Source organism: Thermus sp. (genome assembly GCF_037444525.1).
In the GTDB taxonomy this organism is placed as follows: Bacteria; Deinococcota; Deinococci; order Deinococcales; family Thermaceae; genus Thermus.
Window position 1 is genome coordinate 1 of record NZ_JBBIMD010000011.1, and the last position, 44,234, is coordinate 44,234.

General features: G+C 68.2%; 48 protein-coding genes. 36 read left to right on the top strand and 12 right to left on the bottom strand.

What is annotated here, in order from left to right:
* Positions 1–57 precede the first annotated feature (57 nt).
* The 10 genes from WKI94_RS02810 (at position 58) to WKI94_RS02855 (ending at position 11,540) form a co-directional block, all read left to right on the top strand.
* Positions 58–1,584, top strand: a complete 1,527-nt coding sequence (locus WKI94_RS02810) for a cation:proton antiporter family protein (protein ID WP_337844304.1) — start codon at positions 58–60, stop codon at positions 1,582–1,584.
* Positions 1,553–2,287 carry a YebC/PmpR family DNA-binding transcriptional regulator gene (locus WKI94_RS02815; RefSeq protein WP_337844255.1) on the top strand — a complete coding sequence of 245 codons (735 nt, stop codon included), beginning with the start codon at positions 1,553–1,555 and terminating at the stop codon, positions 2,285–2,287. The genes WKI94_RS02810 and WKI94_RS02815 overlap by 32 nt, the downstream gene beginning before the upstream one ends.
* A 194-nt stretch (positions 2,288–2,481) precedes the next feature.
* The gene (locus WKI94_RS02820) at positions 2,482–2,736 is read left to right on the top strand and encodes a DUF4212 domain-containing protein (RefSeq protein ID WP_337844256.1); all 255 of its coding nucleotides are present in this window, start codon (positions 2,482–2,484) and stop codon (positions 2,734–2,736) included.
* Between the two features lie 8 nt (positions 2,737–2,744).
* The gene (locus WKI94_RS02825; protein WP_337844257.1) at positions 2,745–4,487 is read left to right on the top strand and encodes a sodium:solute symporter family protein; all 1,743 of its coding nucleotides are present in this window, start codon (positions 2,745–2,747) and stop codon (positions 4,485–4,487) included.
* A gap of 64 nt (positions 4,488–4,551) precedes the next feature.
* Positions 4,552–4,920, top strand: a complete 369-nt coding sequence (locus WKI94_RS02830; protein ID WP_337844258.1) for a hypothetical protein — start codon at positions 4,552–4,554, stop codon at positions 4,918–4,920.
* Positions 4,892–6,634, top strand: a complete 1,743-nt coding sequence (locus WKI94_RS02835) for a putative nucleotidyltransferase substrate binding domain-containing protein (RefSeq protein ID WP_337844259.1) — start codon at positions 4,892–4,894, stop codon at positions 6,632–6,634. The genes WKI94_RS02830 and WKI94_RS02835 overlap by 29 nt, the downstream gene beginning before the upstream one ends.
* The gene (locus WKI94_RS02840; RefSeq protein WP_337844260.1) at positions 6,631–6,801 is read left to right on the top strand and encodes a hypothetical protein; all 171 of its coding nucleotides are present in this window, start codon (positions 6,631–6,633) and stop codon (positions 6,799–6,801) included. The genes WKI94_RS02835 and WKI94_RS02840 overlap by 4 nt, the downstream gene beginning before the upstream one ends.
* Positions 6,798–9,371 carry an ATP-binding protein gene (locus WKI94_RS02845; RefSeq protein ID WP_337844261.1) on the top strand — a complete coding sequence of 858 codons (2,574 nt, stop codon included), beginning with the start codon at positions 6,798–6,800 and terminating at the stop codon, positions 9,369–9,371. The genes WKI94_RS02840 and WKI94_RS02845 overlap by 4 nt, the downstream gene beginning before the upstream one ends.
* A complete protein-coding gene (locus tag WKI94_RS02850) occupies positions 9,295–9,654 on the top strand; it encodes a response regulator (RefSeq protein ID WP_337844262.1) in 360 nt (119 codons plus the stop codon). Before WKI94_RS02845 ends, WKI94_RS02850 begins: the two co-directional genes overlap by 77 nt.
* Positions 9,651–11,540, top strand: a complete 1,890-nt coding sequence (locus WKI94_RS02855; protein ID WP_337844263.1) for an exonuclease domain-containing protein — start codon at positions 9,651–9,653, stop codon at positions 11,538–11,540. The genes WKI94_RS02850 and WKI94_RS02855 overlap by 4 nt, the downstream gene beginning before the upstream one ends.
* Positions 11,541–11,658: 118 nt before the next feature.
* On the opposite strand, the gene purD is transcribed toward WKI94_RS02855, so the two are convergent.
* From purD to WKI94_RS02880, 5 genes are read right to left on the bottom strand one after another with little or no spacing between them, the layout of a single operon-like run.
* Positions 11,659–12,903: a phosphoribosylamine--glycine ligase gene (purD, locus tag WKI94_RS02860; RefSeq protein WP_337844264.1), complete on the bottom strand. Its 1,245-nt coding sequence runs from the start codon at positions 12,901–12,903 to the stop codon at positions 11,659–11,661.
* Positions 12,900–13,790 carry a phosphoribosylglycinamide formyltransferase gene (gene purN, locus WKI94_RS02865; protein ID WP_337844265.1) on the bottom strand — a complete coding sequence of 297 codons (891 nt, stop codon included), beginning with the start codon at positions 13,788–13,790 and terminating at the stop codon, positions 12,900–12,902. The genes purD and purN overlap by 4 nt, the downstream gene beginning before the upstream one ends.
* Positions 13,787–14,683, bottom strand: coding sequence for an MBL fold metallo-hydrolase (locus tag WKI94_RS02870; protein ID WP_337844266.1), 897 nt, complete (start codon positions 14,681–14,683; stop codon positions 13,787–13,789). Before WKI94_RS02870 ends, purN begins: the two co-directional genes overlap by 4 nt.
* Positions 14,684–14,686: 3 nt before the next feature.
* Entirely contained in the window at positions 14,687–15,472 is a 786-nt protein-coding gene (locus WKI94_RS02875; protein WP_337844267.1) for a fumarylacetoacetate hydrolase family protein, read from the bottom strand.
* Between the two features lie 9 nt (positions 15,473–15,481).
* Positions 15,482–16,012: a glycerol-3-phosphate acyltransferase gene (locus WKI94_RS02880; protein WP_337844268.1), complete on the bottom strand. Its 531-nt coding sequence runs from the start codon at positions 16,010–16,012 to the stop codon at positions 15,482–15,484.
* Between the two features lie 91 nt (positions 16,013–16,103).
* Between WKI94_RS02880 and WKI94_RS02885 the strand changes: the two genes are divergently transcribed.
* Genes WKI94_RS02885 through WKI94_RS02915 form a run of 7 tightly spaced genes read left to right on the top strand, consistent with a single transcriptional unit; the run spans position 16,104 to position 21,562 of the window.
* A complete protein-coding gene (locus tag WKI94_RS02885) occupies positions 16,104–17,135 on the top strand; it encodes a substrate-binding domain-containing protein (protein ID WP_337844269.1) in 1,032 nt (343 codons plus the stop codon).
* A complete protein-coding gene (locus WKI94_RS02890; protein WP_337844270.1) occupies positions 17,125–17,574 on the top strand; it encodes a YqhA family protein in 450 nt (149 codons plus the stop codon). Before WKI94_RS02885 ends, WKI94_RS02890 begins: the two co-directional genes overlap by 11 nt.
* Positions 17,574–18,239 carry a hypothetical protein gene (locus WKI94_RS02895; protein WP_337844271.1) on the top strand — a complete coding sequence of 222 codons (666 nt, stop codon included), beginning with the start codon at positions 17,574–17,576 and terminating at the stop codon, positions 18,237–18,239. Before WKI94_RS02890 ends, WKI94_RS02895 begins: the two co-directional genes overlap by 1 nt.
* Before the next feature lie 10 nt (positions 18,240–18,249).
* Positions 18,250–19,368 carry an aminofutalosine synthase MqnE gene (gene mqnE, locus WKI94_RS02900; RefSeq protein ID WP_337844272.1) on the top strand — a complete coding sequence of 373 codons (1,119 nt, stop codon included), beginning with the start codon at positions 18,250–18,252 and terminating at the stop codon, positions 19,366–19,368.
* Positions 19,365–20,177 (top strand): menaquinone biosynthesis protein, encoded by an 813-nt coding sequence (locus WKI94_RS02905; RefSeq protein ID WP_337844273.1) that lies wholly within the window; start codon positions 19,365–19,367, stop codon positions 20,175–20,177. The genes mqnE and WKI94_RS02905 overlap by 4 nt, the downstream gene beginning before the upstream one ends.
* Before the next feature lie 59 nt (positions 20,178–20,236).
* Positions 20,237–20,773: a YceI family protein gene (locus WKI94_RS02910; protein WP_337844274.1), complete on the top strand. Its 537-nt coding sequence runs from the start codon at positions 20,237–20,239 to the stop codon at positions 20,771–20,773.
* 3 nt (positions 20,774–20,776) lie between these two features.
* Complete coding sequence (locus WKI94_RS02915) at positions 20,777–21,562, top strand: VOC family protein (protein WP_337844275.1); 786 nt, start codon at positions 20,777–20,779, stop codon at positions 21,560–21,562.
* An 86-nt stretch (positions 21,563–21,648) separates the two neighbouring features.
* Here WKI94_RS02915 and WKI94_RS02920 read toward each other — a convergent pair whose 3' ends face one another.
* Positions 21,649–22,080 carry a Uma2 family endonuclease gene (locus tag WKI94_RS02920; RefSeq protein WP_337844276.1) on the bottom strand — a complete coding sequence of 144 codons (432 nt, stop codon included), beginning with the start codon at positions 22,078–22,080 and terminating at the stop codon, positions 21,649–21,651.
* A 200-nt stretch (positions 22,081–22,280) separates the two neighbouring features.
* Between WKI94_RS02920 and aroF the strand changes: the two genes are divergently transcribed.
* Positions 22,281–23,315: a 3-deoxy-7-phosphoheptulonate synthase gene (gene aroF, locus WKI94_RS02925; protein WP_337844277.1), complete on the top strand. Its 1,035-nt coding sequence runs from the start codon at positions 22,281–22,283 to the stop codon at positions 23,313–23,315.
* Positions 23,312–24,391, top strand: coding sequence for a prephenate dehydrogenase/arogenate dehydrogenase family protein (locus WKI94_RS02930; RefSeq protein ID WP_337844278.1), 1,080 nt, complete (start codon positions 23,312–23,314; stop codon positions 24,389–24,391). Before aroF ends, WKI94_RS02930 begins: the two co-directional genes overlap by 4 nt.
* Here the strand turns inward: WKI94_RS02930 and WKI94_RS02935 are convergent.
* From WKI94_RS02935 to WKI94_RS02945, 3 genes are read right to left on the bottom strand one after another with little or no spacing between them, the layout of a single operon-like run.
* Positions 24,383–25,330, bottom strand: coding sequence for a GGDEF domain-containing protein (locus WKI94_RS02935; RefSeq protein ID WP_337844279.1), 948 nt, complete (start codon positions 25,328–25,330; stop codon positions 24,383–24,385). The genes WKI94_RS02930 and WKI94_RS02935 overlap by 9 nt on opposite strands.
* Positions 25,331–25,383: 53 nt before the next feature.
* The gene (locus WKI94_RS02940) at positions 25,384–26,733 is read right to left on the bottom strand and encodes an FAD-linked oxidase C-terminal domain-containing protein (RefSeq protein ID WP_337844280.1); all 1,350 of its coding nucleotides are present in this window, start codon (positions 26,731–26,733) and stop codon (positions 25,384–25,386) included.
* Positions 26,734–26,742: 9 nt separating this feature from the next.
* Positions 26,743–27,198: a hypothetical protein gene (locus tag WKI94_RS02945; RefSeq protein WP_337844281.1), complete on the bottom strand. Its 456-nt coding sequence runs from the start codon at positions 27,196–27,198 to the stop codon at positions 26,743–26,745.
* A gap of 186 nt (positions 27,199–27,384) precedes the next feature.
* On the opposite strand from WKI94_RS02945, the gene WKI94_RS02950 reads away from it, so the two are divergent.
* Positions 27,385–27,837, top strand: a complete 453-nt coding sequence (locus tag WKI94_RS02950; protein ID WP_337844282.1) for an EVE domain-containing protein — start codon at positions 27,385–27,387, stop codon at positions 27,835–27,837.
* On the opposite strand, the gene WKI94_RS02955 is transcribed toward WKI94_RS02950, so the two are convergent.
* Positions 27,812–29,032 (bottom strand): type II secretion system F family protein, encoded by a 1,221-nt coding sequence (locus WKI94_RS02955; RefSeq protein ID WP_337844283.1) that lies wholly within the window; start codon positions 29,030–29,032, stop codon positions 27,812–27,814. The two genes, WKI94_RS02950 and WKI94_RS02955, sit on opposite strands and share 26 nt — an antisense overlap.
* On the opposite strand from WKI94_RS02955, the gene WKI94_RS02960 reads away from it, so the two are divergent.
* Together WKI94_RS02960 and scpB are read left to right on the top strand one after the other, a co-directional pair.
* On the top strand, positions 29,031–29,627 hold the full coding sequence (locus WKI94_RS02960; protein ID WP_337844284.1) for an L-threonylcarbamoyladenylate synthase: 597 nt from the start codon (positions 29,031–29,033) through the stop codon (positions 29,625–29,627). The genes WKI94_RS02955 and WKI94_RS02960 overlap by 2 nt on opposite strands.
* The gene (gene scpB / locus WKI94_RS02965) at positions 29,615–30,142 is read left to right on the top strand and encodes an SMC-Scp complex subunit ScpB (protein WP_337844285.1); all 528 of its coding nucleotides are present in this window, start codon (positions 29,615–29,617) and stop codon (positions 30,140–30,142) included. Before WKI94_RS02960 ends, scpB begins: the two co-directional genes overlap by 13 nt.
* On the opposite strand, the gene WKI94_RS02970 is transcribed toward scpB, so the two are convergent.
* Positions 30,089–31,162 carry a PIG-L family deacetylase gene (locus tag WKI94_RS02970; RefSeq protein ID WP_337844287.1) on the bottom strand — a complete coding sequence of 358 codons (1,074 nt, stop codon included), beginning with the start codon at positions 31,160–31,162 and terminating at the stop codon, positions 30,089–30,091. The genes scpB and WKI94_RS02970 overlap by 54 nt on opposite strands.
* Before the next feature lie 21 nt (positions 31,163–31,183).
* Between WKI94_RS02970 and WKI94_RS02975 the strand changes: the two genes are divergently transcribed.
* From WKI94_RS02975 to WKI94_RS03030, 12 genes are all read left to right on the top strand, one after another.
* The gene (locus tag WKI94_RS02975; protein WP_337844288.1) at positions 31,184–31,723 is read left to right on the top strand and encodes an N-acetyltransferase; all 540 of its coding nucleotides are present in this window, start codon (positions 31,184–31,186) and stop codon (positions 31,721–31,723) included.
* A gap of 43 nt (positions 31,724–31,766) precedes the next feature.
* On the top strand, positions 31,767–32,924 hold the full coding sequence (locus WKI94_RS02980; RefSeq protein ID WP_337844289.1) for an acyl-CoA dehydrogenase family protein: 1,158 nt from the start codon (positions 31,767–31,769) through the stop codon (positions 32,922–32,924).
* Between the two features lie 131 nt (positions 32,925–33,055).
* On the top strand, positions 33,056–33,976 hold the full coding sequence (gene holA / locus WKI94_RS02985; RefSeq protein ID WP_337844291.1) for a DNA polymerase III subunit delta: 921 nt from the start codon (positions 33,056–33,058) through the stop codon (positions 33,974–33,976).
* 9 nt (positions 33,977–33,985) lie between these two features.
* On the top strand, positions 33,986–35,380 hold the full coding sequence (locus WKI94_RS02990; RefSeq protein WP_337844292.1) for a TldD/PmbA family protein: 1,395 nt from the start codon (positions 33,986–33,988) through the stop codon (positions 35,378–35,380).
* Positions 35,377–36,687: a TldD/PmbA family protein gene (locus WKI94_RS02995; RefSeq protein WP_337844293.1), complete on the top strand. Its 1,311-nt coding sequence runs from the start codon at positions 35,377–35,379 to the stop codon at positions 36,685–36,687. The genes WKI94_RS02990 and WKI94_RS02995 overlap by 4 nt, the downstream gene beginning before the upstream one ends.
* Position 36,688: 1 nt before the next feature.
* Positions 36,689–37,627, top strand: coding sequence for a D-glycerate dehydrogenase (locus tag WKI94_RS03000; RefSeq protein ID WP_337844294.1), 939 nt, complete (start codon positions 36,689–36,691; stop codon positions 37,625–37,627).
* A gap of 5 nt (positions 37,628–37,632) precedes the next feature.
* The gene (locus tag WKI94_RS03005) at positions 37,633–38,364 is read left to right on the top strand and encodes a sulfite exporter TauE/SafE family protein (protein WP_337844295.1); all 732 of its coding nucleotides are present in this window, start codon (positions 37,633–37,635) and stop codon (positions 38,362–38,364) included.
* Positions 38,365–38,434: 70 nt separating this feature from the next.
* Positions 38,435–38,764 carry an SPW repeat protein gene (locus WKI94_RS03010; RefSeq protein WP_337844296.1) on the top strand — a complete coding sequence of 110 codons (330 nt, stop codon included), beginning with the start codon at positions 38,435–38,437 and terminating at the stop codon, positions 38,762–38,764.
* A 162-nt stretch (positions 38,765–38,926) separates the two neighbouring features.
* Positions 38,927–39,472: a bifunctional pyr operon transcriptional regulator/uracil phosphoribosyltransferase PyrR gene (gene pyrR / locus WKI94_RS03015; protein WP_337844297.1), complete on the top strand. Its 546-nt coding sequence runs from the start codon at positions 38,927–38,929 to the stop codon at positions 39,470–39,472.
* Positions 39,469–40,374 (top strand): aspartate carbamoyltransferase catalytic subunit, encoded by a 906-nt coding sequence (locus tag WKI94_RS03020; RefSeq protein WP_337844298.1) that lies wholly within the window; start codon positions 39,469–39,471, stop codon positions 40,372–40,374. Before pyrR ends, WKI94_RS03020 begins: the two co-directional genes overlap by 4 nt.
* Positions 40,371–41,657 (top strand): dihydroorotase, encoded by a 1,287-nt coding sequence (locus WKI94_RS03025; protein WP_337844299.1) that lies wholly within the window; start codon positions 40,371–40,373, stop codon positions 41,655–41,657. Before WKI94_RS03020 ends, WKI94_RS03025 begins: the two co-directional genes overlap by 4 nt.
* A 4-nt stretch (positions 41,658–41,661) precedes the next feature.
* On the top strand, positions 41,662–42,126 hold the full coding sequence (locus WKI94_RS03030; RefSeq protein ID WP_337844300.1) for a Uma2 family endonuclease: 465 nt from the start codon (positions 41,662–41,664) through the stop codon (positions 42,124–42,126).
* Here WKI94_RS03030 and WKI94_RS03035 read toward each other — a convergent pair.
* The gene (locus tag WKI94_RS03035; protein ID WP_337844301.1) at positions 42,116–43,156 is read right to left on the bottom strand and encodes a quinone-dependent dihydroorotate dehydrogenase; all 1,041 of its coding nucleotides are present in this window, start codon (positions 43,154–43,156) and stop codon (positions 42,116–42,118) included. The two genes, WKI94_RS03030 and WKI94_RS03035, sit on opposite strands and share 11 nt — an antisense overlap.
* Positions 43,157–43,180: 24 nt before the next feature.
* Here WKI94_RS03035 and WKI94_RS03040 point away from each other — a divergent pair, with 24 nt between their 5' ends.
* Complete coding sequence (locus tag WKI94_RS03040) at positions 43,181–43,684, top strand: hypothetical protein (protein WP_337844302.1); 504 nt, start codon at positions 43,181–43,183, stop codon at positions 43,682–43,684.
* 60 nt (positions 43,685–43,744) lie between these two features.
* A partial coding sequence (locus tag WKI94_RS03045) for an LON peptidase substrate-binding domain-containing protein (RefSeq protein WP_337844303.1) occupies positions 43,745–44,234 on the top strand: 490 nt, incomplete at its 3' end.

Genomic DNA, 44,234 nt, shown 5'->3' on the forward strand with positions numbered 1-44,234 from the left:
GAGCAGGGCCTGCAGAACCTGGGTTACCGTTTCCCTCACTGCTTCCCTCAAGATCATCTGGAGGGTATCCTGATCCATGGGGTACCTCCTCTCCCGTTGGTACCCCCATTCATACACATACCCTTACACATAATTCCTTACACGACCAGCACCCCCTTCTTGCACCAAGCGGCGGAGATCGGGGTTTTGCTCCTCCTCTTCAGCGTGGGGCTCAAGCTCCGGCTCAAGGACCTCCTGGACCCCAGGGTCCTGGGGGTGGGGGGGGTGGAGATCCTCCTCTTCGGCCTCCTGGCTTTCCCCCTCGTCCCCGGCCTCCCCTTGGCCCTAGCCCTGGCCCTGGCCTTTTCCAGCACCGTGCTGGTGGCCAAGGTCCTGGAGGACAAGAAGGAGCTTTCCACCTACCACGGCCGCCTGGCCATCGGCATCCTGGTCCTCCAGGACCTGGTGGCGGTGGGGCTTCTGGCCCTGGGGGGGGAGAAGGCCCCAAGCCCCTTCGCCCTCCTCGTCCTCCTCTTCCCCCTCCTCCGGCGAGGGGTGGTCTGGCTCCTGGAGCGGAGCGGGCACGAGGAGCTTCTGGTCCTCTTCGGCCTCACCCTGGCCCTGGCGGGGGGGGAGGGGTTTAGGGCCCTGGGGCTTTCCCCGGAGCTTGGAGCCCTCCTCCTGGGGGCCCTCCTCTCGGGGCACGAGCGGGGCACGGAGCTTTCCAAAGCCCTTTGGAGCCTGAAGGAGGCCTTTTTGGTGGGGTTTTTCCTGGAAATCGGCCTGCGGGAAGGCCTAGGGGGAGCGGAGGGTGGCTTCCTCCTGGCCCTTTTAGCCCTCGGGCTCCTGAAGGTGCCCCTCTTCTTCGGCCTCCTTCTCTTCTTTGGCCTCCGGGCGCGCACGGCCTTTGTGGCCGGGACCTACCTGGGGAGCTACTCGGAGTTCGCCCTCATCGTGGCCTTGCCCTTGGCGGCGGGCCTGGCCCCGGGCCTCCTCTCCACCCTGGCCCTGGGGGTGGCCTTAAGCATGGCCTTCACCGCCTTCCTCGCCCGCTACGCCCACCCCCTTTACAAGCGGCTGGAACCCTGGCTCCTCCGCCTGGAGCGGAAGGGCCTCCACCCGGACGAGGAGCCCACCCGTCTGGACGGGGCCACCTTCTTAGTGGTGGGCATGGGGCGCACTGGGGGGGCGGTCTACCGGGTGTTGGAGGAGGGGGGGGAAACCCCCGTGGGCCTGGACGCGGACCCCGAGAAGGTGGAGCGGCACCGGGCCAAGGGGCGGCGGGTGCTCTACGGGGACGCGGAGGACCCGGAGCTTTGGGAGAGGTTGGACCTAAGGGGGCTTAAGGGGGTGGTCCTGGCCCTGCCGGACCTCGAGGCCAAGCTCCTCGCCGCCCGCTGGCTGAAGGAACGGGGCTTTAAGGGTCTCGTGGCCGCCACCAGCTTCCACCTGGAGGAGGACCCCCTCTTGGAGGAGGCGGGGGTGGGCCTCGTCTTCCACCCCTTCCGGGAGGCCGGGGAGAGGCTGGCGGAAAAGGTGTTGGAGGCCACGGCTATAATGAATGGGGTGAGCTATGGCCGGTCACAGCAAATGGGCTCAGATTAAGCGCAAGAAAGCCGCCAACGACCTGAAGCGTGGCAAGATCATTTCCAAGCACCTCCGGGCCATCCAGGCCGCGGCCCGCGCGGGGGGAAGCCCCTACCCCGAGGCCAACGTCCAGCTCCGAAACGCCATCGAGGCCGCCCGGGCCGACGACGTGCCCATGGAAAACATTGAGCGCCTCCTGCAGAAGCTCCAAGGGGGTGGGGAAGGCGGCGAGCAGTACGAGGAGATCGTCTACGAGGGCTACGCCCCTGGGGGGGTGGCCCTTCTGGTCTACGCCCTCACGGACAACCGCAACCGCACCGCGGGGGAGGTGCGCCACGTCTTCGGCAAGTACGGGGGCTCCCTGGGGGCCTCGGGGAGCGTGGCCTGGCAGTTTGAACGCAAGGGGGTCATCGTGACGGAGAACACCGAGGCTGCCCAGGAGGCCGCCATTGAGCTAGGGGCCTTGGACCTGGAGGAGGAAGGGGAAACCCTCACCATCTACACCGAGCCCGGGGAAGCCTACCGCATCGCCGAGGGCTTAAAGGGAAGAGGGATCCGGGTGGAGGCGGTGGAGGTGGTCCAACACCCCCAAAACACCGTGGCCCTCTCCCCCGAGGAGGCGGCCAAGGTCTTGAGGCTGGTGGAGGCCCTGGAGGACCTAGACGACGTGCAAAACGTCTACACCAATCTGGACCCTGCCTCCTTACAGGTGGAGGCCTAGCCCATCTGGGCGAAGGGGGGTGCCCTTGGGCGCCCCCCTTTCAGCGTTTAGAAACCCCACCTTTAGCGCATAGCGAAAAAACCTCCTTTTCTTGACAGCGCCCTCACCGCTCTCTAAGATGGCCCCCACCAAACCGGAGAAATCCCTCTTTCTCCATCCCTGGCTTCTTCCGGTTTGGAAAGGGAGGGAGGCATATGGAAGGGACGAGGTTGGTGGAGTACTGGAAGAAAAACGTGGCCCTTATCCGCAACCTGCTCATCGTGTGGGCCTTGGTCTCTTACGTCTTGGGCATCCTCCTGGCGGAACCCCTCTCCGGTGTTCGCCTCGGAAGCCTGCCCCTCGGCTTCTGGTTCGCCCAGCAGGGGAGCATCTACATCTTCGTAATCCTCATCTTCTACTACGCTTGGCGCATGGACCAGCTGGACCGTGAACACCACGTGCACGAGTGAGGTGAACCATGAGCGTTGAAACCTGGACCTATTTCTTCGTAGGGCTCACCTTCGCACTTTACCTCTACATCGGCTACCTTTCCCGGGTTCGGGAAACCGCGGGGTTTTACGTGGCCGGCCGCGGGGTGCCGGCCATCGCCAACGGTGCCGCCACCGCCGCCGACTGGATGAGCGCCGCCAGCTTCATCTCCATGGCGGGCCTCATTTCCACCATGGGCTACGACGGGGCGGTTTACCTCATGGGCTGGACGGGAGGGTACGTCCTCCTGGCCCTCCTCCTCGCCCCCTATCTCAGGAAGTACGGCAAGTACACGGTACCCGACTTCATCGGGGACCGCTACTACTCCCACACCGCTCGGGCGGTGGCAGCCATCGCCACCATCTTTATTTCCCTCACCTACGTGGCCGGACAGATGCGGGGCGTGGGCATCGTGTTCAGCCGCTTCCTCCAAGTGGACATCGCCACCGGGGTCATCATCGGCATGGTAGTGGTGGCCTTCTTCGCAGTCCTAGGCGGGATGAAGGGAATCACCTGGACCCAGGTGGCCCAGTACACGGTGCTGATCATCGCCTACATCATCCCTGCCATCGCCATCGCCAACCTGCTCACGGGGAATCCCATCCCCCAGCTGGCCTTTACCTTCAGCGACCTGGTTCCCCGCCTGAACCAGATCCAGGTGGACCTGGGCTTCACCGAGTACACCAAGCCCTTCCAGGGGAAGCCCATGATTGACATCCTGGCCATCACCCTGGCCCTCATGGTGGGCACCGCCGGCCTGCCCCACGTGATCATCCGTTTTTACACCGTGCCCAGTGTGCGCTCTGCGCGGTACTCCGCAGGCTGGGCTCTGCTCTTCATCGCCTTGCTCTACACCACCGCCCCCGCCCTGGCCGCCTTCGCCCGCTACAACCTCATCACTACCCTCCACGGCAAAACCTTGGAGGAGGTGCGGCAGATTGACTGGGTGGTCAAGTGGGAAAAAACCAAACTCCTGGCGTTCGTGGACAAGGACGGGGACGGCAAGGTCACCGTAGCCCCGGGCCGGGCTTTCGCAGTTAAAAGCGGCCGCCCCGACTTCAACACCCCCGATGAGAAGAGCAAAAACGAGGTCCACCTGGACAACGACATCGTGGTCCTCTCCACCCCAGAGGTGGCCCGGCTGGCGCCCTTCGTGATCGCCTTGGTGGCAGCCGGAGGTCTGGCAGCGGCGCTCTCCACGGCCTCCGGCCTCCTCCTGGCCATGTCCAGCGCCATCGCCCACGATGTGTACTACCGCATCCTGAATCCCCAGGCCAGCGAGGCCCAGCGCCTCCTGGTGGGCCGGATCATGATCCTCCTGGCGGTGATCCTGGCAGGGTACTTCGGCATCAATCCCCCCGGCTTCGTGGCCCAGGTGGTGGCCTTCGCCTTCGGCCTCGCAGCCAGTAGCCTCTTCCCCGCTATCCTCCTGGGCATCTTTGACAAGCGCATGAACCGGGAGGGGGCCATCGCCGGCATCCTCACGGGCCTCATCTTCACCGCGGCGATGATCGGCATGATGAGGGCTCCCCAGATCTTCGGGGCTCCCGCCCCCGTGATCAAGGACCTCTTTGGCATCAGCGCGGAGGGCGTGGGGGTGATTGGTATGATACTCAACTTCGTGGTGGCCTACGTGGTCTCCCGCATGACCCCCCCACCGCCCCAGGAGGTGCAGAACCTGGTGGAGTCCATCCGCATTCCCAAAGGGGCGGGCGCTGCCGCGGAACACTAAGCCCAAAGGGGGGAGGGGCCTAACCTAAAGGTTCCTCCCCCCGTATGCTGGTTTTAACAGCGCCATGCATCCCCTCCATCTGCTCCTCTACGTCCGGGCCTACCTCAAGGGCCTTTTGGGCCTTTACCTCTTCTACCTGGGGGGGCACTTCCTCCTGGGTTTCCCCTTCCCGTACCCCCGGGACCTCCTGCATCTGGCCCTAGGCACCCTGGTGGGGTTCGGGCTCGGCCTCCTTTACCACCGGATCTGGCCCCTCCCGCCCAAGCAGGGCCTGGAGCGGGTGGTGCGGCTTTTCGTCCTCCTCCCTCCGGCCTTCATGCTGGGCATCGGCTTGGTCGTCCTCCTCCAGGCCCAGGTGGCCCTCCACTTCATCGTCCCCCTCCTGGCCTGGCTGACCCCGGACCATGGAGCTCAGGCGCGTTCCACCCCTTGACGTCCTGCCCGAGGAAGCCCTGGAGCGCCTCGAGGCCCAGGGGGAACGGGTGGCCTACCCCGGGGGAAGCGAGATCCTGGTCCAAGGGGGGGAACCCGCCCGCCACCTCTACCTGGTGGTCCGGGGACAGGTGGCCCTAAAGGATGGGGAGCGCCCGGTGGAGGTGCTGGGACCGGGGCGGTTTTTCGGCTTCCCTTCCCTCCTCCTAGGAGAGCCCCCGGCCCTAGGGGTGGAGGCCCTGGAGGCGGTGGAGGTCCTCCGCTGGCCCAAGGAGGTCTTCTTCTGGCTCCTCACCTTCCCCAAGGCCGCCCGCTTCTTCGTGGAGGGGCTGGGGGAAAGGACCAGGCTCCAGGGGCTTAGGGCAAGCCTTTTCACCCCCATCGGGCGGCTTGTGCGCCGACCCCCCCTCTTCATCGCCCCCAGCGCCACGGTGGAGGAGGCCGCCCGGAAGATGGCCCAAGAAGGGGTTTCCAGCCTCCTGGTGGAGGGGGAGCCTTTGGGCATCCTTACGGACCGGGACCTGAGGAACCGGGTCCTGGCCCAGGGCCGCCCCCCCTCCACCCCCGTGGGGGCGGTGGCCACCCGGCCCCTCTTCGCCCTGCCCGCGGACACCCCCCTCTACGAGGCCCTGGCGGCCATGGTGGAGCGGGGAATCCACCACCTGGTCCTCCGGGAAGGGGAGCGGGTGGTGGGGGTGGTAACCCACACCAACCTCCTCCCCAGCATGGAAAACCCCCTGGTCCTCCTAAGGAAGGTAGAGCGGCTGGAGCTTTCCCGCTACGCGGAGGAGGTGGCCCGGCTGGTGGGGCACCTCTTCCGGGGAGGGGTTGCCCCCTGGGACATCGGCCGGGTGGTGGCGGGGCTAAACGACGCCCTCATCAAGCGGCTCCTGAAGGAAGGGGAGACCCGCCTGGGCCCACCCCCCGTGCCCTACAGCTTTATGGTTTTCGGCTCAGAGGGGCGGCGGGAGCAGGCCCTGCTCACCGACCAGGACAACGCCCTGGTCCTGGCGGAGGAGGGACACGAGGCCTACTTCGCCCCCCTGGCCGAAGCGGTGGTCGGGGGGCTTATCCAGGCGGGCATCCCCGAGTGCAAGGGGGGGTACATGGCCACCCGTTGGCGGATGCCCCTCAAGGAGTGGGTGGAGACCTTCCAGCGCTGGATGGAGGCCCCGGAGCCCCAGGCCCTCCTGGAGACCCAGATCTTCTTTGACCTGCGCCCGGTGGGGGGAAGCCTCTCCTTAGAGCCCCTAGAGGCGGCCATCCTCCAGGGGGCCAAGCGGGGGGTGTTCCTCTACCACCTGGCCCAGGCCGCCCTGGAGTTCCGCCCCCCCCTGGGGCTTCTGGGACGGGTGCGGACGGAAGGGGGTTTTATAGACCTGAAGCGGCATGCCCTGGCCCCCATTGTGGCCCTGGCCCGCCTCTACGCCCTCATGGCGGGAAGCCTCGCCAAGGGCACCGGGGAGCGGCTTAGGGCCGCGGCCCAAAGGGGCATCTTGAGCCCAGAAGGGGCGGAAAGGCTGGAGGAGGCCTTCGGCTTCTTCTTTGGGCTCCGTCTTAGGGCTCAGCTCCAGGCCCTGGAGGAAGGGAAGCCTCCCGAAAACCGCGTGCGCTGGGATGCCCTTTCGCCAGGGGAAAGGAGGCGGGCGTTGGAGGGCTTCCGGGCCATCCAAGAGGTGCAGGAGAGCACCGCCATCCGGTTCCAGCTCCGATGAGGACGCGAAGCGTTTTCCTTTTCCTCCTGGGGAGTTTCCTCTTCAGCCTGCCCTTCCCCCTCCTTTTCAGCCTCGAGGGCCCCTTGGGCCTTCCTTCCTTCTACCTCTACCTCTTCCTGGCCTGGGGGGCGCTCATCCTACTCCTCTACCTGGGGGCGCGGCGATGAGCGGGGTTCTTTTGGGCCTCCTCCTTTACCTGGCCCTCCTCTTCCTGGTGGCCCTCCTGGGGGAGGGGCGGGGGCGGGCCCTGGTGCGGAGCCCCTGGACCTACGCCCTTTCCCTGGCGGTCTACGCCACCGCCTGGACCTTTTTCGGGAGCGTGGGGCGGGCGGCCACGGAGGGGGCCACCTTCCTGCCCATCTACCTGGGGCCCACCCTGGTCCTGGCCCTTTGGCCCTTCCTCCACCTGAAGCTCCTCCGGCTCGCCCGGACCTACCGCCTCACCTCCTGGGCCGACCTCCTCTCCGTGCGCTACGGCCGGGACCCCCTCCTGGGGGCCTTGGTGGCGGGGTTTTTGGTGGTGGGCCTCCTGCCTTACCTGGCCCTGCAGCTCAAGGCCATCGCCCAGGGGTTCTTGTACCTGGAGGGGGAAACCCGCCCCCTGGGGGACGTGGCCCTGGGGGTGGCCCTGAGCCTGGCCCTCTTCGCCATCCTCTTCGGCACCCGCCGCCTGGACCCCTCGGAAAGGCACGAGGGGCTGGTCCTGGCGGTGGCCTTTGAGTCGGCGGTGAAGCTCCTCGCCTTCCTCCTGGTAGGGGGGTGGGTGCTCCTCCGGCTTGGAAACCCCTTCCCCGAGGCCCTGGCCCGGCCCGAGCTCCACCCCCTCCTCCTCCCCCCTGAGGGGCTTTCCGGCCACCTGGCCTGGGTGAGCCTCACCCTCCTTTCCGGCCTGGCCTTCCTCTTTCTACCCCGGCAGTTCCACATGGCGGTGGTGGAGAACCAGAACGAGGGCCACCTCCCCCACGCGGCCTGGGCCTTCCCCCTCTACCTCCTCCTCATCAACCTCCCCGTGCTCCCCCTGGCCCTCTGGGGGCGGCTTCGCCTCGAGGCCCCTCCTGACCTCTACGTCCTGGCCCTGCCTCTTTCCCTGAGGAACGAGGCCCTGGCCTTCCTGGCCTTTTTGGGCGGGGTTTCCGCGGCCACGGCCATGGTCATCGTGGAAACCCTAGCCCTTTCCGTCATGGTCTCCAACCACCTCCTCTCCCCCTTCCTCCTCCGTTACCGGGCCTTGGGAAGCCTCCTCTTCTGGCGGCGGGCCTCCATCCTCCTCATCCTCCTCCTGGGCTACCTCTACTTCCGGCTGGCGGGGGAGGCCTACGCCCTGGTGGCCATGGGCCTCATCTCCTTCGCGGCCGTGGCCCAGCTGGCCCCCGCGGGGTTACTGGGCCTCTACTGGACGGGGAGCACAAGACAAGGGGCCTTGGCGGGGCTTCTTGGGGGGATAGGCGTCTGGGCCTACACCCTCTTCCTCCCCGCCCTGGCCCGCTCCGGCTGGCTCCCCGAGGCCTTCCTCCAAGGCCCCCACCCCCTCCTCCGCCCCGAAGGGCTTTTGGGCCTCAAGGACCTGGATCCCGTAACCCACGGCTTCCTGGCAAGCCTCACGGTCAACCTGGCCCTGCACCTCCTCTTCTCCCACCTCACCCGCCCCCAGGCGGAGGAGGCCCGGGAGGCCCAGGCCTTCGCCCAGGGGACGCCGGCCCTTTCCCGACTGGGAAAGGCGGAGGAGCTTGCGGAGCTTTTGGGAAGGGTATTGGGCCCGGAGGCTGGGCGGGGCTTTCTGGAAGAAGCCCAGAAGCTAGGGGAGGGTCCGGAGCTCGCCGCCCGGGCAGAGGCCCTCCTGGCGGGGGCGGTGGGGCCCGCCACCGCCCGCCTCCTCCTCCTTTCCGTGACCCAGGAAGCCCCCCTCGAGGCCGTGGCCGAGGCTGCCCAGGAGTCCCAAGCGGTCCGGGCCTACGCCAAGGCCCTGGAGGAGGCGCGGGCGGAGCTTGCCGAGGCCTACCAGCGCCTTAAAGCCATGGACCGGATGAAGGACGAGTTCCTGGCCGCGGTGGCCCACGAGCTTCGCACCCCCCTGGCCGCGGCCCGGGCCCTGGTGGAGATCCTGGAGGAGCACAAGGACCTCCCCGAGGAAGAGCGGGCCCGGTTCACCGCCCTGGTGCGCAAGGAGATGGAGCGCCTTTCCCGGCTGGTGGAGGGGGTCTTGGAGCTTTCCCGCCTAGAGGCCCTCCCCCTCTGTCGGGAACGGGTGGACCTGAAAGCCTTGGCGGAGGAGGTCTTAGCCCTGGTGGCCCCCCTGGCCCAGGAGAGGGGGGTGGCCCTCTTGGGGAGGCTGGAGGACCTCGCCGCCGAAGCCGACCGGGACCGGCTCCTCCAGGTCCTCCTAAACCTCCTTTCCAACGCCCTCCGCCACGCTGAGAAGGAGGTCCGGCTTACCCTGAAAAGGGAGGGGAAGGAGGCCCTTTTCCTGGTGGAGGACGACGGACCGGGGCTTGGAAAGGAGGAGGTGGAACGGGTCTTTGAACCCTTCCAAAGCGGGGCCGGAGGACTTGGCCTGGGGCTCACCCTGGCCCGGCGCATGGTGGAGGCTATGGGCGGAAGGATCTGGGCGGAGGCGGGGCCCGGAGGGCGCTTCGCCTTCGCCCTGCCCTTGGAGGTGGAAGATGCGGGTTCTCTTGGTGGACGACGAGGAGAGCATCCTGGTGCCCCTGGAGTTCCTCCTCAAGAAGGGGGGGCATGAGGTGGTGTTGGCGCGCACGGGGGAGGAGGCCCTAAGGGCCCTGGAGGAAGGAGGCTTTGCCCTGGTGGTCCTGGACCTGATGCTCCCGGGCTTGGACGGGTTTGCGGTCCTGGAAGCCTTGAGGGAAAAGCCCTCGAGGCCCAAGGTCCTGGTCCTCACCGCCAGGGGCCGGGAGGCGGACCGGGCCAAGGCCATGGCCCTGGGAGCGGAGGCCTTCATGACCAAGCCCTTCAGCACCCGGGCCCTGATGGAAGAGGTGCGGAGGCTGTTGGGAGAGGGATGAGGGCGGGCGACCTCTTCCGTTTCCTGGGAGCCCTCCTGGTGGGGACCGCCCTGCTTGGGGGAACCCTGGCCCTGGGGTTCTTCCTCCTCCTCCAGGAGGAGCCTGGGCTCCAGGAGGCCCTCCTCCGGCTGGCCCAGGCCAAGGCCCCCCTGCTCCTTTTGGTGGGCCTCCTCTTCCTGGGGGCCCTGGCCCTCCTCCTCCGCCCCCTCTTCCTGGGCTACCTGGCCGCGGCCCGGGCCCTGGGGCAGGAGGGGACGGTCCTCCTCACGAACCCCGGGCACCGCCTGAAGCTAAGGGGGCCCTTGGAACTCCAGGCCCTGGCGGACCTCATCAACCGCCTGGCGGAGGAAAAGGAAAGGCTCCTCCGGGAAGCCGAGGCCCGGGCCAAGGAGGCCAAAGCCCTCCTGGAGGAAGAGCGGGAGAAGCTGGCCGCCCTCATCGGCCATCTGCCCCAGGGGGTGGTGGTGGCCAACGCCCGGGGGCAGGTCCTCCTCTATAACCCCGCGGCCCGGGCGCTTCTAGGGGAAGGGCTTGGGGCTGGGAAGAGCCTCTTTGGGTTGCTGGACCGGGCCCTTCTGGTCCACGCCCTGGCCCTGCCGGGGGAGCGCTTCCTGGCCCAGGGGCCCAAGGGGGCCCTAAGGCTCCAGGCCCTGGCCCTGGAGGAAGGGTTTTTGCTCCTCCTCGCGCCCGAGGAGGGAGGGGCCACGCTCCCTGCAGACCTCCTCTTCCGCCTGAAGGACAAGGCGGCGGGGCTCAAGGCCCTGGTGGAGGCCCTGGAGGGGGAAGCCCCCGAGGCCCTGACCCCCCTTTTAAAGGCGGCCCGCACCGCCGCGGAGGAGGTGGCGGGGCTGGCGGAGGCCCTCACCCCTCCCCCCCAGGCGGAGGAGGTGCTTTCGGAAGACCTCCTCCGCCTCCTCTCGGAGGCCATAGAGCGGGGCCTGGGCTACGCCCCGGGGCAGTCCCTGGCCGAGGAGGCCCGGGGGCTATTGGTGCGGGTGGACACCTTCGCCCTGGCCCGGGGGCTTGTGGAGGGCCTGAAGCCCCTAGGAGAGGCGGTCTGGCTCCGGGGGGAGGCCATGGGGGGGCTTTTCCGCCTCGAGGTCCTGGCCGAGGAAGCCCCCACCCCCACCCCCCTCCTGCAGAAGGCGGTGGGGGAGGCAGGGGGGAGCCTCTGGCGGGAGGGAGGCCGCCTGGTCCTCCTCCTTCCCGCCCGCCCCGTGCCCAAGAGGGCGCGGGAGGCGGGGCCACCCCCCCGGGCGGAGGTCTTTGATCTAAGCCTCCTCCAAGCCCCCAAGGCCCTGGAGGAAGCCCCCCTGGAAGGCCTCCTCTACACGGCCTTTGACCTGGAAACCACAGGGCTTGACCCCAAGGGGGATGCCATCGTCGCCATCGGGGCGGTGCACCTCCTGGGTGGGCGGGTCCTCAAGGGGGAAACCTTTGAGGCCCTCCTGGACCCGGGCCGGCCCATCCCCAAGGCCTCCACCGAGGTGCACGGCCTCACCTGGGAGATGCTTAAGGGCAAGCCCAGGCTGGAAGCGGTCCTCCCCACCTTCCTCGCCTTCATAGAGGAAACCGTCCTGGTGGCCCACAACGGGGCCTTTGACATGGCCTTCCTCCGGCAGGCGGGGGTGGAAAGGACCCCCCTAGTGGATACCCTCCTCCTCTCCCACCTCCTCTTCCCCGACCTGGAGGACCACCGCCTCGAGGCCCTGGCGGAGCGGTTCGGGGTGCCCGTCCTGGGGCGGCACACCGCCTTGGGGGACGCCCTCATGACCGCGGAGGTCTTCGCCAAGATGATACCCCTCCTCCGGCAAAGGGGGTACGAAACCCTAGGGGCCGTGCTTTCGGCCTGTGCCGGGCTTCCCCTAGCCCGGCTGAGGTACTGAAGCGCTTCACCTTCCCCTGCCGGGCAGGCCTCCAACCGGGAAGCCAAAGGGCCACCCGGCCTTCCAGCCAAACCCGGACCCGCCGGATAGCGGACTCCCGGCCCGGACCGCCCCCAGCCTACCGCCGCCGGGCCCGGGCCCCGATGTCCCGCCGGTAGACCGCCCCGGGGAAGCCGATCTGGGGGATGAAGCCGTAGGCCCTCTCCAAGGCCTCCTCCAGGGTGGCCCCCAGGCCCACCACGTTGAGGACCCGCCCCCCCGCGCTCACCAGCCTCTCCCCCTCCCTCCGGGTCCCCGCGTGGAAGAGGAGGACCCCTTCTGGGGGCTCGGGGAGGTGGAGGGGGATGCCCTTCCTGGGGCTTTCCGGGTAGCCCGGGGCCGCCAGGACCACGCAGGCCGAGGCCCCCGCTTTCCAGCGGAGCTCCGCCCCAGCAAGCCGCCCCTCGGCCACCCTTAGGGCCAGCTCCACCAGGTCGCTTTCCAAAAGGGGCAGGAGGGCCTGGGCCTCAGGGTCGCCGAAGCGGGCGTTGAACTCCAGGACCTTGGGGCCCTCCTTGGTGAGCATGAGGCCGGCGTAGACCACCCCTCGGTAGTCCACCCCCTCCGCCTTTAAGCCCCTGAGGAGGGGCCTAAGGATCCTTTCCTCCACCGCCTCGAGGGTGGCGGGGTCCAGGGGGTAGGGGGCCACGGCCCCCATCCCCCCGGTCATGGGGCCCTGGTCCCCATCCAGAAGGCGCTTGTGGTCCTGGGAGGGGAGGAGGGGAAGGATGGCCTTTCCATCGGTGAGGGCCAACACCGTGGCCTCCTCCCCCTCCAGGTACTCCTCGATCACCACCTCCCCCCCCTCGGCCCGGTTCAGGATGTTGGCCACGGCCTGCTTGGCGGTGTGCAGGTCAAAGGCCACCGTGACCCCCTTCCCCGCGGCCAGGCCCGAGTCCTTCACCACGATGGGCGCCCCCACCTCCTCCAGGTACTCCAGGGCCAGAAGGGGGTCCTGGAAGGTGCGGTGGCGGGCGGTGGGGATGCCGTAGCGCTCCATGAGGGCCTTGGCAAAGGCCTTGGAGCCCTCAATCATGGCCGCTTTCTGCGTGGGGCCGAAAACCCTTAGGCCCCGCTCCGAGAAGGCATCGGCGATCCCCTCCACCAGGGGGGCCTCCGGGCCCACCAGGGTGAGGTCTATCCCCTCCCCTAGGGCCCAGTCCGCCAAGGCCTCCACCTCTCCGCTCCAGGGGATGAGCTCGGCCAGCTCCGCCATCCCCGCGTTGCCGGGGGCCGCGTAGAGCCTTTCCACCAGGGGGCTTTGGGCCGCCTTCCAAAGGAGGGCGTGCTCCCGCCCCCCTAAACCCACCACCAGGACCTTCATAAGGGGGATTCTACCCGGAAGAGGGCCTCCTCCACCGCCCGCCTCACCTCCTCGGGGAGCCCCCTGAGCTCCTCCCGGAGGAGGGGGTCGTCCTCGGCCACGAGCCGGGCGAAGAGGAAGGCCCCTTGGGCCCAGGGGCCTCCCCTGCCCAGGAAGGCCTGCGGGGCCAGGCGGGCCTTCCCGGCCCAAAGGAGAAACCCCAGGGCCAGGAGGTGGAAGGGGCGTGCCTTTAAGGGAAGGGCCTGGAAACGGGCCCAGGCCGCCTCTCCCACAAGGGCCCTTACCCCCTCACCGGGCGGGAAGCCGTAGCCCAGGAGGACCAGGCGGAGGGCCTTGGGGTAGAGGCGGTATTCCCGCTTGAGAACCCGGGCCTCGAGGGCCTCCGGGGTGTCGGTGGGCAGGACAGGCACCCGGGCCTGGAGGAGGATGGGGCCGGTGTCCATCCCCCGGTCCACGAAGTGCACCGTGCTCCCCGTCCAGGCCTCCCCCGCCTCCAGGACCCGCCGGTGGACCTCTAAGCCCGGGTAGTCGGGGAGGAGGGAGGGGTGGAGGTTCAGGAGGCGGCCGTACCAGGGGTCCACGAACCGGGGGGAGAGGAGGCGCATGAAGCCCGCCAGGGCCACCAGGTCTATGCCCCTCGCCTCCAGAAGGGCCAGGGCCCCCTCCTCAAAGGCCCGCCGTCCCCGCCAGGGGAGGGCCACCGCCTCCACGCCCCTCGCCTCAGCCCGCCTTAGGGCCAGGGCCTCGGGGTTGTCCGAGAGGACCAGGACCACCTCCCCCAGGGGATGACCCTGGGGGAAGGCAGCCATGAGGGCCTCCAGGTTCGTCCCCCGCCCAGAGGCCAAGACGGCGATGCGGGCCGGCCGTCCTAGGGGAAAAGGGGTCATAGGGCCTCGGGGTGGTGCTTCTGCCAGTAGCGCACGAGGCCCTGGAGGTTCATGTAGGGGGGGTCGGCGAGCTCGTAGAGCCGGGCCAAGGGCCCCTCCACCCCCCCCGCCTCCAGGTCCTGCCGCCAATAGGCCTCAAACTCCGGGGTGAGGCCCTGGGGGTCCTTCCCCTCCTTGAGCCGGGCCAGGACCCAGCCCGCCCAGGCCTCAAGCCTGGCCCGTAGGGCCTCCAGGTGGGCCTCCACGTCCCCGTAAGGGCCAAAGTGGGTGAGGTAGAGGACCCCCGGGCGGAGGGCAAGGAGGCGGTCTATGGAGGCGTACCAGCTTTCCAGGTGGATGTCGGGGGGCGGGGTGGGGGGGAGGACGGGCCCTGGGGCGATGCGCACCCCGGCGATGTCCCCCGAGAAGACCGCCTCCCCCACCCGGTAGGCGTGGTGGTGGACGGCGTGGCCCAGGGTCTCCAAGGCCTGGACCCTAACCCCGCCGATCCCCACCTCCTCCCCGTCCCCTAGGGCCCGGATCCTCCCCTCGGGGATAGGCCGGACCTCCCCCCAGAGGGGTTTCAGGAGGTCCCCGTAGATCCTTTCCGCGGAGGCGAGGAGCCTCGAGGGGTCGGCGAGGTGCGGGGCCCCCTTGGGGTGGACGTAGACCGTGGCCCCAAGCTCGGCGAAGCGCCAGGCGGCCCCCGCATGGTCCAGGTGGATGTGGGTGACGAAGACGTGGCGCACCTCCTCCGGGGCCACGCCCTCGCGCCCCAAGGCCTCCACCAGGGCGGGGAAGGCGCTTTCGGGTCCGGTCTCAACCAGGACGGGCCCCGCCTCCGTCTTCAAGAGGAAGCTCGCAATGACCCGCTCCACCCCTTGGAAGCGGCAGTCCAGCACCCGGATCTCCATGGCCTACCCCTCCCTGGGCCCGATGACGCTGAAGAGGGTCCCGATGCCCTCCACCCCCACCTCGAGGCGGTCCCCAGGGCTTAAGGCCCCCACCCCCTCGGGGGTGCCGGTAAGGACCACGTCCAAAGGCTCCAGGGTCATGAAGGAGGAAATGTACGAGAGGATCTCCGCCACGGTGAAGATCATGGCCGAGGTGGGGGCCTCCTGGCGGAGCTCCCCGTTTACCCAGGTACGCACCCAGGTGGCCTGGGGGGCCAGGTCCGTCTCAATCCAGGGCCCCAAGGGCAGAAACTTGTCCGCGCTTTTGGCCCGGACCCACTGGAGGTCCCTCTTCTGCACGTCCCGCGCGGTGATGTCTATGCCGATGGTGTAGCCCAGCACGTGGTCCAGGGCCTTCTCTGGGGGAACGTTGCGCATCCGGTCCCCGATGACCACCGCAAGCTCCCCCTCGTAGTGGAGCTCCTCCGTGAAGGCGGGGTAGGGCACGGGCTCCGCACTCCCCCAAGGGTCCCGGGGGTTCCCGGGGCGGGCCAGGGTGTTGGGGGCCTTGAGGAAGAGGCCCGGCTCCTTGGGGAGGTCGTGGCCGAAATCGTACCCCATCTCCCGGATGTGCTCCCGGTAGTTCCGCCCCACGCAGACGATCTTGCTGGGGGTGGCCGGAGGAAGGAGGGTAACCGAGGCCAGATCGTACCGCCGGCCCGTGGGGTTGCCCCCGGGGGCATCCGTCTCCAGAACGATTTCCCCTTCCAGGATACCCCAGCGCCCTTCGTTAAAGCGGAGGATCTTCATGGCCCTAAGCTACCACCTGCCCTTTAGGATTTCCAAACCCCGAAGGAGGACCACCCCCGCCACCAAAAGGGCCCCCAGCTTGCCCAGAGGGGGCAGGAGGAGAAGGAGGGCCAGGTAGCCGAAGACAGCCCCGAAGGGGATGGGGTAGATCCCCCGACGCTTCCGCCACCAAAGGAGGTGGTAGGCCCCGGCCACCAAGAGGGCGAGGACTACCCCCAGGAGGGCCTCCCGGGGGTACCAGGGCAGAAAGTAGCCCAAGGAGGGGGCAATCCCCCCACCCCCCCGGAAGCGGAAGAAGAGGGGCCAGGTGTGCCCCGCCACCAAGGCCGCCCCCGCGTAGGGGCGGAGGGGTTCGGGGATGAGGAGGAGGGCCAAGGCCCCTTTCCCCACGTCCCAAAGCGCCACCCAGAGGGCCGCCAGGGGGCCTTTTTGGCGGAAGACCCCAGACCCCCCGGGTAGGTCCTTCCCCCGCACCTCGGGGAAGAAGAGAAGCCCCCCCACCAAGGAACCCAGGAGGTAAGCGAGGAGGAGGTAGCCCATAGGGCCATTCTGCCAGGGGACTGGCGGAAAAGAGGGCAAGGCCCTATCCTGAGAACGTGGAAGTTTCCATGAAGGGCTTCCACCCCCTGCCATGAAGCGGAAACCCACCATCCACGAGGTGGCCGAGCGGGCAGGGGTGGGCATCGGCACCGTGAGCCGGGTGCTGAACAACCACCCCGCCGTGCGGCCCGAAACCCGGGCCCGGGTGCTCAAGGCCATGGAGGAGCTGGGCTACACCCCTAACCCCCACGCCCGCAGGATCGCGGGGGGGAGGAGCTACACCGTTTCCGTCCTCCTCCCCTTCGTGGCCACGGAGTTTTATCGGAGGCTTCTGGAGGGCCTGGAGAGCGTCCTTCTGGAAAAGCGCTACGACCTCGCCCTCTTCCCCATCCTCTCCTTAGCCCGCCTGGAGCGCTACCTCCAAAGCTCCACCCTGGCCTACCTCACGGATGGCCTCATCCTGGCCTCCTACGACCTCTCCGAGCGCTTTGAAGGGGGGCGCCTCCCCACCGACCGGCCCGTGGTCCTGGTGGACGCCAGGAACCCCCGCTACGACTCCGTCTACCTGGACAACCACCTAGGCGGGCGGATGGCGGGGGAGTACCTGGCCCGCTTCCCCGGGGCCATCTTCGCCATCAAGGTGGAGGAGGAGCCCGACCGCGTCTTCCGCCACACCGTCTTCAGCGAGCGCATGGCAGGCTTCCGGGAGGCCCTCCTGGAGGCGGGCCGCCCCTTCCCCGAAGACCACCTCTACGTTACCCGGCTTTCCCCGGAAGGGGGCAGGCTCGCCCTGCGCTACTTCCTGGAAAAGGCCTCCCCACCCATCAACGTCTTCGCGGGGGCGGACCAGGTGGCCTTGGGGGTCCTGGAGGAGGCCCAGCGCCTGGGCCTCACCCCGGGGAAGGAGGTGCGGGTCCTGGGCTACGACGGCCACCCCTTTACCGAGGAGCTCGGGCTTTCCACTGTGGCCCAACCCGTGGAGGCCATGGGGGCCCGGGCGGCCCAGCTCCTTTTGGAAAGGATGCAGGGCTACACAGGGCCTCCCAGGCAGGTGCGCTTTGAACCCATGCTCATAGAACGCCCCTCCACCGCCTCCCCCAAGGAGGCCCCCTATGTCCCCTAGGCTCCGCTGGGAGACCCTGGCCCACCTGGCCCGCTGGAGCATGCTTCTCCCCGTGGCGGGCCTCCTTTTGGGGGCGCTGTACTTCGCCTACCACGCCCTAAGGGAGGTCCTCCTGGCCCTGGGGCTTGGCCTCGAGGCCGCCCTTCCCAAGCTGGTGGGGGCGGTGGACCTGGCCCTTTTGGCCGCGGTCTTCCTCCTTTTCGGCCTGGGCCTTTTTGAGCTCTTCTTGAGGAAGCTGGACCTCCCCCTGGAAAACGTCCTGGCGGTGGAAAGCCTCTCCGACCTCAAGGAAAAGCTGGGCCAGGTGGTGGTGATGATCCTGGTGGTGAAGTTCTTTGAAAAGGCCCTGGCCTTTAAGCCCGAAGGCGCCCTGGACTTCCTCCTCTTCGCCGCCGGCGTGGCCCTCCTGGCCCTGGCCCTCTGGCTTACCCGCAAGTAGTGCTCCTCTACCTGGATCAGAACTACGCCAGCCGCATGGCCAAGCACCTCCTGGGCCAAAGGGGGCACGAGGCCTTTGGCCGCCTCTTCCTGGCCCTAAGGGGGAAGGCCCTCGCCCCCCCAAGCCCCTTCCACGTGCTGGAGACCCTCCACCCGGTGCGGGGGCCCAAGGAGAAGGCGGGCTACCTCCTCCCCGCCCTGGAGGAGGTCTTCTCTACCCTTTCCGATGGCTACTGGGTGCGCCCCTGGGAGGAGATCGCCAAAAGGCAGGAACGAGGGCTTTACCGGGAGGACTTCCTCTGGCGGGGGGGGAGCTGGGAGGACCCTGCGGACCTCTCCCCCTTCCAGGGCTTCTTAGAAGGCCTCCCCCCTCTTCCCGAGAAGGCCCTCGAGGCCTGGGTGCAGGAAGAGATCAGGCGGCGCACCGGGCTTAAGGAGGTCCCCTTCGTAAGGCTCCTCGCCCGCCTCGTGGCCCAAAGCCGCAAGGACCCCCGCCGCAAGCCCCGCCCCTCGGACCTCTTGGACTTCGTCATGGCGGCCACGGTCCACCCCTACGTGGACCTCCTCCTCACGGACCGCTACCTGAAAAACCTCCTCCAGGAAAGGGTGGTGGGGGGAAGGAAAAAGGAGGTGGAAGCCCTAGCCCTCCGCCTTGGGGGGGAGTAGACTCGGGGGGATGAAGGGCATCCAGGACCCCCGCCTCGTCCCCATCGCCGAGAAGATCCTCGCGGGCGAGCGGGTGAGCTTTGAGGAAGGCCTCGTCCTTTACGAGACCAAGGACCTCCCCACCCTGATGCGCCTCGCTAACTGGGTGCGGGAGAGGAAGCACGGGCACAAGACCTACTTCGTCCACTCCATCCGGGTTTCCCAGACCAACATCTGCTACGTGGGGTGCACCTTCTGCGCCTTCCAGCGCCGCTTTGGGGAGGAAGGGGCTTGGGACTGGGAGGTGGAGGAGGTCATAGCCTGGATCAAGGCCCGGTATCAGCCCGGGCTTACGGAGATCCACCTCACCGCGGGCCACCACCCCAAAAGGCCCTTCCAGTACTACCTGGCCCTGATGCGGGGCCTAAAGGAGAACTTCCCCGGGGCCCAGGTGAAGGCCTGGACCGCGGCGGAGATCCACCACTTCTCCAAGATCGCCCGCCTGCCCTACAAGGAGGTGCTCCAGGCCCTGAAGGAGGCGGGCCTGGACGCCATGCCGGGGGGCGGGGCGGAGATCTTCGCCGAACGGGTGCGGCGGAGGATCGCCCGGGCCAAGGTGAGCGCGGAGGGGTGGCTGGAGGTGCACCGCACGGCCCACGCCTTGGGCATCCCCACCAACGCCACCATGCTCTACGGGCACATAGAGACCCTGGAGGAGCGCCTGGACCACATGGAGCGCCTAAGGCGGCTCCAGGACGAGACCGGGGGCTTCATGAGCTTCATCCCCTTGGCCTTCCAGCCCGACGGGAACCAGCTGGCCCGGGAACTCGGGAAAAGGACCTTCACCACCGGGGTAGACGACCTCAGGAACCTGGCCGTGGCCCGCATCTACCTGGACAACTTCCCCCACATCAAGGGCTACTGGGCCACCCTGACCCCGGAACTGGCCCAGGTCTCCCTGGACTGGGGGGTGACGGACATAGACGGCACCCTAATTGAGGAAAGGATCGTCCACATGGCGGGCAGCCCTACCCCCGAGGGCCTCACCAAGGAGGCCCTGGCCCGCATCATCCGGAGAGCAGGCCGCATCCCCGTGGAGCGGGACGCCCTCTACCGGGAGATCCGGGTCTGGGACGCCGTGGAAGCATGAGTTTCCGCCTGGGCTTCCCGCCCTACGCCAACGTGGCCCCCCTGGTGCGCTTTTTGGAAGGGGAAGGCCTCGAGGTGGTCCACGCCCCCCCCACCGCCCTAAACCGCCTCCTCCTGGAGGGGAAAATCGGCCTCTCCCTAGCCTCCAGCGTCTTCTACCTCACCCACCAGGAGGCCTTGGGCCTCCTCCCCGACTTCTCCGTGGCCGTTTTGGGCCCCGTGTACTCCGTGAACCTTTTCCACAAGAAACCCCTCCCGGAGCTCCGCCGGGTGGCCCTCACCACGGAGAGCGCCACCAGCGTGGCCCTCCTGAAGCTCCTCCTCAAGGAGGCGGGCGCAAGGCCCGAGTACCGGCGGGAAGAGGGGGGGCTTGAGCTTCTAGAGGCCTACGACGGCGTCCTCCTCATTGGGGACCGGGCCATCCAGGCCTACGCGGGGCTCCTACCAAGCCTCCCCGAAACCCCCCACGAACTCCCCAGCGCCTTCAGAGGCCTTAAGGTGACGGACCTGGCCATGGCCTGGTTCCGCCGCACCCGCCTCCCCTTCGTCTTCGCCGTCTGGGCCTACCGCCTGGAGGACCCGCCCCCCAAGGGGGTGGTCCAGGCCTTAAGGCGGGCGCGGCGGAAGGGCCTGGCCCGGCTGGGGGAGGTGGCCCGGGGGGAGGCGGAGCGCCTTAGGGTCCACCCCGCCCTCCTGGAGCACTACCTCTGGAACTTCCGCTACCACCTGGAAGCGCCGGACCGGCTGGGGCTTGAAGCCTTCGCAGAGGCCCTGGGGCTTCCTTTTGGGCCGCACTTCTACAGCGCTTGACTTTTAAAAGCGCTTGCGATAATATAGCAACTGGCCTGAGGGCCAGAAAGGGGGATCCCATGCGTTGGAACCTGGACCCAGCCCACACCAGCGTGGAGTTTGCGGTGCGCCATATGATGATCGCCACCGTCAAGGGCACCCTGAACCTCAAGGAGGGCTACGTGGAGGCGGACGAGGCGGGTAGGCCCCTCAAGGTGGAGGCCCGCCTGGACGCGCGGAGCATCCACACCGGGGTGGCCGACCGGGACAACCACCTCCGCTCCCCCGACTTCCTGGACGCGGAGAACCACCCCGAGATCGTCTTCCAAAGCGCGTCCATCACCCCCCTAGGGGAAGGGCGCTACCGGGTGGAGGGCACCCTCACCATCCGGGGGGTGACGCAGCCCGTCGCCTTTGAGGTGGAAACCCATGGCCCCGCCAAGGACCCCTGGGGCAACGAGCGCATGGCCGCCCATTTTGAAGGGAAGCTGAACCGTAAGGACTTCGGCCTCACCTGGAACATGGCCCTGGAGACAGGAGGCTTCTTGGTGAGCGACGAGGTGCGTTTCAGCGTGGACACTCAGGCGGTCCGGGCGAAGGAGGCCGTGGCGGGCTAGGCCATGGGCTTTCCCCTCAGGCTCCAGGACCTCACCCTCAGGGTGGGGGCCCTGGAGCCCATGCTGGCCTTTTACCGGGACCTCCTGGGCCTCCGCCTCGAGGCCAACCCCCCCCGCTACCGCCTCTACCCCGAGGGGGGGGCTTTCAGCCTCTTCCTCCTCCACCACCCCGAGGCCCCCTTGAGGCCCTACCCCAGCGTGGGCCTCTACCACTTCGCCCTCCTCCTCCCTAGCCGCACGGCCCTGGCGGGGGTCTTCCGCAGGCTTTTGCAAGGGGGGGCCCACTTTGAGGGGGCGGCGGACCACGGGGTCTCCGAGGCCCTTTACTTCCGCGACCCCGAGGGGAACGGCCTCGAGGTCTACCGGGACCGGCCGGAAGGGGCATGGCCCAAAGGCCCCCTGATGTTCACCGCGCCCCTGGACCTGGAGGGGCTCCTCGCGGAAACCCCCCACCCCACCCCCCTACCCCCCGGGACCCGCCTCGGCCACCTCCACCTGCACGTGGAACGCCTGGAGGAAGCGGAGGCCTTCTTTTCCGGCAGGCTGGGCATGGCCGTGACCCTTCGCACCTACCCCGAGGCCCTCTTCTTTGCCTGGGACGGCTACCACCACCACGTGGGGGCCAACACCTGGGCGGGCGAGCGGAAAGCCCCGGAAGGGGCCACGGGCCTCCTCGGCTACACCCTCCTCGCCCCCAAGGGGGTGTCCCCAGGGCGCCTCCTGGACCCCGCGGGGGCCTGGGCGGAACGCCTACCAGATGGGGCCGAGCTCCAGGACCAACCCCGGTAGCTCGGGGTCTAGGGCAAGCCGGGCGGGGTCCCCATGGGTCTCCACTCCCCTTGAGCGGTGCACCTCCACCCGGCGGGTGTACGGGTCTATGAGCACCCCGAGAAGGACCCCGTTTCCAGGTAAAGGCGCATCTTTTCCCGGAGCTCCTCGAGGTCCTGGGATCGGGAGCGAACCTCAAACACCGCCTCCGGGGCCAAGGGGGGGAAACCCTCCCGCTCCTCTGGGGAAAGGGCCTCCCAGCGGGCCCAGCTCACAAAGGCGGCGCCTGGGGAAAAGATGGAACCATCGGGAAGGCGAAACCCCGTGGAGGAGTCAAAAACCACCCCCAGGCCCACGGCCTCGTTCCAGCGCCTCAGCTGATAGGCCACTTCCAAGCTCCTACGACCGCTTTCCCCACCGGTAGGGCTCACAAGTAGCCTCCCTTCCTGCGTCCGCTCCAGCTGGTACCCTGGGTTCCGCTCGGAAAGCCGCCGGAGCTCCTCTTCTGTCACTGGGCACAAGAGGTCAAGGCCCACCATGCTTAAGCCCCATTCTAAAACCCGCACTTACCCCCTTGACGGAAGGTCCAAGCCTCCCCTAAACTTGGGGGCAATATGTGGACCCTAAGGCGCTACTTCGGCTTTTATCCTCCCGCCGGGGGCGCCCTGCGGTCCGCATAGTGTTCACCGCGAGAAGGGGCGCCCCAAACGGGGCGCCCCCAGCGTTTTAGGAGGGCAGGATGCTCATCGTAATGCGGAAGGACCACACGGAAAAGGAGCTTCAGGACGTGATCCGGGAGATCCAGAAGGTGGGCTACCAGACCCACGTGTCCCAAGGGGTGGAAACCACCCTGGTGGGGGCCATCGGCCGGGGGCCCACCCCGGAGCTCATGGAGCACTTCCGGGCCCTACCCGGGGTGGCGGAGGTCATCCCCATCTCCAAACCCTGGAAGCTGGCCAGCACCGATGTCCAGCCCTTCCCCACGGTGCTGGAGTTTCCCACGGGGAAGACAGGGGGCGGGCACGTGATGGTGGCCGCGGGGCCCTGCGGAGTGGAAAGCCGGGAGCAGACCCTCGAGGCCGCCCGCTACGTGAAGGCCCACGGGGCCCACATGCTCCGGGGGGGCGCCTTCAAGCCCCGCACGAGCCCTTACGCCTTCCAGGGCTTAGGGGTGGAAGGGCTCAAGATCCTGGCCGAGGCCCGTAAGGAAACGGGCCTTCCCGTGGTCACCGAGGTCCTCTCCCCCGATCAGGTGGAGCTCGTGGCGGAGTACGCGGATGTGTTCCAGATCGGCGCCAGGAACGCCCAGAACTTCGCCCTCCTCCAGGCAGTGGGGGAGGCCAGAAAACCTGTGCTCCTCAAGCGGGGCATGAGCATGACCCTGGAGGAGCTCCTCATGAGCGCGGAGTACATCCTGAGCCGGGGCAACATGCAGGTGGTCCTGGTGGAACGGGGCATCCGCACCTTTGAGCGGGCCACCCGCTTCACCTTGGATGTCTCCGCGGTGCCCGTCCTTAAGAGCTGGACCCACCTGCCCGTCTGGATTGACCCCTCCCACCCTGCCGGGAAGCGGGCGTGGGTCATCCCCCTGGCCCTGGCGGGGCTTGCCGCGGGGGCAGACGGCCTCATCGTGGAAACCCACCCCGAGCCGGAAAAGGCCCTCTCCGATGCGGCCCAGCAGCTCCACGAGCACGAGTTCGCCGAGCTCATGGAGAAGGTGCGCCGCTTGGCCCAGGCCCTGGGCAAGACCCTTGCCCACCCCGTGCTCGGATGAAGCCCTTGTTCCGCCAGGTGGGCATCTTCGGGGTGGGCCTCCTCGGGGGGAGCGTGGCCCTAGGGCTTAAGGAGCGCTTCCTGGCCGAGGAGGTCCACGCCTACGACCAAGACCCGGAAGCCCTGGAAAAGGCCCTTTTCCTGGGGGCGGCCGACCGGGTCCACCCCGAGATCGGCCCCTGGGTGGGGGAGCTGGAACTTGGGGTCCTGGCCGCCCCCGTGGGGGCCCTCCCGGAGCTTGGGCGGGCCCTTGCCCCCTTCGCCCACCCAGAAAGCCTCTGGACGGACGTGGGAAGCGTAAAGGGGAAGGTGGTGGAAGCCCTGGAGGGCCTCCTCCCCCACTTCCTGGGGGGGCACCCCATGGCGGGAAGCGAGCGGGCCGGGGTGGAAAACGCCCACGCTGGGCTTCTCCAGAACGCGGTCTGGGTTCTCACCCCCACGGAGAGGACAAGCCCGAAGGCCAAGGGAGGGGTGCGGGGGCTGGTGGAGGCCCTGGGGGCCTACCCCCTGGAGATGCCCCCCCTCCTCCACGACGAGCTGGTGGCCCGGGTCTCCCACCTCCCCTACCTCCTGGCCGTGGCCCTAAACCGCCTGGTGGCCCAAAACCCCCACCGGGACCTCCTCATGTTCCTGGCGGCGGGGGGCTTCCGCGACCTTACCCGGGTGGCCTCGGGAAGCCCCAGGATGAGCCGGGACATGGTGGTGGAGAACAAGGAGGCCCTGAAAGGGGCCATAGAGGAACTGAGGGCAGCCCTTTTGGAGCTGGAGGGGCTTTTGGACCGTCCAGAGGCGCTCCTCGAGGCGGCGGAGGCGGCCAAGCGCACCCGGGATAGCCTCCCCATCGTCCGCCGAAGCCTCCTCCCGGAGATGCACGACCTGGTGGTCCAGGTGCCCGACCGGCCTGGGGAGATCGCCCGCATCGCCACCGCCTTGGGGGAGGCGGGGGTGAACATCAAGGACATCGAGGTCCTCACCATCCGCGAGGCGGCGGGGGCCCTCCGGCTTGGCTTCGCCACCCGGGAGGAGCGGGAGAAGGCCAAACGGGTACTGCAAAGGGCAGGCTACCGGCTACCCTGAACCCTCCGAGGTAGACCGCACCACCCGGTCCTTCCCCTGGGCCTTGGCCCGGTACAGGGCCTCGTCCGCCCGGCGGAAGAGGTCCTGGAGATCCCCCCGGTAGCCCGCCACGCCGAAGCTCGCCGTGACCCCCAGGGCCTTAAGCCCCTCCCGCAGGCGCTCCGCCTGGCGCTCCGCCCTAAGGGAGTCCGTGGCAGGAAGGAGGATGGCGAACTCCTCCCCGCCCCAGCGGCCCACCAAATCCCCCTGGCGCACGTGGTCCTTTAGGTAGCGGGCCACCTCCTTAAGGAGCCAGTCCCCCTCAGGGTGGCCCCGCTCGTCGTTCACCTTCTTGAAATCGTCCAGGTCCAGGAGGACCAAACTAAAAGGCCGCTCCCCCCGCTCCACCCGGGCCGCCTCCCGCTCCAAGGCCATCTCCAAAGCCCGGCGGTTGGGCAGTCCGGTGAGGGGGCAGGTGAGGGCTTGCTCCCGCCAGAAGCGCACCTGGCCGTAGTACTCCTGGAAGCGGGCCAAAAGGAGGGTCAGGGCCAGCAAAATCGGTTGGGCAGCCGCGTAGTGGCCGAAGGGAAACCCCCCCTGGCCCCTGAGGAGAGGAAGGAGGACGAGGAGTCCACCCCAAAAGGCCCCCGCGGCCAGGGCAAGAGGAAGGGGGTAGGCAAAGGCCGCCAGGAGGTAAAGGGTAGGGCTCCAAAACGCCACGACGAAGTAATCATCCCCAGCCCTCCAGGCCTCAAAGAGGAGGTAGGCCCCCAGGGCGTGGGTGAGGATCCTGGGGGCCCACTTGGGCCCCTGGAGAAGGCCCCACGCGAAGAGGAGGCCGAAAAAGGGGTAGGCCAGGTACAGACGGGGGTCTTGGGGAGGGTTGTAAAGGAGTTGGACCCCCATTCCCACGGGCAGGCCGATCCAGGCCACAGCGTAGAGCAGGCGCCCCCAGTCCATAGGGCCATTGTTTTCTAAAGCCTGTAAAAAGGACGTGAAAAATGGCCCAAGCCCTAGGGGGGGAGCACCTTCCCGGGGTTGAAAAGCCCATAGGGGTCCAAGGCCCGCTTGGCCGCCCGGAAGGCCTGAAGGGTCTCCCCGTCCAGGGCCTCTTCCATGAAGGCCCGCTTCATGAGGCCAATGCCGTGCTCCCCGGAAAGGACCCCGCCGTGCCTCAGGGCCACCCGGGCGATCTCGTGGGCCAGCTCCCAAACCCGCTCCTCGCTCTCCCTCTTGGGGTCAAAGAGGATGTTGGGGTGCAGGTTCCCGTCCCCGATGTGGCCGAACTGGACCACGGCGAGGCCAAAGGCCCGCCCAAGATCGGCGATCTCCCTCACCACCTGGGGGAGGGCGGAGCGGGGGACGGCGATGTCCTCGTTCACCCGCTTGGGGCGGATCCGCCCCAAGGCGGGGCTCACCGCCCGGCGGGCCCGCCAGAGGGCTTCCGCCTCAGCTTCGCCCCGGGCGCGGCGCACCTTAGCCCCCAGGCGGGAGGCGGTCTCCTCCAGAAGGGCAAGCTCCGCCCCCACCTCCTCCAGGTCGTCCCCATCCGTCTCCACCAAAAGGAGGGCCTGCCCCCGGGGCAAGCCCATGCCCAGGTAGTCCTCTACGGCATCCACGCAGGCGGGGTCCATGAATTCCATGCGGGCTGGGACCGCCCCCAAGGCCACGGCCCGGGACACCGCCTCCGCCAGGGGCTCCACCCCGGGGAAGGCGGCCATGAGGGTGGCCCGGTGGCGGGGAAGGGGGAGGAGCCTGAGCCGGGCCCCGGTTATAAGGCCCAAGGTGCCCTCGGAGCCGATGAGGAGGCCCGCCAGGTCGTAGGCCTTGCGGTCTAGGCGGTGGACCTCCCCTTCCGCATCCACGAATTCCACCTCCAGGACGTAATCCCCCGTGACCCCGTACTTGAAGCAAAGGGGCCCCCCAGCGTTTTCCCCCAGGTTGCCCCCCAGGGTGCTGGTGCGGTGGGAGGCGGGGTCTGGGGGGTAAAAGAGGCCGAAGGGCTTGGCCGCCTCGGAAACCCGGGCCGTGGTCACCCCGGGCTCGGCCCAGGCCGTCCGGGTCTTCGGGCACACCTCCAGGCGGGTCATGCGGGTGAAGGCCACCACGATGGCCCCCTCCCCCGGCACCGCCCCCCCGGAAAGGCCGCTCCCCGCCCCCCTGGGCACCAGGGGCAGGCCATGGCGCCGGGCCAGGCGCACCAGGGCCTGGACCTCCCCTCCCGTTTCGGGCAGGACCACCGCCAAGGGGGTTTCCCCCACGAGGATGGCGTCGTAGCGGTAGACCTCCTTCTCCACCCGGGCGAGGAGGGCCCGGGGGCCGAAAAGCCGCCTCAGCTCTTCACGAACCTCCCCTAGCCCCATGCCCCTAGGCTACCAGCCGGGATCGCAATAGGGGGAAGCCCCCGGCACCACGGGGTTCTCCGCCCGGACATAGGGCCCCGGAACCCCCTCCACCACCCCCCGCACCCAAAGGCGCCTTGGGGGGAGGGAGTCCACCCGGATGCCCTGGGGAGAGAGGACAAGGACCGCCTGGATCTCCCCCGTGGGGGCCACCTCCAGATAGCCCCGGACCTCGGGGCCCAAAAAGGGGCCCCTAAGGCGGTAGGTCTCCTCTGGGCGGGCCTGCCAGGGGGCTACCCCCTCGGGCACCCAGGCGAACTCAAGCCAGTCCACCCAACCCTCCAGGAAAAAGCGGTAGTCCACCCGGGTGGACCGGTCCGGGCAGTAGGTGGACTGGGTGGAAAGGCCCCATACCCGGCTAGGGGTGAGCTCCAGGGTGAGGCTGCAGGCGGCAAGGAGGAGGGGGAGAAGGGCCAGAGCGCGCATGCGCTTAGGGTAGGGAGGAAGGCCTTAGGGAAGCTTGGCCCGGGCTAAAGACCCCTTTAAGTACCCCGCCTAAGCCTTCGGTGGGGGCCCCAAAATAAGGGCCCAGACCGCCTTTCCTCCGAGTCCTGCGAGGATTTTTCAACGCCGAGGTGCTTAGGTACCTCGAGGGCGCTTAAACTTCGGGGTATGGCCTACTGGCTCCTAAAGTCCGAGCCCGAGGCGTACGGCATAGAGGACCTTAAGCGGGAAGGGCGGGCCCTTTGGGATAGGGTGAGGAACTACCAGGCCCGGAACCATCTGGTGCGGATGCAAGAAGGGGACCTCTGCTTCTTCTACCACTCCCGCACCACCCCCCCGGGGATCGCGGGGCTTTGCCGGGTGGTGCGCACCCAGGTCCCCGACCCCACCCAGTTTGACCCCCAAAGCCCCTACTTTGACCCCAAGGCCACCCCGGAAAGGCCCCGCTGGTTCACGGTGGAGGTGGAGTTCCTCGAGGCCTGGCCCCTCATCCCCCTGGCGGAGCTTAAAGCCCTCTTCCCAAAGGACCACCCCCTGGTGAAGCGGGGGAACCGGCTTTCCGTGATGCCGGTTCCCCCCGAGGTGGCCCAGGCCCTTATTGCACGGAGAGGGTCCCGATGATCTTGAAGAGGGGCAGGAACATCCCCGCCACGATCATGCCCACGATGACCCCCAGGAAGATGATCATGAGGGGCTCTATGGCCGCGGTGAGGCTGGCCACCGCTTCGTCCACCTCCCGCTCGTAGAAGTCGGCGATCTTGGCAAGGAGGGTGTCCAAAGCGCTCGTCTCCTCGCCGATGGCCACCATGGAGCTCACCATGGGGGGGAAGACCAAGGGGTTTTGGGCCAGGGTAAGGTTCAGGGGCTCGCCCTGCTGAACCTTGTTCTTGGCGGTTTCCACCAGGTCCTCCACGATGGCGTTCCCCGCCGTACCCTTGGTGATGTCCAAGGATTCCAGGATGTTCACCCCGCTTTGGAGGAGGAGGGCCAAGGTGCGGGCAAAACGGGCGATGGCCGTCTTGCGGTTCAGGTTGCCGAAGACGGGGACGCGGAGCTTGATGCGGTCTATGACCCGCCTCCCTTGCGGGGTGCGGTAGTAGGAGCGGTAAGCGAGGTAAAGGACCACCAAAAGAAGGAGGAGGGGCAGGGTGGCCGCCCGGAGGAGGTTGGAAAGGGCGATAAGGAAGCGGGTGAGGAGGGGAAGCTCGGAGCCCAGGTCGGTGAGGATCTGGGCGAACTGGGGCACGATCCCCGTGAGGAGGAAGTAGGCCACACCCACCGCGAAGAGGAAGACGATGGTCGGGTAGGTCATGGCGCTTCGGATCTTGCCCCTAAGCTCCAGCTCCTTTTCCAAGAAGCCCGCCAGGCGGTCCAGGATGACGTCCATCCCCCCTGAGGTCTCCCCCGCCTGCACCAGGTTCACGTAGAGCCGGGAGAAGAGCTTGTGCTTGGCCAGGGCCTCGGAGAAGGAGGTCCCCCCTTCCACGTCCGTGCGGATCTTCTTGATGATCTCGCGGAACTTCTTGTTTTCCGTCTGCCTCTCCAGGATGGAAAGGGACTGGAGGAGCGTAAGCCCCGCGGAGAGCATGGTGGCGAGCTGACGGGAGAAGATGGCGAGGTCCTTAAGCCCTGGCCCCCGCTCCAGGGCGGGAAGGCGCACCTCTGCCTGGAGCCCCCGCCCGGGCTCCTTGATCTCCGCCACGAAAAGCCCCCGGTCCCGGAGGAGGCGGGCCGCGGTGCGCAGGTCCTCGGCCTCAATGGTGGCCTCCACCAAACGGCCCTGGCGGTCGCGGGCCTTATACTGGTAGACCGGCATGGTAGAAGTATACGCCAAAGCCCTGGAGGAGGCGGCGGAAACCCTGAAGAGGGGCGGCCTGGTGGCCTTTCCCACGGACACGGTCTGGGGGGTGATGGCCCGGATGGAGGACGAGGCCGCCTGCCGCAGGATCTACGCCCTGAAGGGGCGGGAGGAGGGGAAGCCCCTGCAGGTGCTGGTGGCGGACCTGAAAAGCGCCCTAGGCCTCGCGGAGCTCGGCCCCCTCGAGGCGCGCTTCCTGAGGCTCGTGGAGGCCTTCTGGCCCGGGGGGCTTACGGTGGTGGTCCCCGGGCGGAACATCCCCCCATGGATCAGCAAGGACGGCTCCGTGGGCCTCAGGATGCCGGCCCACGACCTCCTGAGGGACCTCCTCCGCCGGCTGGGGGGGTACGCGGCGGCCACCAGCCTGAACCGGAGCGGGGAGCCCCCTGTGCGCTCGGAAGAGGAAGCCCGGTCCTTCGCCGTGGACTTCGTCTTCCCGGGAGAGGCCCTGGGCCTCGCTTCCAGCGTGGTGGACCTGCGCACGGGGGAGGTCTTGCGGGAAGGGGCCATCCCCAAGGAGGCCCTTCTCCCCTACCTCCAATGGAACCCCTAAGCCTAAAGGCCCAGATCCTGGCCGTCCTCTTCGCCGCGGGCCGGCCCGTGGCCCTGAAGGAGCTTAGGGCCTTGGGCTACCCCGAGGAAACCCTCCTAAGAGCCCTAAAGGCCCTCGAGGCCGACCTGGAGGAAGGCGCCCTGGGGGTGGGGCTGGAGCGGGTGGCAGGGGGGTGGCGCCTTGTGGTGCACGAAAGGGCCCTCCCCGCGGTGGAGCGGGTGCTCAAGCCCACCCCCCCCAAGCTCTCCAAGGCCGCCCTGGAGGTCCTGGCCCTCGTGGCCTACCACCAGCCCGTAACCCGGGCGGAGCTTGAGGCCATGCGGGGGAAAAGCGTGGAGGGCATACTGGAAAATCTCCTGGAAAGAGGGCTCATCCGGGTGGTAGGGGAGAAGGAGGGCCCAGGCCGGCCCAAGCTCTACGGCACCACGGAGCGCTTCCTGGAGATCTTCGGCCTGGAGAGCCTAGAAGACCTCCCCCCCCTCGAGGACGGCCCACCCCTCCTCCTCCGGGGGTAGCTGGGCGGGAATGGGCAGGGGGCTAAAAAGCTCGTTTCGCCGCACAAAGGCCAAAAGAAACCGCCCGAGGAGGCGCATCTGGCTCCGGTGGGCGCGGATGGCTTTTTCCTTCCAGGCCACCTCCTCCGGGGCTAGGGGGAAGCGGCGCCAGGGAAGCCCCCGGCCCCGGGGCGGGGGGTAGAGGGGCAGGCGGGGGTGGAAGCCCTTGGGCAGGGGGTACTGGTACCCCCCGTGGATGAGGTAGTAGAGGAGGCGGCCCTCGAGGCCCAAGGCGGCCGCGGCCTGCATGCCGAAGTAGGCCGCGGCCTGGTGGTCCCGGTGGGCGTCCAGGGGGCTTGGGAGGAGGATACGGGTGGGCTTAAGCTCCCTCAACAGGGCCAAAAGGGCCTCCTCCAGGGCCTTGCCCGTGTAGGGGAGACCCATCCGGTAGCACCCGGGGTAGGCCACGGCCCGGAGGCCGGTGTAGGGGCTCTCGTAGGGAAGGTAGTAGTGGGTGGTGAAGAGGGCCAAAAGCCCCTGGTCGGGAAAGCCCAAAAAGTAAAGGGCCTCCCGCCCCACCCCCAAGGCCTCCATCCCCCGCCTAGCCTCCACCATGCGCCTTAGGGCCAGGCGGCGCATGGCCTCCCGGGAGGGCAGGGGGGTTCCCGCCGCCAGGTCAAAGGCATCCCCCGAGGTGAGGTAGACCACGCTCACCCGACCCCCCGCCTCCTGGGTCCGCCGGATGAGGCCGGCCGCGGCCAGGACCTCGTCGTCGGGGTGGGGGGCCAGGAGGAGGAGGTGCTCCCCCAGGCGCGGGCCCTCCAGGAGGGGGAGGTCCTTGGTGCGCCAGGAGGTGAGGAGAGCGTGGTAGTAGGCGAAGACGAAGCGGCCGTTGATGAAGGCCCATAGGGTCAGGGCGAGGAGCAGGAGGGCCACCCGCTCCGCCCAAACCAGGCCCAGCCAAAGCCGGAACCCCTCCACCAGGGCCACGTAGAGGGCCAGGAGGAGAAAAAGCCACTGCCAAGGGGCAAGCCGGCGCACAAGGGCTATTGTAGGGGCAAGGTGGCCCGTCTCCGCCCCGCCCGCCACGAGGACCTCCCCGCCATCGCCCGCATCGCCCACGCCACCCTCCTCCTGGGAGGGCCGGGGCTCGAGGTCTTCCCCAGCCAGGCCCTCTGGGGGGAGCTCTTCGTGGTCCCTTACCTCCACCGGGGGTGCTGCTGCCTGGTGGCGGAGGTGGGAGGGGAGGTAGTGGGGTATATCCTCGGGGCCTGCAGCCGCCTGCCCCTCCTCCTCCTCAGGCTCCTCCTCTTCCCCGGGCCCCACGCCCCGGAAAGCCGTTTCCCTGCCCACCTCCACATCGGGGTGGACCCCAAGGCCCAAGGCCATGGCCTAGGGAAGGCCCTCCTTGGGGCCTTCCTGGAGTGCCTTAGGGCCAAGGGGGTGCGGGGGGTGCAGCTTTCCACCACCCGGGCCAACCGGGCCGCCCGGGGGCTTTACCGGGCCCTGGGCTTCCGCCTTTGGGCCAAACGGGCCAGCCCCTTCTGGGCCCCCTACCGGGGCCGCCCCACCATCCACGAGGTCTGGGTGAAGGAGCTATAGACGCGCCCCCCAAAGGCCCTTAGGCTAAGGGCGGAGGCAGACCATGCTGGACCTTTACCGAGTGGAGGAGCTTTTGACCCCGGAGGAGAGGGCCATCCGCCAGGCCGCCCGGCGCTTCCTCGAGGCCGAGGCCCTGCCCCATATCCGCGACTGGTGGGAGGCCGGGACCTTCCCCACCCACCTCATCCCCCGCTTCGCCGAGCTCGGCTTCCTAGGCCCCACCCTGCCCCCGGAGTACGGGGGGGCGGGGGTCTCTAGCGCCGCCTACGGCCTCATCTGCTACGAGCTTGAGCGGGTGGACTCGGGGCTTAGGAGCTTTGTGAGCGTGCAGAGCTCCTTGGTCATGTACCCCATCTTCGCCTTTGGGAGCGAGGAGCAGAAAAAGGAGTACCTCCCCAAGCTGGCCCGGGGGGAGATGGTGGGGTGCTTCGGCCTCACCGAGCCCGACGGAGGCTCGGACCCCTACGGGAACATGAAGACCCGGGCCCAGAGGGAGGGGGACACCTGGGTCCTAAACGGCACCAAGATGTGGATCACCAACGGCCACCTGGCCCACCTGGCCATCGTCTGGGCCAAGGACGAGGAGGGGGTGGTGCGGGGCTTCATCGTCCCCACCGACACCCCGGGCTTCCGGGCGGTGGAGGTGAAGCGGAAGATGAGCCTTAGGGCCTCGGCCACCAGCGAGCTCGTTCTGGAGGAGGTGCGGGTGCCAGAACACTTGCGCCTCCCCAAGGCGGAAGGGCTCAAGGCCCCCCTCTCCTGCCTCACCCAGGCCCGCTTCGGCATCGCCTGGGGGGTCCTTGGGGCCTTGGAGGCGGTGTACGAGGAGGCCAGGGCCTTCGTGCGGGAAAGGCAGAGCTTCGGGGAACCCTTGGCCCGGAAGCAGCTCGTCCAGGAGAAGCTTGCGGAGATGCTGGCCTGGCACACGGAGGGGCTCCTCCTGGCCTGGCGGCTTGCCCGGCTTAAGGACGAGGGGCGGCTTAACCCGGTCCAGGTCTCCCTGGCCAAGCGGCAGAACACCTGGAAGGCCCTCCAGGGGGCCCGCCTGGCCCGGGCGCTCCTGGGGGGGAGCGGCATCACCCTGGAGTACCACGCCATCCGCCACCTCCTCAACCTGGAGACGGTCTACACCTACGAGGGCACCCACGAGGTGCACACCTTGGTGCTGGGCCGGGAGGCCACGGGGGAAAACGCCTTCTAGGTGCCTCGCCGAAGCAAAGGCTTCGGTGGGGACCCCAAAAGGGGGCTTAGCGAGGTTTTTCCCCAGGGTTACGCGGGGAGCTTTCGCTTAAGAATCCCCGACGCCCCAGTAAAGGCCCCTAAACTGGAGCCATGGTCGTGGCCTTCACCGGCGATCCCTTCCTGGCCCGGGAGGCCCTTTTGGAGGAGGCGCAGCTTCGGGGCCTTGCCCGCTTCACCGAGCCCATCCCCGAGGCCCTGGCCCAGGCCCTAAGCCCGGGGCTTTTCGGGGGGGCGGGGGCCATGCTGGACCTGAGGGAGGTGGGGGAGGGGGAGTGGAAGGTCTTAAAACCCCTCCTGGAGAGGGTTCCGGAGGAGGTTCCGGTCCTCCTCCTGGACCCCAAGCCCACCCCCGCCCGGGCCGCCTTCTACCGCGCCCGCGAGCGGCGGGACTTCCCCACCCCCAAGGGGAAGGACCTGGTGCGCCACCTGGAAAACCGGGCCAAGCGCCTGGGCCTCCGCCTTCCCGCGGGGGTGGCCCAGTACCTGGCGGGCCTCGTCCAGCCCTTTGGGGGCGCCCTCGAGCCCGACCTGGAGGCCCTAGAACGGGAGCTTGAGAAGCTCGCCCTCCTGGAGCCTCCCCTCACCCTGGAGAAGGTGGAAAAGGTGGTGGCCCTAAGGCCCCCGGTGACGGGGTTCCAGCTGGTAGGGGCGGTCCTGGAGGGAAACGCCAAGGAGGCCTTCCGCCGCCTTAGGGCCCTTAAGGAGGAGGGGGAGGAGCCCTTAAGGGTCCTTGGGGCCCTCGCCTGGCAGTACGCCCTCCTCGCCCGGGCCTGGATGCTCCTAAAGGAGGTGCCAAGGCCCAAGGAGGAGGACCTCACCCGCCTCGAGGCCCACCCCTTTGCGGCCAGAAAGGCCTTGGAGAAGGCGAAAGGGCTAGGGCTGGAGGAGCTTAAACGGGCCTTGGACCTCCTCATGGCTGCAGAGGAGCGGGCCAAGGGGGGCAAAGACCCTTGGCTAGCCCTGGAGGAGGCGGTGCTGGGGCTTGTTGACCCGCGGGTCAGCACCGGGTAGAGTGGGGGCATGCTGGAACCGGAAGCGGTGGAAAGCCTCTTCAAAAGGGCGCTTTCCGGCGGGGCCGACTTCGCCGAGGTTTACACCGAGCGCTCCTTGAGGCGGCGGATGAAGGTCCTCTCGGGCAGGCTGGAGGAGGCCCTAAGCGGCCTGGAGTATGGGGCGGGGATCCGGCTCTTCTTCGGGACCGAGGTGGTCTACGCCTACACCAACGACCTCACCAAGGAGGGTCTCCTGGAAGCCCTGGAAACCCTCCTCCGGGCCAAGGGGGCCCTGGGGCGGGTGGACGAGGGGGGAAGGGGGGGCTTGGACTTCCGCAAGCGCCTCCCCCAGGGCCTCCACACCCCCAAGGTGCCCCTTTCCGCCAAGGACAAGCGCTACCGCCTGGAAAGGCTCCTCGAGGCCGAGGCTGGGGCCAGGATCGCCCCCGAGATCCGCCAGGTGGAGGCGAGCCTCTTGGAGTGGGAGCAGGAGGTCCTCATCGCCAACACGGAAGGGGTGTGGGCGGAGGAGAAACGGGTCCGCACCCGGCTTTTCGTCCTGGCGGTGGCCGAGGACGGGGGGGAGGTGCAGACCGGCTACGCCGGCCCCGGGAAGAGCGTGGGCCTGGAGCTCTTTGAGCTCTACCCCCCTAAGGCGGTGGGGGAAAAGGCGGCCAGGCAGGCCCTCGCCAACCTAAGGGCCCGCCCCGCCCCCGCGGGCACCTTCCCGGTGGTGGTGGGGCCCGGCTTCGGCGGGGTCCTCTTCCACGAGGCGGTGGGCCACCTCCTGGAGACCACCAGCGTGGCCAAGAAGGCGAGCGTCCTTTCCGACAAGCTGGGAGAGGCCATCGCCAGCCCCGCGGTCACCTACATCGATGACGGCACCCTGCCCCACGCCTGGGGCTCCACGGAGGTGGACGACGAGGGCCGGCCCACGGAGCGCACCGTGCTCATAGAAGGGGGGGTCCTCAAGGCCTACATGGTGGACCGGCTAGGCCACCTCCTCACCGGCTACCCCCTTTCGGGCTCGGGGAGGCGGCAGGACTACACCATCGCCCCCACCTCGAGGATGCGCAACACCTTCATCGCCCCCACGGACAAGAAGCCCGAGGCGCTCTTCCAGGGCATTGAGTTCGGTCTCTACGCCAAGGAGATGGGGGGCGGGCAGGTGAAGCCGGGAAGCGGGGAGTACAACTTCGCGGTGCAGGAGGGCTACATCATCCGCAAGGGGCGCATAGAGGAACCGGTGCGGGGGGCCATGCTGGTGGGCAAGGGTCCCGAGACCCTGAAGAAGGTGGTGGCGGTGGCGGACGACTGGGAGAACGCCCCCGGCATGTGCGGCAGCCTCTCCGGGGCGGTGCCCGTGGAGGTGGGCCAGCCCCACGTGCTGGTCTCGGAGATGGTGGTGGGGGGAAGGGCATGACCAAGGAAGAGGCCAAGCGCTACCTGCTTTCAAGGGCCAAGGCCCTGGGGGTGGAGGCCGAGCTCCTCTTCCAGGAGGAAAGGGAGCTCTCTTTGAGGGCCAGGAACGGGGCCCTGGAGGAGATCAAGGAGGCCCGGCAACGGGGGGTGGGCCTTAGGGTGGTGGCGGAGGACCGGGTGGGCTACGCCTACACGGAGGAGCTCTCCCCAAGGGCGCTGGACTGGGCCCTGGAGGAGGCCCGGGAAAACGCCCTCCTTTCGGGAAAGGTGGGAAGCCTACCCGGAGGAGGCCCCTTGGGAAGCCACGACCTCCTGGGCGAGGGGCTTTCCGCCCCCCTCGAGGCCAAGAAGGCCAAGGCCCTGGCCCTGGAAGGAGCCCTCCGGGAGGACCCCAGGGTGCGGGCGGTCCTCATGGGGGGGTACACGGAGCGGGAGGCCCAGGTCCTCCTGGCGAACACGGGGGGCCTGGAAGGGACCTACCGCACGGGGCTTGCTGCCCTCATGGGGAGCTTCGTCATGGCCGAGGGGGAAAGCGTCAAGCAGGGCTGGGACTTTAGGCCAGGGCGGGAGTTCCACGCCCTGGAGCCCGGGCGCACCGCCTTGGAGTTCCGGGAGAAAACGGCAAGGCTCTTAAACGCCAAACCCCTAAGGACTGGGCGCTACAGGGCCTACCTGGAGCCCAAGGCCATGGCAAGTCTCCTTTTCGTCTTTGCCCAGGCCCTATCCGGCAAGAACGCCCTGGAGGGCAAAAGCCGCCTTTTGGGAAGGCTTGGCGAGCGGATCGCAAGCCCCCTCGTAACCCTGGTGGACGACCCCCTCCTGGAAGGGGGGCTCCTCCCCCGCCCCTTTGACGACGAGGGTACCCCCGCCAGGCGGACGGTGGTGGTGGAGAAGGGGGTCTTTAAGACCTTCCTCCACAACCGGGAGACCGCCCAAGCCCTAGGCCAGGAAAACACCGGCCACGGGGCCCGGAACTACCGGGGGGTTTTGGGGGTGGCCCCGAGCAACCTGTACCTGGAGCCCCTGGGGAACCTGACCCTGGAAAAGGGGGTCCTCATCGCGGAGTTCATGGGCCTCCACGCGGGGGCGAACCCCGTCTCCCTGGACTTCTCCCTCCAGGCCCTGGGCCTATGGGTGGAGGAGGGCGAGGCGCGGTACGCCGTGGAGAACTTCGCCGTCTCCGGGAACCTCCTGGACCTCCTGGAAGGGGTGGAGGGGGTGGGGGCAGACCTGGACTGGCTCCTTGGGGGCTCGGCTTTCGGGAGCCCCACCGTGGCAGTGGCTGAGCTTTCCTTCGCGGGGGCCTAAGGTGAAGGTCTTCGTCACCCGGACCCTTCCGGGCGAGGCTCTCCATCGGCTTAGGACCGCGGGGCTTACGGTGGAGGTCCACGAGGGGCTCTTCCTTCCCCGGGAAGCGCTTTTGAGAAAGGTGGAAGGTGCTTCTGGCCTCATCCCCACGGTGGAGGATCGGATTGATGCCGAGGTCATGGACCGCGCGGGGCCGGGCCTCAAGGTCATCGCCTGCTACAGCGTGGGGGTGGACCACGTGGACCTCGAGGCCGCCCGGGAGCGGGGCATCCGGGTCACCCACACCCCGAACGTCCTCACCCAGGCCACCGCGGACCTCACCCTGGCCCTCCTCCTGGCCGTGGCCCGCAGGGTGGTGGAGGGGGTGGACTACGCTCGGGAAGGGCGCTGGCAGGCCTGGCACCCCGAGCTCCTCCTGGGGCTTGACCTGGAGGGCCTCACCCTGGGCATCGTGGGGATGGGGCGCATCGGCCAGGCGGTGGCGAAGCGAGCGGAGGCCTTTGGGCTTCGCATCGCCTACACGAGCCAAAGGGAAAAACCCCTCCCCTACCCCTTCCTCCCCCTGGAGGAGCTCATCCTCGAGGCGGACATCCTAAGCCTCCACACCCCCCTTACCCCGGAAACCCACCGCCTCATGGACCGGAAGCGGCTTTTTGCCATGAAGAAGGGGGCCATCCTCCTCAACACCGCCCGGGGAGCCTTGGTGGACACGGAAGCCCTGGTGGAGGCCCTAAAGGGGCACCTCTTTGGAGCCGGGCTGGACGTGACGGACCCTGAGCCCCTGCCCCCAGGCCACCCCCTCTACGCCCTGCCCAACGCGGTGGTCACCCCCCACATCGGCTCCGCCGGGAAGAGGACCCGGGCCCGCATGGCGGAGGTGGCGGTGGAAAACCTGCTTGCGGTCCTGGAGGGGAAAGAGCCCCCAAACCCGGTAGTATGAGCCCCATGAACTTCCTCGTGGGCTTCCTGGGCGGGGCGTTCGGCGGACTGGTGGGCCTAGGCGGGGGCACGGTGATGATCCCCCTCATGGTGGGGGTCTTGAAGCTCTCCCAGCACCGGGCCCACGGCACCAGCCTGGTGGCGGTCTTCTTCACCGGGCTCGTGGGGGCCATCACCTATGCCCTCCAAGGCTCGCTAAACCTGAAGGCCGCCCTTTTCCTGGCCACCACCGCCATTCTCACCGCCCGCCATGGGGCCCGCTACGCCCATGGCCTCTCCGAGCGGGGTCTAAAGCGGGCCTTCGGCTGGTTCCTGGTGGCCGTAAGCCTCCTCCTCCTCCTGAGGCCCTACCTGGCCCCGGTGGGCCTGGTTCGGGGGGAGGTGGCGGAGGACCTGGCCCTCCTCCTGGCCGGGGCCTTCACCGGCTTCCTCTCGGGGATGATGGGGGTGGGCGGGGGCACCATCATGGTCCCCGCCATGGTTCTCCTCCTGGGCCTGCCCCAGCACACCGCCCAAGGGACCAGCCTTCTCGCCATGGTGCCCGCCAGCCTGGTGGGGGCCTACACCCACCTGCGCCTGGGCAACGTGGACCTCCCCTTGGCCTGGGCCTTGGTGCCGGGGGTTCTCCTGGGAACCTTCCTGGGAGGGGAGGTGGCTCACGTCCTGCCGGAAGGTGCCCTGCGCCTGGTCTTCGCCGCGGTCCTCCTCTGGACAGGGGGGCGATACCTGAGGACTTAAAAGTGAACCATGTTACTTTCTCCTATGCGCAAAGGGCTTAAGGGTATGGGTAGAAAGGAGGTAAAGGCGTATGCGGCGCTGGCAGGACTGGGCCAACCTAGTCTTGGGGCTTTGGCTCATCCTCTCCCCGTGGCTCCTCGGGTACAGCGCCACCTCCGCTGCCCTTTGGAACGCCCTCATCGTGGGGGTGGTGGTGGGGCTCATGGCCCTTTTGCACCTCCAAAATGGCCCCATGTGGGAGGAATGGGTGAACGTGGTCCTGGGGGCCTGGCTCATCCTCTCCCCTTGGACCCTGGGCTTTAGCGCCCAGGGGAACGCCACCTGGAACATGGTGGTGGTGGGCCTCCTGGTGGGTGCCCTGGCCCTCAGCGTGACCCGGGAAAAGCCCAAGGCGGCCTAAACCGACCCCCCAGGGGCCTTGCGCCCCTGGGGGGCTTGGTGTAAGGTGAGCCTGGCCTTTAAACCGGTCCCGCGAGGCCGGAAAGGAGGGCAAACGTGGCAAGAGAAAAGGCAAAAGGAAAGGGGTGCGGGGCTTCGGCTCCGCTTTTTTTGGGGGTGGGGCGTGCGCTTTAAGGCCGAGCTCATGAACGGGGAGGAGATGCGGCGGGCCTTGTACCGCATCGCCCACGAGATCGTGGAGGCCAACAAGGGGGTGGAGGGGCTGGCCCTGGTGGGGATCCACACCCGGGGGATCCCCCTGGCCCAGAGGATCGCAGGCTTCATCCGGGCGTTTGAGGGGAAGGAGGTGCCGGTGGGGATGCTGGACATCACCCTCTACCGGGACGACCTCACGGAGATCGGCCTGAAGCCCCAGGTGCGGGAAACCCGCATCCCCTTTGACCTCCAGGGCAAGGCCATCGTCCTGGTGGACGATGTGCTCTACACGGGCCGCACCGCCCGGGCCGCCTTGGATGCCCTCATGGACCTGGGCCGCCCCCGGCGGATTTACCTCGCGGTGCTGGTGGACCGGGGGCACCGGGAGCTTCCCATCCGCGCGGACTTCGTGGGGAAGAACGTGCCCACCTCTAGGAACGAGGTGGTGAAGGTGAAGGTGGCGGAGGTGGACGGGGAGGACCGGGTGGAGCTTTGGGAAAGGGAGGAGGCATGAGGCACCTCCTGGACTTTCAGGGCTGGACGAGGGAGGAGGTGGAAAACCTCCTGGACACCGCCAAGGTGATGCGGGAGGTCCTGGAAAGACCCGTGAAGAAGGTCCCCGCCCTCCAGGGCTTCACCGTGGCCACGGTCTTCTTTGAGCCCTCCACCCGCACCCGCATCTCCTTTGAGCTGGCAGCCCGGCGCATGTCCGCGGACGTGGTCTCCTTCACCGCGGCCACGAGCTCCCTCCAGAAGGGGGAAAGCTACAAGGACACCCTCCTCACCCTCGAGGCCATGGGCATAGACGCCTACATCATCCGCGCCGATAGCGCCGGGGTGCCCCACCAGGCCACCCGTTGGGTGAAGGGGGCGGTGGTGAATGGGGGGGACGGCCGCCGGGCCCACCCCACCCAGGCCCTCCTGGACGCCTACACCCTCTTGGAGGCCTTGGGGGGCCTGGAGGGGAAGAGGATCGCCATCGTGGGGGACATCCTCCACTCCCGGGTGGCCCGCTCCAACGCCGAGCTCCTAAGCCTCTTGGGGGCGGAGGTGGTCTGTGCAGGGCCCCCAAGCCTCCTCCCCGAGGCCCTTCCTGGGGCCCGGCTCACCCCTAGGCTGGAGGAGGCCCTGGAGGAAGCGGACGCGGTCATGGTCCTGAGGCTCCAAAGGGAGCGGATGGAGGCGGGGCTCGTGGAGCTAGAGGATTACATCGCCCACTACCAGGTGACGGAAGCCCGCCTGAAGGGGGCCAAGCCCCAGGCCCCCCTCCTCCACCCCGGCCCCATGAACCGGGATGTGGAGCTGGAGGGCACCCTGGCGGACTCCCCTAGGAGCCTGGTCCAAAGGCAGGTGCAAAACGGGGTGGCGGTGCGCATGGCCGTGCTCTACCACGTGCTGGTGGGGAGGGAAAGGTGAGATTCCTTATCAAGAACGTCCTTTTGGTGGACGCCCAGGGCCAGCGGGGCCCGGCGGACGTGCTTATCGGCGAAGGCCTGATCCTCTCCCTGGAAGGGGGGGAGGCAGAGGAGGCCATAGACGGGGCGGGCCTTCTCCTCGCCCCGGGGTTTTTGGACCTCCATGCCCACCTGCGGGAGCCCGGGCAGGAGGTGAAGGAGGACCTCGCCACGGGGCTTTTGGCCGCGGCGCGGGGGGGGTACACGGACGTGGTCTCCATGCCCAACACCACGCCCCCCATAGACGCCCCCGAGGTGGTGAAGGCCCTTAAGGAGAAGGCGGCGCGCCTCGGCCTTGCCCGCCTCCACCCCGCCGCGGCCCTCACCCTGGGCCAGGAGGGGAAGGCCCTTGCCCCCCTGGGCCTCCTCAAGCAGGCGGGGGCGGTGCTCTTCACCGACGACGGGCGCACCAATGAGGACGCCGGGGTTTTGGCCCTGGGCCTCCTCCAGGCTGCGGCCCTTGGGACCCCAGTGGCCGTGCACGCGGAGGACACCTCCTTGAGGCGGGGCGGGGTGATGAACGACGGGGCCCTTGCGGACGCCCTGGGCCTTCCCGGAAACCCCCCGGAGGCCGAGGCGGCCCGCATCGCCCGCGACCTCGAGGTCCTCCGCTACGCCCTGAGGCGGGCCCACGGGGGCACCCCCCGCCTCCACGTCCAGCACCTTTCCACCCAAAGGGGCCTGGAGCTCCTCCGGGAGGCCAAACGAGCAGGCCTCCCCGTAACCGCGGAGGCCACCCCCCACCACCTCACCCTCACGGAGGAGACCCTAAGGGCCCTGGACCCCCTCTTCAAGGTGGCCCCGCCCCTAAGGACGGAGGCCGACCGGGAAGCCCTGGTAGAAGGGCTTCTGGACGGGACGATAGACGCCATCGCCACCGACCACGCCCCCCACACCCAGGCGGAGAAGGAGCTGGACCTTTTGCGGGCCCCCTTCGGGATCCCCAACCTAGAGGTGGCCTTCCCCCTCCTCTACACCGAGCTCCACCTGAAGGGGGGCTTCCCCCTCTCGAGGCTGGTGGCCCTCTTCACCGACGGGCCCAGGCGGGTCCTCGGCCTCCCTCCCCTCCACCTGGCGGTGGGGGCGGAGGCCAGCCTCGTCCTCCTGGATCCCAAGGAGCGCCCCGTGGACCCAAGCCGCTTCGCCTCCAAGGCCCGCTACTCCCCTTGGGCGGGGTGGCGCCTTGGGGGGTGGCCGGTCCTCACCCTGGTGGCGGGGCGGGCCGTGCACCGGGCGCTAGAATAAGGGGGTGCTGGAAACCCTCCTGAAGGCGGACGAGCTGGGCCCAAGGCTGGAGTGGGTGGGAGGGCTTCCCCTCTGGGAGGCCCACCCCACCTACCGCCACCAGAAGGCCGTGGACCGCATCCGCAAGGGAGAGGGGGCTTGCGGGTGCATCCACGTGGCCAACGTCTACGTGCGCTTCCCCGACGGCTCCTACACGAGGCCCGACATCGCCATCTTCTGCCGGGAACCCGAGGAGCTGGACAAGGCCATCGCCCTCCTCCCTAAGGCGATGGTGGAGGTGGTGGGCCGGGGCTACGAGGCCAAGGACCTGGAGATCGCCCCCCGCTTCTACCTTTCCCAAGGGGTGAAGGACGTGGTGGTCTTTGACCCCCCCACCCTCCTCGTCCTCCACCTGCGCCAAGACCGGGCGGAACGGCTGGTCTCCCCGGTGGAGATCCCCCTCCTTTGCGGGTGCACCCTTACGGTGTGAAGAGGTCCTGGAGCCGGGCGAGGCCCTCGGCCTCCAGCATCCGCAAAAGCCCCTGGAGCATCCTCCTCGGGAAAAAGGGCCCCCCGTAGACGAAGCCCGTGTAGGTCTGGACCAGCCGGGCCCCCGCCTTGAACCTTTCCCAAAGGTCCTCTGGGGTCTCCACCCCCCCCACGGAGACCAGGGTGAGGCCCTTGGCCCCCTGGGCCAGGTGGCGGAGGACCTCCAAAGCCCTTCCCTTCAAGGGGCGGCCGGAAAGCCCCCCGGCCTCCCGGGCCCAGGGGCTCCTTAGGCTCTCCCGGCTTAGGGTGGTGTTCACCGCCACCAGGCCTTGGAGGCGGTGCTTGTGGGCGAGCTCCAGCACGGTGTCCAGGGCCTCTAGGGAAAGGTCTGGGGCCACCTTGAGGAGGAGGGGTTTCTCCGTGGCCGGGCGAAGCCGGGAAAGGAGCTCGTCCAGGAAGGGGCCCTCCTGCAGGGTGCGAAGCCCTGGGGTATTGGGGGAACTCACGTTCAGGACGAAGTAGTCCCCATGGGGCTCGAGGACCTTTAGGGCCTCCAGGTAGTCCTCCGCCGCCCTTTCCAAGGGGGTGTCCCGGTTCTTGCCCAGGTTCACCCCTACCGGCAAAGGAAGCCCCCGGGCCCGAAAGGCCTCTAGGCGCTCCGCCGCCCTTATGGCCCCTTCGTTGTTGAAGCCCATGCGATTGATGAGGGCTCCGTCTTCGGGGAGGCGGAAAAGCCTTGGCCTCGGGTTCCCCCCTTGGGGCCTTGGGGTGAGGGTCCCCACCTCGGCAAAGCCAAAGCCCAGGGCCCACCAGGCCCCAAGGGCCCGGGCGTCCTTGTCCATCCCCGCGGCGAGGCCCAAAGGGTTCGGAAAGGAAAGCCCCATGGCCTCCACCCGAAGGCGGGGGTCCTCTACCCGGAGGAGGCGGGCCGGGACCTCCAGCAAAGGCCCACACCCCGACCAGAGGGCCAGGGCCTTCAGGGTAAGCTCGTGGGCGGTTTCCGGTTCCAGGAGGAAAAGGGCGCGGTGCATCCTTTCCATGGTATAATGCCCCCCATGAGGCGCGCCTTCTTCCTGTTTGGACTTCTCCTTTCTGCCTGCTCCATCCCTATCACCGTCAACCTTCCCGACCAGACCCTAAACTTGCCTGCTCTTCTAGACACCCAGGGCAAAGTCGTCTATTCCAAAGATGGTCTCTCCTTCAACCCTCCTCCCTTGGATGTGGTGCGGGGGATCCGGGTGGACGGAACCCTGGAAACTTCCCAGAGCCTTAACACCACTCTGGTGTTCTTTGCCCGCATCGGGAATCCAGCAGACGACACCAACTGCTCCCCTTTCATCAACCTTTACCTGTGCAGCCCAACCTCCAGTGACGAACAGGTGGGAGAAGCCTCCTTCACCAACTCCACCCGCTCCCCGCTGGTCCTTACGGGAGACGGGTTAGCGGAAGGCTTCCGCCAAGGCAGGTTCTGGCTGGGGGCACGGGTGGAAGGTCTTCCCTCCGCTCACCTCACCCTCACCTTCAAGAACATGCGGGCCACGGTCAACGTGGGGTTTTAAGGGGCCTTTTGTGCCCCCGGGTGCCTTTGGCCCCCGGGGCATCCCGTATCATGGGGATAGATGAAGGAGCTTCGCCTGGAACTTCCCGTCCTGCCCTTACGGAACACCGTCATCCTCCCCCACACCACCACCGGGGTGGACGTGGGGCGTCCCAAGAGCAAGAAGGCGGTGGAGGAGGCCCTCGCCGCCGACCGGCTCATCTTCCTGGTGGCCCAAAAGGACCCCGAGGTGGACGACCCCACCCCCGAGGACCTTTTCCCCGTGGGCACCCTGGCGGTGGTCAAGCAGGCCATGCGCCTCCCAGATGGCACCCTCCAGGTGATGGTGGAGGCCCGGAATCGGGCCCGCATCGGGCCCTACGTGGCCGCCCCTTACCTGCGCGCCTTGGGGGAAGTGCTCCCCGAACCCCCCCTCGAGGACCCCATCCTGGCCCAGGTCCTGGTGGGGGAGGTGCAGGAGGCCTTTGAGCGCTACGTGCAGAACCACAAGACCCTCCGCCTGGACCGCTACCAGCAGGAGGCGGTGAAGGGCACCCTGGACCCGGCCATCC

Coding starts and splice junctions, on each gene's coding strand:
- WKI94_RS02880 (WP_337844268.1), bottom strand. CDS start 16,012: ATGGGCTACCTCCTCCTCGCTTACCTCCTGGGTTCCTTGGTGGGGGGG.
- purN (WP_337844265.1), bottom strand. CDS start 13,790: ATGACCCCTTTTCCCCTAGGACGGCCGGCCCGCATCGCCGTCTTGGCC.
- WKI94_RS03005 (WP_337844295.1), top strand. CDS start 37,633: ATGAACTTCCTCGTGGGCTTCCTGGGCGGGGCGTTCGGCGGACTGGTG.
- WKI94_RS02815 (WP_337844255.1), top strand. CDS start 1,553: ATGGCCGGTCACAGCAAATGGGCTCAGATTAAGCGCAAGAAAGCCGCC.
- scpB (WP_337844285.1), top strand. CDS start 29,615: ATGGAACCCCTAAGCCTAAAGGCCCAGATCCTGGCCGTCCTCTTCGCC.
- WKI94_RS02980 (WP_337844289.1), top strand. CDS start 31,767: ATGCTGGACCTTTACCGAGTGGAGGAGCTTTTGACCCCGGAGGAGAGG.
- WKI94_RS02935 (WP_337844279.1), bottom strand. CDS start 25,330: ATGGACTGGGGGCGCCTGCTCTACGCTGTGGCCTGGATCGGCCTGCCC.
- WKI94_RS02890 (WP_337844270.1), top strand. CDS start 17,125: ATGTCCCCTAGGCTCCGCTGGGAGACCCTGGCCCACCTGGCCCGCTGG.
- WKI94_RS02820 (WP_337844256.1), top strand. CDS start 2,482: ATGGAAGGGACGAGGTTGGTGGAGTACTGGAAGAAAAACGTGGCCCTT.
- WKI94_RS02870 (WP_337844266.1), bottom strand. CDS start 14,683: ATGGAGATCCGGGTGCTGGACTGCCGCTTCCAAGGGGTGGAGCGGGTC.
- WKI94_RS02915 (WP_337844275.1), top strand. CDS start 20,777: ATGGGCTTTCCCCTCAGGCTCCAGGACCTCACCCTCAGGGTGGGGGCC.
- WKI94_RS02885 (WP_337844269.1), top strand. CDS start 16,104: ATGAAGCGGAAACCCACCATCCACGAGGTGGCCGAGCGGGCAGGGGTG.
- WKI94_RS03040 (WP_337844302.1), top strand. CDS start 43,181: ATGAGGCGCGCCTTCTTCCTGTTTGGACTTCTCCTTTCTGCCTGCTCC.
- WKI94_RS03010 (WP_337844296.1), top strand. CDS start 38,435: ATGCGGCGCTGGCAGGACTGGGCCAACCTAGTCTTGGGGCTTTGGCTC.
- WKI94_RS02845 (WP_337844261.1), top strand. CDS start 6,798: ATGAGCGGGGTTCTTTTGGGCCTCCTCCTTTACCTGGCCCTCCTCTTC.
- WKI94_RS02955 (WP_337844283.1), bottom strand. CDS start 29,032: ATGCCGGTCTACCAGTATAAGGCCCGCGACCGCCAGGGCCGTTTGGTG.
- WKI94_RS03020 (WP_337844298.1), top strand. CDS start 39,469: ATGAGGCACCTCCTGGACTTTCAGGGCTGGACGAGGGAGGAGGTGGAA.
- WKI94_RS02855 (WP_337844263.1), top strand. CDS start 9,651: ATGAGGGCGGGCGACCTCTTCCGTTTCCTGGGAGCCCTCCTGGTGGGG.
- mqnE (WP_337844272.1), top strand. CDS start 18,250: ATGAAGGGCATCCAGGACCCCCGCCTCGTCCCCATCGCCGAGAAGATC.
- holA (WP_337844291.1), top strand. CDS start 33,056: ATGGTCGTGGCCTTCACCGGCGATCCCTTCCTGGCCCGGGAGGCCCTT.
- WKI94_RS02910 (WP_337844274.1), top strand. CDS start 20,237: ATGCGTTGGAACCTGGACCCAGCCCACACCAGCGTGGAGTTTGCGGTG.
- WKI94_RS02950 (WP_337844282.1), top strand. CDS start 27,385: ATGGCCTACTGGCTCCTAAAGTCCGAGCCCGAGGCGTACGGCATAGAG.
- WKI94_RS02850 (WP_337844262.1), top strand. CDS start 9,295: ATGCGGGTTCTCTTGGTGGACGACGAGGAGAGCATCCTGGTGCCCCTG.
- WKI94_RS02940 (WP_337844280.1), bottom strand. CDS start 26,733: ATGGGGCTAGGGGAGGTTCGTGAAGAGCTGAGGCGGCTTTTCGGCCCC.
- purD (WP_337844264.1), bottom strand. CDS start 12,903: ATGAAGGTCCTGGTGGTGGGTTTAGGGGGGCGGGAGCACGCCCTCCTT.
- WKI94_RS02905 (WP_337844273.1), top strand. CDS start 19,365: ATGAGTTTCCGCCTGGGCTTCCCGCCCTACGCCAACGTGGCCCCCCTG.
- WKI94_RS03035 (WP_337844301.1), bottom strand. CDS start 43,156: ATGCACCGCGCCCTTTTCCTCCTGGAACCGGAAACCGCCCACGAGCTT.
- WKI94_RS02825 (WP_337844257.1), top strand. CDS start 2,745: ATGAGCGTTGAAACCTGGACCTATTTCTTCGTAGGGCTCACCTTCGCA.
- WKI94_RS02945 (WP_337844281.1), bottom strand. CDS start 27,198: ATGCGCGCTCTGGCCCTTCTCCCCCTCCTCCTTGCCGCCTGCAGCCTC.
- WKI94_RS02930 (WP_337844278.1), top strand. CDS start 23,312: ATGAAGCCCTTGTTCCGCCAGGTGGGCATCTTCGGGGTGGGCCTCCTC.
- WKI94_RS02840 (WP_337844260.1), top strand. CDS start 6,631: ATGAGGACGCGAAGCGTTTTCCTTTTCCTCCTGGGGAGTTTCCTCTTC.
- WKI94_RS02960 (WP_337844284.1), top strand. CDS start 29,031: ATGGTAGAAGTATACGCCAAAGCCCTGGAGGAGGCGGCGGAAACCCTG.
- aroF (WP_337844277.1), top strand. CDS start 22,281: ATGCTCATCGTAATGCGGAAGGACCACACGGAAAAGGAGCTTCAGGAC.
- WKI94_RS02830 (WP_337844258.1), top strand. CDS start 4,552: ATGCATCCCCTCCATCTGCTCCTCTACGTCCGGGCCTACCTCAAGGGC.
- WKI94_RS02920 (WP_337844276.1), bottom strand. CDS start 22,080: ATGGTGGGCCTTGACCTCTTGTGCCCAGTGACAGAAGAGGAGCTCCGG.
- WKI94_RS02995 (WP_337844293.1), top strand. CDS start 35,377: ATGACCAAGGAAGAGGCCAAGCGCTACCTGCTTTCAAGGGCCAAGGCC.
- WKI94_RS02990 (WP_337844292.1), top strand. CDS start 33,986: ATGCTGGAACCGGAAGCGGTGGAAAGCCTCTTCAAAAGGGCGCTTTCC.
- WKI94_RS02875 (WP_337844267.1), bottom strand. CDS start 15,472: ATGAAGATCCTCCGCTTTAACGAAGGGCGCTGGGGTATCCTGGAAGGG.
- WKI94_RS02835 (WP_337844259.1), top strand. CDS start 4,892: ATGGAGCTCAGGCGCGTTCCACCCCTTGACGTCCTGCCCGAGGAAGCC.